Genomic DNA, 55,903 nt, shown 5'->3' with positions numbered 1-55,903 from the left:
TATGCAGCGTTATTTTATTGACGCTCCGTATTGGAGTGACACGTCGGTAACTATTACAGGGGATGATGTCCATCATATCAGCCGCGTGATGAGGATGGGAGAGGGAGACCAGCTTACTGCTGTTCATCCTGTCCATGGACCTGCTGTATGTAAAATTGACATCCTCTCCGAAGAGATTGTATGTTCGATTATCCATTGGATTGAGGAAGATCGTGAGCTGCCTGTCAAAGTGACCATTGCTGCCGGTCTGGGTAAAGGGGACAAGCTGGAGCAGATCGTCCAGAAGGGCACGGAGCTTGGTGCGTTTTCCTTTATTCCCTATCAGGCGGATCGGTCTGTTGCCAAATGGGATGGAAAAAAAGCCCCTAAAAAGATTCAGCGGCTGGAGAAGATTGCCAAGGAAGCAGGCGAACAGTCGGAGCGGACAGTCATCCCTTCTGTATCCGGTCTGCATTCACTGAAGGACATCACAGGATTGAAAGAAACCCATGACTGGTGCTTTTTTGCGCATGCAGAGGAAGCGAGGAGCGAGACCCGCCGGAAGTTTTCCGATGCTCTCCATGCTATTCGTCCAGGCGACTCCATCGCTGTCATCTTCGGTCCGGAAGGCGGATTTTCTGACAAAGAGGTGGAAGCCTTTAAGGAAGCCGGCTTTTTATCCATCCGGCTCGGGCCTCGTATTCTGCGGATGGAAACAGCTCCCCTTTACTTTTTATCCGCTTTATCCTATGTGTTGGAGGAAGCATAATCCATCCCATTTATTCTCGCAATCGAACCGCTTTCATGCTAAGATAACAAAGAGGTACGTACAACCTATGATAAAGGAGCGCTTGAAATGGAACAAAATCTTGCAAAAATGATTGATCATACACAATTGAAACCAGATACACCGAAAGAGAAAATTACACAAATCTGTGAGGAAGCCAAGGAAAACGGCTTTATTTCTGTCTGTGTCAATCCATACTGGGTTGAATACTGTGCTGAGCTGCTTGCGGATACAGATGTGAAAGTGTGCACGGTCATCGGATTCCCGCTTGGAGCGGTTACGAAAGAAACAAAAGCTTTCGAAACCAAGCAGGCCATTGAAAAAGGAGCCACAGAAGTGGACATGGTGATTAACATCGGAGAGCTCAAATCCGGGCATTTTGATAACGTCCAGCAGGATATCCAAGCTGTTGTCCGTGAAGCTGAAGGAAAAGCTCTTGTGAAAGTCATCATTGAAACATCCCTTCTGACAGAAGAAGAAAAAGTGAAAGCTTCTGAACTGGCGAAAGCCGCTGGCGCAGACTACGTGAAAACATCTACTGGATTCTCCGGCGGTGGAGCAACCGTGGAGGATATCAGCTTAATGCGTAAAACAGTAGGACCGGACATGGGAGTGAAGGCTTCCGGTGGTGTCCGTGATTATGAAGGAGCTAAAGCGATGATCGAAGCCGGCGCTACACGAATCGGTGCAAGCTCTGGTAAGGCGATTATTACAGGTGGACAAGGAACATCTGATTATTAATACGTCAAAAGCGGCCGATTGAGGCCGCTTTTTTTATCTTCCGTCATTGGTAAACTAAAGAAAAAAGGGAGAATGCAATGGAAAAACAACCGTTGAAAATGCACAGTTATCCAGGAATGGCGGTGGTGATCGGAAGTGGATATGAGGGGGAGGTAAATTTCATGTCAGCCGGGTGGCATTCCTTTTTATCTATGGATCCGCCCATGTATGGTGCAGCTGTAGGGAGAGAACGTTACACCTATCAGCTGATCAAGCAGTCGGGGGCATTCACCATCCATTTCCTGCCCTATGAGGAGGCGGCCTTTATTCAGTATGCAGGCAGTATCTCCGGGATGGATACAAATAAAGCCTCCAGCTTTGGTCAGCAATGGAAAAGGGGAGAAAATGGCAGTCCGGTTTTAGAGAGTGCCTATCTCACGTATGAGTGTGAGGTGGACCAGATGATTCCAACTGGTGATCATGACTGGGTGACTGGTACCATTACCGCCTGTTCCTATATTCCTGAAATTTTTAATGAAAAAGGTCTTCCTGATTTTCAAAACCTGCATATTCCTTTGTATTTAGGGCGTTCTGAGTACATAAAGCTCGATGAAAAAATAAAAAAACAGTCCTTTATTGACCCTTTATCTTATAAAAAAAGTTGACCATCCTGAAACCATATACTATAATTGTCAAAGGTATGGGAGGTCCCATACAAGAGAAACAGTTTTGTTTGCTTCGGAGGGAGGGAAATTAGCATGTCAAATACAACTCGCGTTCGTAAAAACGAGTCTCTTGAAGATGCTCTTCGTCGCTTTAAGCGTTCTGTATCAAAGAGTGGTACATTAGCGGAATATCGTAAGCGTGAATATTACGATAAGCCTAGCGTACGCCGTAAGAAAAAGTCTGAGGCGGCTAGAAAGCGTAAGTAATCAAAGAGGGTGTTGAATAGATGACGATCACTGACCGTCTGACCCAGGACATGAAAACAGCCATGAAGGCACGGGATAAAGAAAAATTATCCACGATCCGTATGGTTCGTGCTTCTATGCAAAATGAAGCAATTAAATTGGGTAAAGACTCATTATCTGAAGAAGAAGCATTGACTGTTTTATCTCGTGAGGTAAAACAGAGAAATGATTCCCTCCATGAATTCAAAGAAGCTGGACGTGACGATCTTGTAGAAGGACTCGAGCGTGAAATTGAGATTTTACAAGTGTATATGCCGAAACAGCTGACTGATGAAGAACTTGAACAGATTGTCAATGAAACAATTGAGGAAGTAGGAGCTGCTTCCAAAAGCGACATGGGCAAGGTGATGAGTGCCATCATGCCTAAAGTAAAAGGCAGAGCTGATGGTTCACAGGTCAATAAGTTCGTTCTTCAGCAATTATCGTAAATATAAAAGGCCTCTCTGTAGAAAGAGAGGCCTTTTTATTTTTAAACGAAACTTTTTGTTTTGTCGTTCGTATAGGAAGTATACGGAGGGTAAGATAAAAGAGGGGGGTGATTGTTTGATGATACGTACTTTGCGTCTGCGTTTGTGGCTGGCCGTGTTTATTCTTGGCGCAGCATCCCTGATGCTCAGTTTTGATTTTGCTCAAGCAGAAGGGGAAGGAGAAACCGTCTACGTGATTCCGGTGGAGGATACGGTGGAACGTGGGATGGCCGCTTTTCTCAAAAGGACGACAGAGGAAGCCAAGGAAAATGGTGTGGATCACATTATTTTTGAAGTGGATACCCCGGGAGGCCGTGTAGATGCGGCCGGAGAGATTGGAGAAATTTTTCAGGATCTTGATATACCTAACACAGCGTTTGTAACGAGCCGGGCCTATTCGGCTGGTTCCTACATCGCCTTAAATGCCGATAACATATACATGAAGCCGCAGGCGACGATGGGGGCTTCCGGAGTGATCAATTCAGATGGGACAGCGGCTGACAAAAAGGCGCAGTCTGCCTGGATCTCCTCCATGGCAGCCGCAGCAGAGACAAATGGAAGGGATCCTCTCTATGCGCGTGCGATGGCTGATGCGGACATCGACCTTCCGGATTACGGGGCTCCTGAGGGAGAATTTCTTACACTGGGTCCTGGTGAGGCGGAGGAAGTCGGCTACGCAGAAGGAATTGTCGAAGACCGAAACGAATTACTAAATGAGCTTCGTTTGTCCGGAGCGGAAGTGGTGGAGCAGAACCCGACTCTATCAGAAAATGTCGCCCGATTCCTAACAGATCCTGTTGTCATTCCGATATTATTATCAGTGGCCAGTCTCGGTCTTGTGGTGGAACTTTATTCACCAGGGTTCGGTTTACCGGGAACGATGGGGGTTACAGCTCTTGTGCTGTTCTTCTATGGTCATATTGTTGCCGGCCTGGCTGGATATGAGGCGATCATTTTACTCGTGCTGGGGATTGGCCTTATCGTGGCTGAATTCTTTCTCCCTGGTGGAATTGCCGGCATTGCAGGGGTCGCAGCCATTGTCTTTTCCCTGATGCTTTCTTCCGCGGATATGGGACATATGGCGATGAGTATCGGTATAGCCCTTCTGGTTACCGTGATTGTTTCCGTGATCCTGTTTAAGACCATGGGGCTTGAACGAGGCTTCTTCCGGCATATCATCTTGAATGATTCCACCTCATCAGAGCAGGGGTATGTTTCTTCCGTCAGCCGCCTGGACCTGATTGGTCTGGAAGGGACGGCTGTGACGCCGCTGCGACCGTCTGGAACGGCTGAATTTAATGGGGAACGGCTGGATGTCGTTACTGAAGGTGTCTTTATCGGAGTGAACCAGAAAGTGAAAATTATGAAGACAGAAGGATCCCGGATTGTGGTCCGGGAGCTGAAAAAAGAGGAGGAAACAACGTGACATTGCAGGAACTCATGCCGATTATTATTATCGGTATCATTATTATCGTACTGGCTGTGCTCTTCACATTTATCCCGGTTATGCTATGGATCAGTGCCCTGGCTGCCGGCGTTAAAATCAACATCTTCACACTTGTAGGAATGAGATTGAGAAGGGTTATTCCTTCCCGGGTTATTAATCCACTGATTAAAGCCCATAAAGCAGGTGTGAACGTCAACACCAACCAGTTGGAAAGCCACTACCTCGCGGGTGGTAACGTGGACCGCGTGGTCAATGCGCTGATTGCAGCTCAGCGTGCGAACATTGAACTGAGCTTTGAACGCTGTGCCGCGATCGATCTCGCCGGCCGTGACGTGCTGGAAGCCGTACAGATGAGCGTCAATCCCAAGGTTATTGAAACACCGTTTATCGCTGGTGTGGCCATGGACGGGATTGAAGTGAAGGCCAAAGCCCGTATCACCGTTCGTGCCAATATCGACCGTCTTGTCGGTGGTGCTGGTGAAGATACCGTCATCGCCCGTGTCGGTGAAGGAATTGTATCCACCATAGGGTCCAGTGAAAATCACAATAAAGTACTGGAAAACCCGGACCGCATCTCTCAAAACGTATTGAGCAAAGGGCTGGATGCAGGGACAGCTTTTGAAATCCTTTCGATTGATATTGCTGATATTGATATCGGTAAGAACATCGGAGCGATCCTGCAGACAGACCAGGCGGAAGCGGACAAAAACATCGCTCAGGCGAAAGCAGAAGAACGTCGTGCGATGGCCATTGCCCAGGAGCAGGAAATGCGTGCACGTGTCCAAGAGATGCAGGCGAAAGTTGTGGAAGCAGAAGCACAGGTGCCTCAAGCACTTGCTGAAGCTCTTCGTTCCGGGAAAATGGGTGTCATGGACTACATGAACTATCAGAACATCAATGCTGATACGGATATGAGAAATACGCTCGGCCGCACGTCAGATGAAGAAACCGAAGAAGATAAGTAAATCCTCGCTGACTTAAAGGAGCATGCATATGGCAGATCTTATTGAATTGATATTCAGTAATTTTGTCATCGTCGCTGCGATTATCGGTGGAATTATCAGCTGGTTCAGCGGGATGTCAAAAGAGAAGGATCAAAAGTCGGGAGCTCCGAAAAAACAAACGGCGCCCCGTCCGTATCCAAATAAGTCCCAGGGGGAACCGCAGCAGCAGGAACAAGAGGGTCAGGAGGACCGGGGAGGACGTCTCCGCGAGTATTATGAGGAAAAGCAGAAGCGTCTGGAAGAAATAGCGGAAAAATCAAGATCTGATGCTTCTGGATACAACAGAGACCGTACGATAACGGATTCTCCGGTTTATAACGCAGAGAAATCCAGCCCAATGGAGGAAAATCCTCCGGCAGGCCGGAAAGCCTCGACAAAGGCCCCTCCGTTAACGACGGACGGCCCTCTGGTAGAGCAGGCACGGAAGTGGGATAAGAAAAAACTGGCCGAAGGAATCGTGATGGCTGAGATTCTTGGACCGCCGCGTGCGCACAAGCCGCACCGCTCGCATCCCCGAAAAAGATAAACGAACGCCCGAATTGTAGTGATACAATTCGGGCGTTTTTCGTATAAATGAAAAGAAGGGGGGGCGCCGTATGCCAAAATGGCAGCAGCAGATTAGAACATGGATCGGCCGTTATTTTGACCTTCCGGCTGATGTGATGCTGGATTTACCACGAATCACTACGATCGGCTCCATACACGTCTACATAGAAAATCATACCGGCCTCCTGCATTTTTCAGAGGAAGAAGTACGCATTCAATACAAAAAGGGCCAGGTCCGGATTGTCGGCAGAGACCTTGGTGTGAAAATGATGCTCAAAGAAGAACTTCTCCTGGAAGGAGAGTTGAAATCCGTCGAGTTTTTCCCTGATTCGAAAGGAGGGTGAGTCGTATGGGAGACCAGCGAGGATATTTTGAAGGTGTGTTAACCATCGAGGCGTCCGGTCCGTTATTGGAACCTTTTTTACAAGCGTGTACGCGTCGGGGGTGTCGAATTACCGGCCTCAGGCGCCTGGACGAAACGACCGTCCGCTTCTCCATTCGTTTGAAGGATTGGAAAACCCTGCGTTCGCTGCGTAGGAAATACAAATGCCGTTTGACCATTAAAGAAGGGAAGGGTGTTCCTTTTTTATACAAGCTCATGATGAGGAGGCTCTCTGTGGCAGCTGCTTTTCTGGCTGCGCTTGTACTCATCTTTCTGGCGGCGAATACCTTGTGGTCCATTAAGGTGGAGGGGCTGACTCCGGAATTAGAAGCAGCTGTGGAAAAGAAGCTGACCAGCTACGGGGTTTCCCCGGGCCGTTTGACCATCGGCATGAAGGACCCGAATGATATTCAGCAGAAGCTTTTGGAGGATATACCGGACCTTTTATGGATCGGGGTGAAAAAGCAGGGGACAAGCTATCATTTGTACGGCGTTAAAAAAATAAGGCACGATACAAATCAGGACACCCGGCCTTCCGATCTCATTGCGTCGAAGAAAGGGATGATTGTGCAGACCTTCATAAAAAAAGGGCGGCCGCTGGTTTCCGTTTACGACGTGGTTAAGAAGGGCCAGGTTCTCGCCACAGGCGAACTCGTCGAAGAGGGGGAGGTTTTTGTACACACAGAAGGGCATGTAACAGCCGAGACGTGGTATCGTGTGGAGCAGGAGCTTCCTCTACAGCAGATTTTAACCCTGACCGACGGGACTGTGGAGGCCGAGTACCACTTGAAAATAGGAAGCTGGTCGATTCCGTTGTGGGGGTGGTGGCGCGGAAATGAGGGGAGCTACAGGGATGAAAATGTCACAACAGATTGGAAGGTCTTTTCATATCCGCTCCCTTTGAACATGAAGCGTGTGGACCATTTTGCGATTGATACCGGAGCGATGGAATCATCCCGGAAAGAAATAGAGAAGATAGGACGGAAGGCGGCGGGACAGAGCCTGCTGCAGGAGCTTGAACCAGGAGCAGAAATCAAGGACGAAAAAGTTTTGCACCTCAGTGAGGAGCATGGTAAAGTAAAATTAATCCTATTGTACAAAGTTTATGAAGACATTGCAGAGACCAAGTATATTAGTCAAGGAGATTGAGTATGCCGGAAGAGTTGAAAACAATCGACATCCAATTGGATAATACAACAGAAACTCTGGCCCTGTTCGGGACAGAGGACCGTAATTTAAAACAAATTGAAGAACAGCTGCAGGTGACCATCATTTCCCGCGGCGGTCAGGTCCGGGTTTCCGGACAGGCGGAGCATGTTCAATTAGTCGAGGATATCCTCATGAGTGTCCTGGCTCTTATCCGCAAAGGACTGTCCGTGACGGAGCGCGATATCGTCTACGCCGTAGAACTGGCTAAAAAAGGAAAAATCAATCAATTTGAAGCACTGTTTGAAGATGAAATCACGAAAAACTCTAAAGGTAAGTCGATCCGGGTGAAAACGCTCGGGCAGCGGAATTATATTGCTGCAATAAAAAACCATGATCTTGTATTCGGCATCGGCCCTGCCGGAACCGGAAAAACATACTTAGCTGTTATTATGGCCGTCAATGCCCTGAAAAATGGGGATGTAAAAAGGATCATTTTGACAAGGCCTGCTGTTGAAGCCGGGGAAAGCCTCGGGTTCCTGCCTGGAGATCTGAAAGAGAAAGTGGACCCTTACCTGCGGCCGCTGTACGATTCGCTCCACGACGTCTTCGGAGCCGAGCATACCGCAAGACTTATCGACCGTGGAACCATTGAAATTGCGCCGCTGGCTTATATGAGAGGCCGCACGCTGGATGACGCTTTTGCTATTCTGGATGAAGCGCAGAATACCACTCCTGAACAGATGAAGATGTTCCTGACCCGTCTTGGGTTTGGATCGAAGATGATCATTACCGGGGACATTACACAGGTCGATCTGCCCAAAGGGGTGAAGTCCGGCCTGCGTGTCGCTGAAGAGAAGCTCGGATCCATCAAAGGCGCATCATTCATTAAACTCGATCAGTCGGACGTTGTGCGCCACCCGCTTGTACAGAGAATCATTGACGCTTACGAAAATGATAAACAATAAGACCCGTACCCCGGGTCTTATTTCTTTTTGTCCCCGCTTCCCATGAACCATTTGCCTTGGAGCATTACTCCCTATATGATAGGGGAAGAGGGAAGCTTTCCGCTTGGACAAGCGGGTTTATGGCTGAGAAGGAAAAGGCCCATAATAACGATACCCCGATCAAATGCAGATACTATGGATGAGGCTGAACAAGCCCCTAAACGAGGAGGAAGACTAGTGATCACCATTGATTTTCACGATGAAACGAATTCTGTAGATGAAGCTTTTGTAGATATGATCCAGCGCATACTTGAATTTGCTGGTGGACAGGAAGGCATCACCGGCGATGCTGAAGTATCCGTAAGCTTTGTGGATAATAAAGAAATCCAGGAAATCAACCGTAACTACCGGCAGAAGGATGAGCCCACTGATGTGATTTCATTTGCGATGCAGGAAACAGGAGAAGGCGAAATGGACGTCCTGGATGAAAACCTTCCAATGATGCTTGGTGATATTGTCATTTCTGTTGACAAGGCTAAGGAACAGGCGGAGGATTACAACCACTCCCTGGAAAGGGAATTCGGTTTTCTGGCCCTCCACGGGTTCCTTCACCTGCTGGGATATGATCATATGAATGAAGAGGATGAGAAGAAGATGTTCACCCGCCAGGAGGACATTCTCCATGAATTCGGGCTCCAGCGATCCTAAAAAGAAGGGAATAGGGTTCGCCTGTGCATGGAAGGGGATCAGGCTGGTATGGAGTTCAGAGCGGAATTTCCGTATTCATACCGCTGCCGCTGTCCTTGCTTTAACAGCGGGGGGGATCCTTGGTTTATCCACTGTGGAGTGGGCCGTCCTGATTGTGACGATCGCTCTTGTTCTGACACTGGAAATGGTGAACTCCGCCGTGGAGAAACTGCTTGATCACCTGCACCCGTCCCATCACCCTGCCGTCGGAGCTGTGAAGGATGTGTCAGCAGGTGCGGTACTCACAGCTGCAGGTGGTTCTGTGGTCATAGGAATTTTCCTGTTCGGTCCGAAGCTTGCTGCTGTTTTGATGTAACCGCAGACCTTACGGGATGTTATAATAGAATAAAGAAGAACCTCAGGGTTGGATTTTATTGGAGGAACATGTATGACAGAGAACTTTAAATCAGGCTTTATAACAATTGTCGGACGTCCGAACGTTGGTAAATCCACGTTCATGAACCGTGTGATTGGTGAAAAGATTGCCATCATGAGTGATAAGCCGCAGACAACAAGAAATAAAATTCAGGGCGTTTACACAGATGAAGAATCCCAGATGGTCTTTATCGACACCCCTGGTATCCATAAACCGAAGCATAAGCTTGGTGACTTTATGGTGAATACAGCAGAAAACACATTAAACGAAGTCGATGCCGTTTTGTTTATGATTAATGCAGAAGAAGGGTACGGCCGGGGAGATCAGTTTATCATCGATCGTCTTCAGCGCGTCGACCAGCCTGTTTTCTTGATCATTAACAAAATCGACCGCGTCCATCCTGACGAACTCCTGCCTTTGATTGAGCAGTATAAGGGTATGTATGAGTTTGAGGAGATTATCCCGATTTCCGCTCTTGAAGGCAATAATGTCAATCATCTGCTCGGGGTATTAAAGGGTCATCTGCCGGAAGGCCCGCAGTTTTACCCGGAAGACCAGATCACCGATCACCCGGAACGGTTCGTTATCAGTGAATTTATCCGTGAAAAGGTGCTCCATTTGACCAGAGAGGAAATTCCACATTCGATTGCTGTCGTGATTGAAGGGATAAAGCCGAGGGAAGATGCTCCCGGTGTCTATATCCAGGCGGCCATCATCGTGGAACGCAAATCCCAAAAAGGGATCATCATTGGAAAACAGGGCAGCATGCTGAAGGAAGTCGGCAAGAGGGCCCGCAAAGATATTGAATCCCTGCTCGGCAGTAAAGTGTATCTTGAACTGTGGGTGAAAGTGCAGAAAGACTGGCGGAATAAGCAGATTCAACTTAGTGATTTCGGTTACAGGGACGACGAATATTAAAGGTTGGAAAATATTAAGCCTTATAGATCAGGCCCGGGGAAAGCAGTCTAATAATGTAAATGGTATCAGCGAATAAAAGAAAGGCGGTGTTTCTTGTGCTCGACAACCTTTCATGGAATGTTTTCAGACAGACTGGAAATGTGGAAACTTATTTGATGATGAAAGAATTTGAGTCGCAGGATCAACAACAGTCTCAGGAACCATTTGCTTCCTCTCCTGATCCCCTGACCACGAATGATCAAAATTCGTAAACGGAGCAGGTGATACACTTGATGGACAAAGTGGAAGGCCTTGTGATCCGTACTAATAATTATGGGGAAACACATAAGATAGTCACGATGATGACAAGGGAGAAAGGAAAAATAGGTGTGATGGCCCGTGGCGCTAAAAAGCCTAAGAGCCGTATGGCATCTGTATCCCAGCCGTTTATTCACGGAATGTATCTCATACAGTCAGGATCCGGACTTGGATCTATGAGCCAGGGTGAAATGGTATCCTCTCTCCGCTCCATCCGGGAGGATATCGTTAAAACCGCCTACGCCTCCTACATTGCGGAGCTGACCGATAAGCTCATAGAAGAAAAACAGCCGGATCCCTTTCTTTTTGAACAGCTCCTTCAGACGATGGTCTGGATCAATGAAGGGAAAGATCCCAATATCCTGACCATGATGTATGAATTGAAGCTTTTTAAAAAGGCGGGTTTTGCCCCGGTCGTCGATCACTGTCTGAACTGCGGCAGTATAGAGGGGCCGTTTTCGTTTTCCATGGCTGAAGGGGGTCTCCTCTGCTACCGCTGCAAGTCTATCGACCCTGGTGTCTATGGCCTGCCGGACCCGCTGCCAAAGCTTCTGCGTGTATTTTTACATATGGATGTAAAACGACTTGGACAGATTACCATGAAGGAAGAAAATAAAAAGCTTCTGCGTCAGCTGATGGATGAATACTACGATCGTTACGGCGGGTATTTTATCAAATCCAAAAAGTTCTTGAACCAGCTTGATTTATTTTCTGAGTGATGTTTGACAGCATCGTTGCAACTAGAGTATGATTCTAATATCAAATATACGTACTGCAGTGAAAGAGAGGAGTAGCTGGATTCCGTTCTCCATTAGCGAGCCTGTGGCGGTGAAAGTCAGGCGGGAACCATTCAGTGAAGGCACTCTGGAGCAGTTTTTCAAAGTGGCTTTTCTACATAGAAGAGCAATTAGGGTGGAACCGCGGAAATCCCGTCCCTATGTCTGTTTAAGGCATAGGGGCGGGATTTTCTTTATCCGCCCACCTATATGAGGAGGGAAAGACTTGAATATTCAAGATATGATTTTAACGCTGCAGAATCACTGGTCCAACCAGGGATGTCTGTTGATGCAGGCTTACGATACGGAAAAAGGGGCCGGGACGATGTCACCAATGACGCTGCTTCGAAGCCTTGGGCCGGAGCCATGGAACGTAGCTTACGTGGAGCCTTCCCGCCGACCGGCGGACGGCCGTTACGGCCAGAACCCGAACCGTTTGTATCAGCACCACCAGTTCCAGGTCATTATGAAGCCGTCACCTGATAACATCCAGGAGCTGTATTTAGACTCTCTTCGTGCTCTGGGTATCGATCCGCTGAAGCATGATATCCGTTTTGTTGAAGATAACTGGGAAAATCCAACCCTTGGAGCTGCAGGTCTTGGATGGGAAGTGTGGCTGGATGGAATGGAAATCACGCAGTTTACGTACTTCCAGCAGATCGGTGGACTGGAAGCGAAGCCGGTTTCAGCAGAAATCACCTACGGACTTGAGCGTCTTGCGTCGTATATCCAGGACAAGGAAAATGTGTTTGACCTGGAGTGGACCAATGGGGTGACAGTCGGGGATATCTTTACTCAACCGGAATATGAACATTCCGTATATACGTTCGAAGCGTCTGATGAAAAGATGCTGTTCGATTTGTTTACGACTTATGAAAAGGAAGCTGAACGCATCATGGAGCAGGGACTCGTGTTCCCGGCGTATGATTATGTGCTGAAGTGTTCGCATACGTTCAACCTGCTGGACGCAAAAGGGGTCATCAGTGTAACTGAACGAACGGGTTACATTTCCCGCGTCCGTAACCTGGCCCGTAAAATTGCGAAAACGTACGTCGAAGAAAGGGAACGCCTCGGCTTCCCAATGTTGAAGAAAGAAGGTGGAGCAGATGAGTAAGACAGTATTATTTGAGCTCGGCCTGGAAGAACTTCCTGCCCGTTTTATTAATGACGCTCTTGCCCAGTTACAAGATAAAACAGAAAAATGGCTGACAGATCATCGGATTCCTTTCGGTGACATCCATGGCTTCGCCACACCAAGAAGACTGGCTGTTCAAATTACAGAAGTCGCTGATAAGCAGCCGGATATAGAAGAAGAGGCGAAGGGGCCTGCTAAAAAGATCGCCCTTGATGACGAAGGGAACTGGTCGAAAGCTGCCATCGGTTTTACTAAAGGACAAGGCAGAGATGTGGATGATATATACTTCAAGGAAATCAAAGGTACAGAATACGTGCACGTCCGTAAATTCATTGAAGGAAAGGAAACCGCTGCCCTTCTTGAGAAATTTGGAGATGTTTTCCTTTCTCTGAACTTTCCGAAGAATATGCGCTGGGGGTCCCGCGATCTCCGTTTTGCCCGTCCGATCCGCTGGATGGTGGCTTTATTCGGTGAGCAGATCATTCCTTTCCAGATTGAGAACGTTCAGACAGACCGTCTGACATTCGGCCATCGTTTCCTTGGTTCGCAAACGTCCATACCAAATGCCGATCAATACGAACAGACACTTTCCGAACAATATGTCATGGCCTCGGTGAAAAAACGTGAGGATCGAATTATAAGCCAGCTAAAACAGCTCGAGGAGAAGCAGAACTGGAAGCTGATGATGGATGAGGACCTTCTCGAAGAAGTGACCCAGCTGGTGGAATATCCAACCGTGTTCAGCGGAGCCTTTTCTGAAGAATTTCTGGAGGTGCCTGAGGAAGCCTTGATCACATCAATGAAAGAGCATCAGCGCTACTTCCCGGTACGTTCCAATGAGAATGAACTGCTTCCGTATTTCGTTGGGGTGCGCAATGGAGATGACCAGAACATAGACAATGTCGCCCGTGGAAATGAGAAGGTACTGAAAGCGCGCCTGAAAGATGCACAGTTCTTTTATGAGGAAGACCAAAAAGGAAGCATTGATGAGAAAATGGAGAAGCTTTCCCGTATGGTTTATCAAGAGGAACTGGGGACACTTGCGGATAAGGTGCAGCGTATAACAGCGATTACAGGTAAGCTGGGCGAATGGCTTGGTCTGAGTGAAGAAGAAAGCCGGAAAGCTAAGCGCGCCGCTGAAATCTGTAAATTTGACCTTGTCACACAGATGGTCGATGAATTTACCGAGCTTCAGGGAGTGATGGGGGAGAAGTATGCCCGCCTGTTTGGTGAAGATGAGGAAGTGGCTGCAGCCATTAATGAGCACTATATGCCTCGTCAAGCCAATGGTGAAGTACCCGCCTCCACCATAGGTTCCATTGTAAGCATTGCGGATAAACTCGATACCATAGTCGGCAGCGTGTCGATCGGAAATGTCCCAACAGGTTCCCAGGACCCTTACGGTTTAAGAAGACAGGCGCTCGGCATTCTTCAGACGTTGAACAGCCGTGGCTGGTCTGTCTCTGTTGAGAAACTGATCGACCTTGTTCATCAGTTCTATGTAGAGCTTGAACTTCCGACGAGATCAGAAGAAGAGGTTCACAAAGATCTTCATGAATTTTTCCGTGTCCGTGCGGCCTATCTGCTCCGTGAAAAACAAGTGGATCCAGATGTGGTGGAAGCTGTTCTCGCCCAGGGAATCGGTTACTTCCCTGTTGCAGGAAGAAAGGCGGAACTGCTGGTTGAAAAACGGAATGAACCTTCTTTCAAACCTGTGCAGGAAGCGCTCGGCCGTGTATTGAATCTAGCGAAGAAAGCCGACGAAGAAACGGTGCGCCCAGAGCTGTTTGAGAACAAAGAAGAGCAGCAGCTTTACGATGTTTTCCAAACGGTCCATGAAACTTACAGCCGTCAGATGTCTGAAGGCCGAGTAGAAGAAGCCCTGGAAACCCTGTCGGAACTGGCGGATTCCATTCACGCCTTCTTTGACGCCGTTATGGTCATGGCGGAGGATGAAAAAGTCAGAAACAATCGTCTAGGTCTGCTGAAGCAGATTTCTGAAGACATTTATCAGTATGCGGACTTGACACAAATCGAGTGGAAACAGCAGTTCTAAGCACCCTTCTTTTACCGATTTATCAAAATGAGGTATAATGAAGAATAGTATGTCACATTTAGTGTTCAGGGTGGTGAGAACTTGGAATTATCAAACCGGCAGGAGCAGATTATTCAAATTGTGAAGGATAATGGACCGATTACCGGAGAGAACATCGCAGAAAGACTGGAATTGACACGGGCAACCCTGCGTCCCGATCTCGCTATATTAACGATGGCGGGATATCTGGATGCACGGCCCCGTGTAGGGTATTTTTTCACGGGGAAAACAGGTTCTGAACTTTTTACAGAAAAGCTGAAAAAGTTCAAAGTGTGGGAATACCAGTCCCTCCCTGTTGTTGTTGAGGAAGACGTATCGGCCTACGATGCGATTTGCGCGATGTTTCTTGAGGATGTCGGAACATTGTTTGTCACCAACAATAAATCCCACCTTGTCGGCGTCCTGTCCAGGAAGGACTTGCTCAGGACAAGCATCGGATCGAAGGATTTAACGTCTGTCCCGGTTCATATGATTATGACGCGTATGCCGAATATTACGATATGTGAGCCTGAAGATCTTCTCTTGGACGCCGCCCAGAAGTTAATAGAAAAACAGATCGATGGTCTGCCGGTCGTGAACCCAGTAGAAGACGGGCTTGAAGTCGTTGGGCGTTTAACGAAAACGAACATAACGAAAGCCCTTGTAGAACTTGCACGCGATCAGCATATTTGAGCCAGGATTAGGAGGGGCAGTATGGAGAAACCATTAATTTATGTACTATCCGATTCCGTAGGGGAGACCGCTGAGCTGGTTACGAAAGCCTGTTTAAGCCAGTTTGATGACGGACCTTTTGACCTTCAGCGCATCCCGTATGTAGAAGATAAAGGGACCATTAACGAAGCTGTCCTTCAAGCGAAAGAGCATGATGCGATGATCGGCTTTACACTTGTCGTTCCTGAATACAGGACGCACCTCAAACAGGAAGCTGAAAAACATGGGGTCCGGTGTGTAGACATTATGGGTCCGATGATGGAAGCAATGGAAAGCCACTTGAAGATTCAGCCGCGGCTTGAACCCGGTCTTGTTCATAAGCTTGATGAAGATTATTTCAAGCGGGTGGAGGCGATCGAATTTGCTGTCCGGTATGATGACGGCCGTGATCCAAGAGGCATTGCCAAAGCAGACATTGTGTTGATCGGTGTATCACGTACATCCAAAACACCATTGTCACAGTACCTTGCCCATAAGAGGCTGAAGGTGGCCAACGTCCCAATCGTACCGGAGGTCCAGCCCCCCTCTGAACTTTTCCGGGTGGATCCGGAGAAATGCATCGGGTTGAAAATCAGTGCAGAGAAGCTGAATGATATCCGCAAGGAACGATTGAAATCCCTGGGGCTTGGGGATCAGGCGACTTATGCGAATCTGGAGCGTATCAGCCAGGAGTTGGAGCATTTCAATCGAATTGTCGATAAAATCGACTGTCCGGTAATCGATGTTTCCAATAAGGCTGTTGAAGAAACGGCTAATATCATTTTGAATAAACTGAGGAAAGATGCTCAGGAATAATGCAGGGTCTCAAAAAGTCGCGCTTTGATTAAGCGCGGCTTTTGTTGGGAAGAATGAAATTAGGTAAAATTAGACATAGCATTCACAGGAGAAATGTATTATAATATTTTTTTGTGGAAAAATCCTGACAGGTCCGGTTTTATACCTGCAGGTTCTTTATTCCTTTCCTGCATTGTCTACTTTTCAGAAAAATAAAACATTAGCATTTTAGGAGGATTCTACCGCTTGCTGTAGAAATATTGATACTATGCCAAATTTACATCGAACGGTCTGGGTGGACGCAGACAGCTGTCCTGTTCAAAAGGAAATTGAGGAACTGAGCGCGGACTGCGGCGTCACAGCCAGATTCATTGCTACGGTTAATCATTTCAGTACAGAGAAGTCGAGGGGGTCCTGGACCTTCGTGGATGATGGGTCCCAGTCTGTAGACCTTTACATTTTGAATGCAGCTGCCAGGAGGGATGTAGTCATTACACAGGACTTGTCGCTGGCTGTTCTTCTGACCTCTAAAGGGGTTTATGTGATGACACCTCGAGGAAAACTGATAAAGGAATCCGATGCCGATCATATTATGAACCAGAAGTTTATCCGGCAGCAGACGATGAAGCAGAAGCGTAAATGGAAGGGTCCTTCCGCCTTTACGGACAAGCATAGAGAAGAGTTCCGGAAAACTTTCCAATATTTGTTGTCTGAATATGAAGGAATTTAGCCTTTGGAAGAGAATAATTGAGTAGTATGGTGATCATATGGCTGGACACATTCCAGAAGAAAAAGTAGATGAAATTCGGAAATCGACCGACATTGTGGAAGTGATCGGTGATTATGTTGACTTAAAAAAGCAGGGTAGAAACCATTTTGGTCTATGTCCATTCCACGGGGAAAACACTCCTTCTTTTTCCGTTTCGCAAGATAAACAGATTTTCCATTGTTTTGGTTGTGGAAAGGGAGGGAATGTCTACACCTTCCTTATGGAAATGGAAGGGTACAGTTTTGTACAGGCGCTCAGGCAGCTTTCTGAACGCACAGGTGTGGAAATTCCAGATCAATTTGCAGAGGAAAACCACACCGGGGCGGATAATCAGGAATCCCAGGCGATGCTTGAGGCTCACCAGTGGCTGACAAAATTATACCATCATTTGTTAAAGAATTCCAAGGATGGCCGCAAAGCCTATGAATATCTATTGGAACGAGGTTTCACAGAAGAAACCATCCAGAAATATCAGCTCGGATATTCACCGGATGATAAGGAATTTGTCGTTACCTTTCTTGAGAAAAAAGGTTTTCATCCGCAGGCGATGGTCAAAGCCGGTCTTTTAAGTGTGAATGATCAGGGGAATTATGCCGACCGCTTTCGCGGAAGAGTCATGTTTCCGCTTCGTAACCACCTTGGAAAGACGGTTGCTTTTGCTGGGAGATCGCTTGGAGATCAGGAGCCGAAATATTTGAACAGTCCGGAAACGGATCTGTTCCATAAAGGACGGCTGCTTTACAACTTTGATCTTGCCCGGTCTTCTATACGGAAGGAAAAAACCGTCGTTCTATTTGAAGGGTTCGGGGATGTTATATCCGCTGCCCAATCGGGAATCCCTTATGCAGTAGGGACGATGGGGACATCGCTTTCCAGCACACAGGCCAATTTATTAAAAAAGTATGCGGATCAGATCATCGTCTGCTATGACGGTGACCGGGCCGGCATCGAAGCGGCAGTCAAGGCTGCCAAGCTCACAAAGAGTATTGGTTGTCAGACGTTTGTCGCCCGCGTCCCTGACGGTCTCGATCCGGATGATTTCATCCGCCGGCACGGTGGCGGCCGCTTCAAAAAAGAAGTGCTTGATACGAGTGATACGTACATTTCCTTCATGATGAGTTATCTCCGCAGGGATTATAACCTGCAGGTGGAAGGAGATCGGATCGCTTATATCGAAAAAGTACTACAGGAGATTGCCACTCTTGACCGTGCCGTCGAGAGGGAGCATTACTTGAATGAACTGTCGTCTGAATTTCAATTATCCCTGGAAACCTTAAAAGAGGAAATCAGTCAGATAAGAAGTCGTCAGGGTGTGAAGGATAATGAGCCGAGGAACCGATATACTAACCCTAAGAGGGAAACATCGGTTCAGAACAAGCTTCTTCCTGCCTTTCATAATGCAGAAAGAAAGCTGATTGCATATATGTTGAAAGATCCCTATATTGCTGATAAAGTTCAGGAGGAAATAGGAGGGGCTTTTAACATAGAAGATCATCAGGTCATTGTCACCCATCTTTACGCATATTATGAAGACGGCAATGAATCAGATATCAGTCAGTTCGTTGAAATGATTGAAGATATGTCCATCAAAAACCTCGTGATCGAGCTCGCTATGGCCCCCGTCAGTGAGGAAGTATCCGATCAGGAAATCCATGATTATATTGAACGGATTCGATTGGAAAGCTGGGATCGAACGGATATCAAGAGCCTGGAATCCGAGTTGAAACGGGCCGAACAGCAGAATGAGCCGATCAAGGCAGCGGAAATTGCGATGGAGATTATAAAGCGGAAAAAAGAATTAAAAGCGTAATCAGGTAGAGTTTGGATAGATTGTTGGAAGGAGGGGGACTTATGGCAGAGAAGAAACAACAGCCATCACGTTCTAAAGAAACTGAAAATCAGACGGAATTGACCCTGGAGCAGGCCAAGGAGCAGGTCGTAGAGTTAGGGAAAAAACGAGGGATCCTTGCATATGAAGAGGTGGCCGAGAAATTATCCAGCTTTGAACTTGACTCTGATCAGATGGATGAATTTTATGAGCATCTGAACGAGCAGGGAGTGGAAGTCATCGGTGATTCGGATTCAGACCCGAGTATAAAGCAGCTTGATAAGGAAGAGGAATTCGACCTTAATGACTTAAGCGTGCCTCCTGGTGTTAAAATCAATGACCCGGTCCGTATGTATCTGAAAGAAATCGGACGCGTCAATCTGTTATCAGCCAAAGACGAAATCAGTCTTGCCCAGCGTATTGAAAATGGGGACGAAGAAGCAAAAAGGGATTTGGCAGAAGCCAACCTTCGTCTTGTTGTAAGTATTGCCAAGCGTTACGTCGGACGCGGCATGCTTTTCCTTGACCTTATTCAGGAAGGAAACATGGGTCTGATTAAAGCCGTGGAAAAATTCGATTACCGTAAGGGATATAAATTCAGTACCTATGCTACGTGGTGGATCAGACAGGCGATTACCCGTGCCATTGCCGACCAGGCACGTACCATTCGTATTCCCGTCCACATGGTGGAAACCATTAACAAACTGATCCGGGTACAGCGTCAGCTCCTTCAGGATCTCGGACGCGAACCGACTCCGGAGGAAATTGCTCAGGATATGGATCTTACACCTGATAAAGTCCGTGAAATCCTTAAGATTGCCCAGGAGCCTGTATCATTGGAAACGCCGATTGGTGAAGAGGACGATTCCCATCTTGGTGATTTCATTGAGGACCAGGAAGCAACCTCTCCATCTGACCATGCCGCTTATGAGTTATTGAAGGAGCAGCTTGAAGATGTTCTTGATACGCTGACAGATAGAGAAGAGAACGTTCTGCGTCTGCGTTTCGGTCTTGATGACGGACGCACGAGAACGCTGGAAGAGGTAGGAAAAGTGTTTGGAGTAACCCGGGAACGGATCCGTCAGATTGAAGCGAAAGCCCTTCGTAAGCTGAGACACCCAAGCCGGAGCAAGCGCCTTAAAGACTTTATGGAATAAAACAGTTATCAACTCAGGGTTCTTTTACAACGCCTATGTAGGAGGATCCTGAGTTCTTCTGTTTTTGGGAGGACAGTATGCAGGAAGAGCGTACGAAAACCATCATACATGAGATTCAATACTGGAAAGAAAACCGTCTTCTTCCCTCGGAATACTGTGACTTTCTGCTGGCATTGTATACTAAAGGCGAGGAAGAAAAACCCGGTCCTGCTCCAGTACGGTCTGTACAGCCGCTGGTCCCGGTCTTTGTTCTGCTCAGCCTGTTTATGATACCCCTTACATTACTTGTCATTTATTTTACTGAAATGGGATTCATAATGCAAACAGGGCTTTTGTCGTTTTTTGTAGGACTGGTATGGTTTATGAGTGGATGGTTACACTATAAACGAACGGACTGGTATTTGATCCCTTTTGTGAATGGTCTGTTGATCATTTTTTCCGCGTCCATCTTTTTGCTCGATCACTGGACAGCTTCCGTCCGGGCCATCCACCTGACCATGTTGTTTCATTTTTTTCTGTGGATCTTCCTTGGATGGTTGATGAACATCCGTTTTTTATTGTGGAGCGGCGTAACCGCTGTCATTTTATGGATCTTTTTCATTGTTTTATAAGTTTTCGATGGTTTAGCCTTTAATAAGTAACGGTTTTCATATAAAATAAAAATAGTCGAATAGACGCGAAAAATTCATATAGGGAATACATAAGGAGGTTGCCATTCATGAGAAAGAACCCTGTGATCCCATTTGCAATTATCGCTGTACTGGGGATCGTAGCCATGATCATTGTTTCTTCTGCCGGTATCAACCAACGTGAAGCGATTGAGAGCGAGGAAGAAGGCGGTGGAGAACAGACGGAAGAAACTGCATCCGCTGATCCGGAAGAAATGTACCAGAACAAGTGTTCCAGCTGCCATGGGGGCGACTTGAGTGGAGGCGCTGGTCCGAACCTCCAGGAAGTCGGATCCCGTTATTCAGCAGAAGAGATTCAGGACATTATCATCAATGGTAAAGGATCGCAAATGCCACCAGGCCTTTATACAGGTGAGCAGGCGGCTCAGCTGGCAGAATGGCTCGCTGAGAAAAAATAAGAAGTACGTGAGAAGCTTTCTGTGCTGTCAGAAAGCTTTTCTTTATGAGAGGAACGATGATTTATGAATGTACACCAACTATCCGGGCGTCTGGCAAAGGTAGCGGAATACCTGCCTGCTGGAGCACGGTTTGCGGATATAGGATCTGACCATGCCTATCTGCCTTGTTATGTCTGCTTAAAAGACCCGCAGGCAGAAGCCGTCGCCGGTGAGGTCAATCAAGGTCCTTATGACAGTGCAATGGATGAAGTGAAATCCCATAACCTGGAGTCCAGAATCCATGTCAGACTGGGAGATGGTCTCGACGTCGTCCAGCCTGGAGAAGTAGAGCAGGTGACCATTGCTGGCATGGGAGGTCCGTTAATCCGGGATATCCTTGCCAGGGGGGAGGATAAGCTGACCGCGGTCAACCGCATCATCGCACAGCCGAACATTGACGCGCGGTCCATCCGTCAGTGGTTTTACAGCCATGGATACAACCTCGTTGATGAACAGATCATGGAGGAGGGCGGTCACATATACGAAATACTCGTTGCGGAAAAAGGGGATCCGGCCGGTGCTTATGATCCTGTCAACAGGGAAAAGGAGCTTTGGCTCGGACCTTATCTTATGAAGGAAAAGTCTCAGGCCTTCCTCAGGAAGTGGCAGGAGGAAATGGCGAAGAAAACCTATATTCTTGATCAAATGCAAAAAGCATCTACAGTAGATACAGAAAAAGTGGAACTGCTTCAAAAGGAAATCAAATGGCTGGAGGAGGTTTTATCAGAATGACGAAAGTGACAGCCGGACAGATCATCAAAACGTTTGAAAAGTGGGCGCCGAAAAGCTTTGCTTATGACTGGGACAACGTAGGTCTTCAGGTCGGCAGTCTGAACAAGCCCGTGGAAAATGTAATGGTGACGCTGGACGTTGTGGAAAGTGTCGTAGATGAGGCCGTTGAAAAAAAGGTGGACCTTATTATAGCTCACCATCCTTTGTTATTTGTGAATCTCCATCAAATCAATGTGGATACGCCAAAAGGCCGGGTCGTGCAGAAGCTGATCAAACATGATATCACGGTTTATGCAGCGCATACGAATCTGGATGTTGCCGAAGGCGGAGTGAATGACGTGATGGCAGATCTACTTGAAGTTAAAGACCGTCGTCCGCTTATTCCGACTGAAACAAAGAAGCTGGTTAAACTGGCCGTGTTCGTCCCGGATTCCCATCTGGAAATGGTAAGGGACGCCGTGAGTGGAGCAGGTGCAGGCTTTATCGGTGATTACAGCCACTGTACCTATCAGGTTTCGGGTGAGGGAACGTTTAAACCTCAAGAGGGTACGAATCCCTTTATCGGGGAACAGGGCCGGTTGGAGCAGGTGCGGGAAAAGCGTCTGGAAACCATTGTCCCGCAGGAGAAACTGTCTGAGGTTCTTCAGGCAATGGCAAACGCCCATCCTTATGAAGAGGCGGCTTACGATCTTTATCCTCTTCTTAATGAAGGCCGGACGTTTGGCATTGGCAGGGTAGGACAACTGGAAGAGCCGGTCTCCCTTAAGGACTTTGCCGACAAGGTGAAGGAACGTTTTCATGTCTCTCATGTACGCGTGGCAGGAAACATGGAAAAGACGATTAAAACCGTTGCCCTTCTCGGAGGTAGTGGGGAAAAATATATTCATAAGGCAAAGAGAAGCGGCGCTGATGTATATGTAACAGGAGATATGACCTTCCATATGACTCAGGATGCCGTGGAGATGGGCCTGAATGTCATTGATCCCGGGCACCATGTAGAGAAGGTTGTCTGTGCAAAAGTGCAGCAGTATCTGGAGGAACACTGCAATGAGAATGGAGCATTGAAGGTCCTTCTTTCTGAAGTAGATACAGAACCTTTTGCAATCCAGTAAAAAAAGGATGAAAGCGGAACGCTTTCATCCTTTTTATTATCGTTTCACTTTTTTACGGGCTCTTACTGGAGGGAGAATTTTCTTCTGTTCGACTTTGGATTCACGAATCCATGTAGATTCGTCCTCGTGATCAAACTGCTCGATGAATTTAATCACTTCTTTTGTAATCGGTGTTGGAGTTGAAGCTCCTGCTGTTACCGCTACTGTATGGACATCTTCAAGCCAATCCAGGTCAATTTCTGTGACATCGGCAATCCGGTAGGCGGTGGTTCCAGCCTTTTCCTTGGATACCTGGGCAAGTCTGTTGGAATTATTACTCATAGGATCACCGACTACGAGTGTCAAGTCGGCCTGCCCTGCCTGTTCTGCAACAGCCTCCTGACGCACTTGTGTGGCCATACAGATCTCCTGCTGTTTCTCAAGCTGTGGGAACTTCTCCCTGGCTTTTTCCATGACATCATACACATCCCATTGACTCATCGTCGTCTGGTTGGTGATCATCAGTTTATCATGGTCCAGCTCAAGGTTTTCCACGTCTTCCTCCGTCTGTACGAGGTGGACTTTGCCGGGAGCAACCCCCATGGCACCTTCCGGCTCAGGGTGTCCTTTTTTACCCACGTAAATGACTTCGAATCCTTCCGCGACTTTGCTGCGGATCAAGTTGTGGGTGTTGGTAACATCCGGGCATGTGGCGTCAAGAACAGTCAGGCCTTTGTCACGGGCCCGGTCCTTCACCTGTGGGGAAACGCCGTGCGCAGTGAAGATCACCGTTCCTTCGTGAATACCTTCCAGCATATCGCTGCGGTTTTTACCATCAACAGTGATAATACCTTCCTCTTTAAAGGCCTCGGTTACGTGGGAATTATGGACAATCATACCTAATATATAAATCGGGCGCGGCAGATTCTGGTCTTTTGAAGCATTTCGTGCGATGACCATGGCATCTACCACTCCGTAACAATAACCGCGAGGGGCGATTTTAATAACTTCCATTGATTAACGTCCTCCTCTTTATCCAATCGAACATCTTATAAGATACCATCTTCATTATAAAGGGTAAAGCGTAAGTTGACAAAGAAAGCGGTGGTCAGACAACGTTATCGTGCAATTTAAGGCACACTCTATTATAATAGGGAAGGAACATTTTACATTAAAGGAGAACGGACATGAGTAAGCATACTTTTGAACAATACGCAATTTCCTCTACAGTGAGCAGAATTGTAGAAGGACTGGGCTTCAAGCAGCCCACACCAATCCAGCAGCAGGTTCTGCCACCGGCATTAAGAGGGGAAAGCTTGATCGGACAATCCCATACTGGATCCGGCAAGACACATGCCTACCTGCTGGCTTTATTCAGCCGGATGGATGAGAACGCCGATGCCGTACAGTTTGTCATTACAGCACCCACACGGGAACTGGCTATTCAGATTCACGAAGAAGTGAAAAAGGCGGTTAAACACGCAGGAAAACAGGAGGTATGGCGGTCCAAACTGTTGATTGGTGGAACGGATAAACAGAAGATGGTGGAGAAGTTGTCTTCCAATCCTCCTCAAATCATCGTAGGAACACCAGGGCGTATCCTTGATATGGTGAAAGAGGAGGCGGTGGATCTTTACCAAGCGAAGTCCTTTGTTTTAGACGAAGCCGACTTGATGCTCGACCTTGGCTTTATCGAAGAAGTCGATCAGATTCTTGTGCGGATGGCTGAAGATGTCCAGATGCTTGTTTTCTCTGCAACCATCCCTGAAAGGCTGCAGCCATTCCTGAAAAAATATTTAACCAATCCGACTCATATTGAAATTGAAGACGATAAGCCTTCACCGGAAACGATGGAGCATCGACTGATTCCTCTCCGCCATAAACAGCCGGGGGAAGTCATCATGGACATTACGAAGGCGATTCAGCCTTATCTGGCCATCATTTTCACAAATGGGAAAGGGCTTGCGGACGAGCTTGCGGATGATTTGATAAGCCGCGGGCTGGAAGTTGGAGTCCTTCACGGAGGTTTGTCCCCCCGGGAAAGAAAAAGAGTACTGAAGGAAATCCAAAACCTCCGTTATCAATACATTGTAGCTACTGACTTGGCTGCACGCGGTATTGATATCCAGGGTGTGAGCCATGTGATCAATGCTCAGATGCCGAAGGAAGAGGAGTTTTATATTCACCGCGTCGGCCGTACAGCAAGGGCCGGTCTTGAAGGTACAGCAATCAACCTTTATCAGGAAAAGGATCTCCCTTTGATTCAAAAACTGGAAAAGAAAGGTTTATCTTTCCAATTTTACGAAGTGAAACAAGGGGAATGGAGAGAAGTAAATGCCTATAATGAGCGTCAGATTCGTGAAAAGAAGGAAACGAATCTGGATAAGCAGGCTAAACAACTCGTCCGTCGTCCGAAGAAAGTAAAACCGGGCTATAAGAAAAAGATGAAAAAACAGGCGGAACAAAATAAACGCAGATTGAAGCAGAATCGGTTTAAAAAGAAATAAGAAAGGGTCGAGATGGTCATGGTAAAAATTGGTTCACACGTATCAATGAAAGGGAAGAAAATGCTTTTAGGCGCGAGTGAAGAAGCAGCTTCCTACGGCTCCGGAACATTTATGATCTATACAGGCGCTCCTCAAAACACGCGCCGCCGTCCAATAGAAGAACTGAATATTGAAGCGGGCCGTGAACATATGAAAGCCAGCGGGATTGAAGATATCGTAGTCCATGCGCCTTATATCATCAATGTAGGCAATACAACCAAGCCGGAAACCTTCCAGCTCGGTGTCGATTTCCTGCGCAGTGAAATCGAGCGCACAGAGGCGCTGGGAGCAAAGCAGATCGTCCTGCATCCGGGCTCCCACGTAGGTCAGGGAGTGGATAAAGGTCTTCCGAAAATTATTGAAGGACTGAATGAAGTGCTTCATAAGGATCAGGATGTGCAGATTGCCCTGGAAACAATGGCGGGCAAAGGCTCTGAAATTGGAAGAAGCTTTGAAGAGCTCGCACAGATCATTGATGGCGTAACCATGAACGAAAAGTTGTCGGTATGTATGGATACATGTCATATTCATGACGCTGGTTATAATGTTGTGGAGGATTTTGATGGTGTCCTGAACGAATTTGATAAGATTGTCGGGTTGGACCGTTTGAAAGTCATCCACGTCAATGATAGTAAAAATATTCAGGGAGCGGCGAAGGACCGTCATGAAAACATCGGGTTTGGCCACATCGGTTTCGATGCGCTCCATAAAGTCATTCATCACCCACAGCTGAAGGATCTTCCGAAGATATTGGAAACTCCATACGTCGGGGAAGATAAAAAGAACAAAAAACCTCCATACCGTTTTGAAATCGATATGGTTAAACAAGGAACGTTTGATCCGGACCTTAAAGAAAAAATTCTTAATCAGGCATAAGGAAAAAGGCGGAGGTGCTGAACCTTCCGCCTTTTTTATTTCAGCCATTCCTCGACTCCGTATTCTTTGGCCAGCTTATGAAGCAGTTTATTTACTGACCGCGCTGTGTCTACAGAGGTCAGCCCTGCAAGCTTCTTCAACATTCTCTTCCGCCCGTCTTTCTCAAAAGGGTTTTCCTTATTCTTTCTTAACGCTTTAATAATGGCCTGTGCTTCTTCTTCTGTGATTGGAATCTGATACTTCCTGCTGTATTGAAGCAGTTCTTTAACGGTTAACTGCTTCAATTTCTGGGTAATGAATTGTTGGGCCATCTTCTTCATCACGTGATCACCCTTTCCCACTGTTTCATACACCATATGAATCGTGGGAATGATGTGTGTATTGAAAATAATTTCACGTATGAGTAGATGAATTGCAATCAAACACCCATTCGCGTAATATGGCGCATTGGCTCTTGTACAGCAAAGAGTCAGGAGAGGAGTGAACAGAATGAATGAGCAGCAATCTATTCTGCGAACGGTCCTTGCCATGCTGTTAATCAGTCTTGTCTTCATTACTTATCATCAATGGCATCAAAATGAACAGCAGGCAATGGCGGATGTAAATAAATCACTGAAAGAGAGCCAGGAGGAAATGGAGGGGGAAAAGGAAAAGCTCGCTTCGGTCAACGCCTATTTAAAAGACCAGTCTTCAGAGAATAAACGAAAAAATGGTTTTTTGACATGGCCGGGGATTGAAGATCAGGCCGATATCCTTGTACAGGAAAGTGATGGAGCCTTTAAAAAGGCGTGGGCGATGTATTTAGTGAAAGAGGCCAAGCGCTACGATCTGGACCCCTATCTCGTTTATGAGCTGTTAAAGGTGGAAACAGGAGGGACATTTGATCCTGAACTTGTAGGACCTGAAACAGAATATGGACGTGCCTACGGCATGTCCCAGTTCATGAAAAATACGGCTCCGTGGATTGCGGATATGGCCGGACTTCCCTATGAAGAGGAGCTGTTGTTTGATCCTTATTACTCCATGCAGTTATCATTCGTTTATCTGGATTATTTAAACAACCGTTATCAAAATTGGGATGAAGCATTAACCGCTTATCACCGGGGAATGTCAGGTCTTGAACAGTATAAAGAGGAACATGGTCATGCAGAGAGCTGGTATGCGGTGGAAATTCAGGAAAGCGCCGAAGCTCATACGACTCTGGCTTCAGCTGAATAATCGAGGAACCGGATGATCCGTCATCCGGTTTTTTTTCTGCCATCAAATCCCTTCATTAAAATATATAAAACGTCACATAATAAAGGTGATTCTCCATACAGAAAGTGAGGGAATTCGCATGTACGATCCAAAAGAAACTGTTGAGAATCAAACAGAAAATGCGCCCCATTACGGGGATGCCCGGGAAGAGGTTCATGAAGAAGAACCAACGAGGGAGCAGGTGCTGGAAGAGGCATTTGACGAAATTCAGGACAGTGATTTAAGAAAAGAAGCCGGGTACGACAAGGTGGAATCCGTGGATGATCACGGCCGCGGTCCTTATCAGCCTGTTTATGGGGACAGTTATGAAGAGGAATTTGCCCAGGAGGCAGCTATCGGTCCCATTGACGAACCGATGAATAATGGGGAGCAGGAAACGACAATGGAGGAAGATGTACAAGTAGGAATGGCCTGGCTGGGATTATCAGCCGCTATCCTTTCCTTTTTCTTTGCTCCACTCATTCTAGGTGCCGCAGGGATTATCCTTGGAATTGTCGGAAAGAGAAGAGGAGCCGACACACTTGGAAACATGGCGATCATCATCAGTGTTGTTTCCATTGCTTTTTCTCTCTTCTTCGCTCCGTTCATAAACTTCCTGTAAATAAGAAAAGGTGGACCATCATGGTCCACCTTTTTGGTTATCTTAGGATTGCTGCTGTTCAAGCTTTTTTTGACGCTCTTTCTCGTAGTGCTCTTCAGCAAGCTTATCTACTTCTTTTTTAAGTTCTTCGACCATGACATCCTCAGGCACTTTGCGGATGATTTCCCCGTGGCGGAAAAGAAGACCTTCACCGCGGGCACCGGCGATGCCGATATCTGCTTCACGGGCTTCACCCGGCCCATTTACCGCACAGCCAAGGACAGCTACTTTAATCGGAGCTTTAATGCTCTGAATGTACTCCTCGACTTCATTGGCAATGGAAATCAGATCGATTTCAATCCGTCCGCATGTCGGGCATGAAATCAGGGTGGCTGCGTTGGAAGCGAGTCCGAAAGTCTTCAGTAGTTCTTTGGCTACTTTCACTTCTTCTACAGGATCAGCACTTAAACTGATGCGGACGGTACTTCCAATTCCCTTACTAAGAATGGCACCAAGACCGGCGGCACTTTTGACCGTACCGGCGAAAAGTGTTCCGGATTCTGTAATACCAAGGTGGATCGGATAATTGAAAGCGGCCGCCGCCTTTTCGTAGGCCTCAATGGCAAGCTTGACGTCTGAAGCCTTCAAGGAAACAATGATGTCATGGAAGTCGAGGTCTTCAAGAATCTTAATGTGGTGAAGCGCACTCTCAACCATTCCATCAGCCGTAGGGTAACCGTATTTTTCAAGGATATGACGCTCAAGGGAACCTGCGTTTACTCCGATACGAATCGGAATCCCTTTTGCTTTCGCTGCTTTGACAACAGCTTCAACTTTTTCACGTTTACCAATGTTTCCGGGGTTGATACGGATTTTATCCGCGCCGCCCTCAATGGCTTTCAAGGCTTTCTTATAATCGAAGTGAATATCGACAACGAGTGGAATGTTGATACGTTTTTTGATTTCAGGAATGGCATCAGCGGCACGGTCATCAGGGCAGGCAACACGGACGACCTGGCATCCGGCCTCTTCCAGACGTTTAATCTCAGCTACAGTAGCCTCGACGTCGTGCGTTTTCGTTGTGGTCATGGACTGAATGACAACTTCATCTGAACCACCTATGGTAAGGTCCCCGACTTTGACGGGACGTGTATCTTTTCTGTGCGTAATTGGCATGAATATCGCTCCTTTAAATTAAAAAAAGGGTTGCAGGATGTTTTTCCAATCTTCATTATAAGGGCAATGGCTGGAAATGAGAAGTAAGGACTCTCAAAAGCTCCGCATTTCACGTTAAGTTTGTGTAAACAGATTGGATTCCTCGACGTGAAAAGTATATCACGAGAGGAAACGGAAGAAAATTGTTATCATTTGAAACACAGCCCCTTTGTCGTTCGTACGTATAGTAATAGGAGAGAGGGTGAACCGTTATGCTGGAAACAGATTGGATAGCACTGCTGATTACATTCTTTGGAACTATGTTCCTGATCGGTGAGCTGCTTGTTAACATGCGCGGCATTTTCGCTGTGCTGGGACTCGGGTTTATTACTGTGTTTTTCTCCAGTTATCTTGCTGTGGATATGTTTATCATTATGATGTTCGTTTATTTCCTAGGTCTTACACTTATGATCATTGATGGGAAGCTGATCAATGATGGAACACTGGCCACCATAGGAGCGGCAGCGATGATTACAGCTGTGGGCTTTAGTGCGCCTACCTGGACTGCGGGATTATACAGTGTCATTGGAGTCATTGCCGGGGGCTTCGCAGCGCTTGTTTTCCTTAAGGTTTTCAAACGGAGAAACATGTGGAACAAAATGGCATTGAATGATCAGATGACATCGGAAATGGGCTACAATTCCATGAATGAAACGTATCAGAAGCTTCTGGGGAAAACAGGGACTGCCCGGACGGATATGCGTCCTTCCGGAACCATTGAGATAGAGGGAGAGGACTACAGTGCTGTCTCGAATGGTCAGTGGATCTATAAGGATCAGCCTGTAACGGTCGCTTCTGTAGACGGGACTAAAATTATGGTTAAGAAGGTTCATGATTAACGTTTGTTCGCATATCCATCATTAAGCTCTTGTAAAGGATGGATCAGAGCAGCCGGCCGATGGAGGTTCGGAGGCTGAGAATAGGTGCCTCTGGCAGAAATCTTGCCGATGTACCAGGACACTTCGCAACGGAAGGGCTCCTGGAAATTGGTCGATTACGGACCTTCATACCCATGTAAAAGGTTTCCTCTGGAGGGAACCTTCAGCTTGTAGAGAAACCCTTGTTTCTTTACAAGCTTTTTTCTTTCTTACCGCCGGGATCGAAAGCCCCTTCCCTTTCCGCGGACAAGTGCCCGAGCTTCCTCGCAAAACCCACGCTCGGCGATCCCGGCCCACTCGTTCTTCCGCAGGAGTGGAAGGGGCACCGCTCCCTGGGAGTTCTCTAAATCGAAAAAGACTGTCCTTCACCCAGCTCAGCTGAATGGAGGACAGTCTTTTTCATATTCCGGCAGGCAGCCATCATCAGCGCCTGTTCTTTCCCCTTTTCTTTTTCACGCAACCGGCAACAGCGCAGCCCATGCCGGTCTTTCGAATCTGCGATCCTGCTTCGTGCACAATCTCTCATCTATCTATCCTAACGTCGGCACGAGGGGCGTTCGGTGGTAATGCCTGCGGGAACAGCACGGGACGAAGATCCACTTGGGCAGGCGACCTTCCTAACCAAGTCAGCGGAGGGCGTGCCCGCGGCAGCATTCATCCACCTAAGCGGAATGTAACCCCTGACATGACAAATGGACAACTCTAACTGGTTAACTCAGGCTTTTTCTACTCCTCCAGAGGGAAGCCTTTTTTGTTATGGAACAGAGGAATGGAAGGCAGTTTTCCATGGATACCTCACAGAAACGTTCCTTATATGAAAAGCCCCAATGTAAATTTAATGTTAAGTTTTCTATTACATCTTTACAAAAGATTCGTGGTTCGTTAATAATGGATGAGGTGTTTTATAGAGAGACATACAGAAATTCGGATGAGGAAAGGGTGGAAAACATGGAAATCGATGTGCAGCAGATGATATTCGAATTCATCGGCGGGCTAGGTATTTTCCTGTTTGGAATTAAATTTATGGGAGACGGCCTTCAAAAAGTAGCGGGAGACCGTTTGAGGGAACTTTTAGACCGTTTTACCAGCAATCCGTTAATGGGAGTTATTGCGGGTGCCGTAGTAACTATTCTTGTTCAAAGTAGTTCGACAACAACTGTATTGACGGTTGGATTGGTTAACGCTGGATTTATGACCTTTAGACAAGCCATTGGTGTTATTATGGGTGCCAATATTGGGACGACTTTTACTGCATTCATAATTGGTATTGATGTGAAAGAATATGGACTGCCTATACTGGCTCTTGGTGCCTTGTTGATTTTCTTCTTTAAGAACAAAAAAGTATCCAATATCGGACAGACGGTTTTTGGACTTGGTGCATTATTCTTCGGTCTTGAATTAATGAGTGGAGGTATGAAACCGCTCCGCTCCCTTGAAGCCTTCAGGGAACTGACATTAAGTATGAGTGAGAACCCTGTTCTGGGTGTTGTCATCGGGACACTGTTTACAGTGATCGTGCAGAGTTCCAGTGCTACGATTGGTATTCTTCAAGGGCTGTTCGGGGAAGGCCTGGTTGATATTCAAGCCTCTCTTCCGGTTCTTTTCGGTGATAACATTGGGACAACCATTACTGCTGTCATTGCAGCTATCGGAGCCAGTGTAGGAGCGAAGCGCGCTGCCTTTGTGCACGTTATTTTCAACGTGCTGGGTGCTACCGTTTTCCTCATTTTATTAAAGCCTTTCACCTTATACGTGGAGTGGCTCCAGGACTATCTGAACCTTGGACCTGAAATGACCATCGCCTTTGCGCACGGATCCTTCAACATTGCCAACACAGTGGTCCAGTTCCCATTCATTGCTGTTCTGGCGTGGATTGTAATCAAGCTTGTACCTGGGAATGATTCACTGATCGAGTTCAAACCGCAGCATCTTGATCCGATCTTTATCGAACAGTCTCCTTCTCTTGCGCTTGATCAAGCGAAGGAAGAAGTGGTCCGCATGGGTGAATATGCCTATAAAGGGTTGGAAGAAACAAGTCTGTATTTGAATAACAAACAGCAGAAACACTCAGAGATTGCGATGCAGATTGAAGACGCTCTGAATAACCTTGATCGGAAAATCACGGATTACCTGGTTGATCTTTCTCAAGCATCCCTGACGGATGAAGAAAGTAGAAAACACTCTGCATTGATGGATTCGGTCCGTGACCTGGAACGCATCGGAGACCACTTTGAAAATATCATCGAGCTCATCGATTATAAAAATTCCAACAAAGTAAATCTGACTGCTCAAGCCGTCGACGATTTGAACACGATGTTTGATTTAACGTTGATGACCGTGAAGCAGGCAACTAAATCCCTTGAAAGCATGAGCCGCGAGGAAGCACTCGCCGTTGTCCAGAAGGAAAATGAACTGGACCGGATGGAACGAAGCTATCGTAAGAAGCACATCATCCGCTTGAATGAAGGGGTATGTACAGGACAGGCTGGTATCGTATTTGTAGATATGATCAGTAATCTCGAACGAATTGGAGACCACGCTGTGAATATCGCAGAAGAAGTACTGGGAGAAAAAGAGAGTCTGTAATGGACAAGGTGAAAGCTCTTGGAGCTTTCACCTTTTTTTATAAAAAAACCTTGATGCGTCCGTAAAAGCATGGTATATTATTTTTGTCGCTGAAAACGGAGCGAAAAAAGATGTTGACATCACATCTCATAAATGTTACATTTATTAAGTCGCTTACAAAGCGAATACGGCGGTGTAGCTCAGCTGGCTAGAGCGTACGGTTCATACCCGTGAGGTCGTGGGTTCGATTCCCTCCACCGCCACCATACATATGACATCTATAAACATGGCGGTTGTGGCGAAGTGGTTAACGCACCGGATTGTGGTTCCGGCATTCGTGGGTTCGATTCCCATCAACCGCCCCATGTGGACCCTTAGCTCAGCTGGTTAGAGCTATCGGCTCATAACCGATCGGTCGCAGGTTCGAGTCCTGCAGGGTCCACCATATATAGATTCCGGAGGAGTACCCAAGTCCGGCTGAAGGGAGCGGTCTTGAAAACCGCCAGGGGGTTTACGCCCCGCGGGGGTTCGAATCCCTCCTCCTCCGCCATCTTTTTCCAATGGAAAACCATTCGGAAAACATCATATTACCTGGCTCGGTAGCTCAGTCGGTAGAGCAACGGACTGAAAATCCGTGTGTCGGCGGTTCGATTCCGTCCCGAGCCACTTTTGAATGAACAAGCGATGTGCTTGTTTTTTTTATGTTTAAGACCTGTACATAAGGGAATTTATAATACCGGAAGAGATTCCATCTCTTTGTCATGCAAATCAGTTGCAACCGACAAACCTGTTTGATAATGTGAAATGAGAGGCGGAAGCTTCTTGTTTTACATACTATTTTAAAGGAGGAGTTACATTATGGCTAAATTTGAACTACCAGAACTACCTTACGCATACGATGCATTGGAACCAACGATCGATAAGGAAACAATGAACATCCACCATACGAAGCACCACAACGGATATGTAACAAAGCTGAACAATGCACTTGAAGGACATGCAGATCTTCAGGACAAGTCATTGGAAGAGCTTCTATCCAACAATCTTTCAGCAGTACCGGAAGATATCCGCACAGCTGTGCGCCGTAACGGTGGCGGCCATGCCAACCACAGCCTTTTCTGGACAATCATGTCTCCAAACGGCGGCGGTGAGCCGACAGGGGATCTGGCTACTCAGATCAACGATACTTTCGGAGGCTTTGATCAATTCAAAGAAAAATTCGAAACGACAGCAACCGGCCGCTTCGGTTCAGGCTGGGCATGGCTTGTAGTCAATAATGGCAGCCTGGAAGTGATTGATACACTAAACCAGGATTCTCCGATCATGGAAGGTAAAACACCGATCCTTGGCTTGGATGTATGGGAGCACGCATACTACCTGAACTACCAGAACCGTCGTCCGGATTACGTTTCTGCATTCTGGAACGTCGTTAACTGGGATGAAGTAGCGAAGCGCTTCGACGCAGCTAAATAAATGGAATGAATAACACCAGTGAGAGGGGCGGATATATCCGCCCCTCTCTTTTTGTATATCTCCATATGTTCTGAAAACACTAAAGGAGAACATAAAGGAGACATGCATATGATGAGTAAGCTGCGCACATGGCTGAGCCGCGAAAACGTTTCTAGAGATTTATTATTGTTACTTCTCATTGGAGGCTTGTACTCCCTCGGAATATTTTTATCCAGCACTTTTGTGAACATTTACTTATGGAAGCAGTCCAACAGCTACACGGATATCGCCCTTTATAATCTCAGTATATACATCTTTCAGCCGCTCACTTTTATCATCGCGGGCCGGTGGGCGAAAAAAATGGACCGGGTGATTGTGCTGAGAACAGGAGTAACGGTCCTTTCGTTATTTTTCCTGACTGTGCTGATGGTAGGGGAGCGGGCGGCTTCGTTTAATTTAATGCTTGGAGCCCTGTTAGGGATTGGTTATGGTTTTTACTGGCTCGCTTATAATGTCCTGACTTTTGAAATAACAGAGCCCGACACAAGAGATTTTTTTAACGGATTTCTTGGTGTCCTCCAGTCGCTTGGCGGCATGACAGGACCGCTTCTGGCCGGGATTATTATTTCACGCATGAATAACTTTACAGGGTACACCGTCATATTCAGTGTATCCTTTGCGCTGTTTATTGTAGCTGTTTTGGTCAGCTTCGGCTTATCAAGGAGGAAAGCGAGAGGGAATTTTTCCTTCCAGCGGATCGTCAAAGAGCGCAGGCATAATGTGGATTGGAAACGTATCTTGAATGCCCATGTAGCCCAGGGGTTCAGAGAAGGGACTTTTTTATTCGCTGTCTCGATATGGATCTTCCTCCTTACAAAGAATGAGCTGTCTCTCGGTGTTTTTAATTTGGTCTATTCCGGCTTTTCGTTCATGTTTTATTTTCTTGTCAGCAGGTGGGTGAAGCCGAAGCGGAGAAAAACATCGATTTTTATTTCCGGACTTTGTTTATATGCGAGCGTCGTCATCCTTCTATTCAGCAGTACGATGCCGCTGCTTTTACTGTACGCTGCTGTGGCCGGGATTTTTTTCCCGCTGTTATATGTGCCTTATGTGTCTCTCACATATGATGTCATCGGGAGATCGTGGAATGCTGCTGAGATGAGAATTGAATATATCGTTGTCCGGGAGATTTTCTTGAATATGGGAAGAGTCCTCTCCATCCTCGTCTTTTTAGGGGCAATTACGTTCATTCCACCGGAAACGGGTATCCCTTACATCCTGCTTCTTGTTGGTGGTGGACACTTCCTGATCTATTTCTTCATTAAAGGAATCGACTCGAAACCTCGACGCGTGACCCATAATTGAAACCAAACACCCATGAGCTTCGTCTATTCCTACTACCTGAAAAAATGGTATAATAGCGGGAGGACTTTGAAAGAAGGAGAGGAGTTCATGGGGAAAAACAAAAACAAACGGTATAAACATAATACACACCTTCCCTTTCGGCTGAACGTGGTGTTTTTTATTGTGTTCGTTTTATTTGCCGGGATCATCCTCCAGCTCGGCGTTGTTCAGATTTTGAACGGCGAAGAAGCTCAGGATGAAATAGACCGGACGGAAAATACAACAACGACCATTTCTGTCCCGCGGGGAGAAATGTATGATAGTCAGGGAAAGGTGATTGTTGATAACGAGCCTCTGTATTCCATTACGTATACACCACCCAAAGGTGTGCAGGCGGGGGACAAGCTGGAACTTGCTCAAACGCTGTCCTCTTACCTGGATATGGACTATGAAAATCTGACGGACCGCGATTTAAAGGAATATTTCTACCTGCAGAATGAACAGGAAATCCGTGACCGTGTAGAAGATCAAGTAACAGAAGATATGGACAACGGGGAAGTGTACCAGCTGCAGCTGGACAGCATTACAGATGAGGAGATTTCCGGCTACGACAATCAGACGAAGGAAATCATCGCTGTTAAGAAAGAATTGGATCAAGCATACTCCCTGGCACCACATGTGATAAAGAATTCGGATATTACGGAAGCGGAGTATTCCGCTGTGGCAGAAAACCTGGCGAAGCTTCCAGGTGTCAATGTCACTTCGGACTGGGAACGTACATATCCGTATGAATCCGCGTTCCGCAGTTACCTCGGAAGTATCACTTCAAGTGAGCAGGGCCTCCCCCGGGACGACCTTGATTATTACATGTCTCTGGACTACAGCCGCAACGACCGTGTAGGCACAAGTGGGCTTGAGCAGCAGTATGAAGAAGTCCTCAGGGGAACCAAGGAAAAAGTGCAGTATGAAACCGACAGCAACAACAACGTCATTGATTCCAAAGTTATCAGGGAAGGGCAGGCAGGAAAAGACCTTCAATTAACGATTGATATGGAACTTCAGGAAGAAGTAAACAAAATTGTCCAGGAAGAGCTCCAGTCAGCGATTGTCAATGCACCTTCTCTTAACAGGCACTTGGAGAATGCCGTTGCTGTGGTTTCAAATCCACAGACAGGCGAAATTCTGGCTATCAGTGGACAGACCTATAACCGTAATCCGGAAGAAGGAGAGAGCCGTTTTACAGACACTTCACACCAGGCGCTGTATAATGCCTATATGCCGGGGTCAACGGTTAAGGGAGCGACGGTTTTGACTGGTCTTCATGAAGGTGTTGTGACACCAAATACATGGATTAATGACAAGCCTGTTACTATTGCAGATGGCAAAAAAGCTTCGTACACATCAGGCATTGGAACAGTAAATGATATTGCAGCCCTGCAGCAGTCCTCCAACGTCTACATGTATTTCCTTGCGATGTATTTAGGTGGGGAAACAAGCAACCGTTATGATATGGATGCTCTGAAGCTTAAAGACGGAACGTTGGATAAATTCGTTTATAACTTCAATCAATTTGGACTAGGGGTGCCGACAGGGATTGATTTTCCATATGAGGCCTCAGGTGTTAAAGGAACTTTGAGACAGCCCGGGCAGATTCTTGACTTTTCCATCGGACAGTTCAATACGTATACAGCTATGCAGCTGAATCAATACGTTTCAACAATTGCCAACGGTGGTGACCGCATCCGTCCTCGTCTTGTGAACAGTGTCCATGAACCGTCCAACAGCGACGGTCTCGGACCGGTGTATAAAGATTATACCCCGGAGGTGCTGAATCAACTCGATATGGATTCATCGTATATCGAGCGGGTTCAGGAAGGGTTCAGACAAGTGGCTCAGACGAGTGAAGGTACGGCCAGTTCTGTATTCTCAAAGCAGCCTTATGCCCAATATGATATGGCTGTGAAGACCGGTACGGCCCAGGCATCGAAAACCGTATTCAGTGAAGACGGAGAGCGGACAACCTATGATGATCTTCTAAACAAGACATTAGTCGGCTATGCTCCATCCGATAATCCGGAAATTGCCTTCTCGATTATCTCTCCATATTTAGGAGAGGGTGCATCGAGCACATTCGGCATCAGTAATAACATTGGTGCAAGAATAGGGGAGGCGTACTTTGAGCTGAAAGAAGCACGGGAAAATGGTACGGCTGACGAAGGTCCTGGAGAACAAGAGAATAACAATGGAGAAGATGCAGAAACTGAGGAGTGATACGTAACGTATCACTCCTTTTTTTATACGAAGACGGATGGAAATAACGTGAAAATCACTCAATTACCAATCTTTTTCGCTAAAAAACCCCAATTTACAAAACCTTTACGTTTGATTCATATGTTATTAAAACTCCGTCGTTAGTATATAAAATGTGAGTTGGCCAAGCAGCCGACAGCATTAAATATCCATAAATAATAGGGGGAGAAAGAAATGAAGAACTTCAAGAGTTTAGCTTTAATGCTTGCATTCATCCTTGTAGTAGGAGTGCTTGCAGCATGCGGTGGTTCCGAAGAAGGAAATACAGAGGAACAGGACAGTGCAAATGGTGAAGGTTCTGGAGAAGAAAGTTCCGAGGAAGTTTCCGGACCGATTGACATTGATGGTTCTTCTACGGTGTTCCCAATCATGGAAAACTTAACGTATTCCTATCAGCAGGAGCAGACGGAAGTCGACGCGACATTGAACTCTTCCGGTTCCGGCGGTGGATTCAAAAAATCTACAGTTGGTGAAATTGATCTAAGTAACGCTTCCCGTGAAATCAAGGAAGAAGAAATGGCAATCGCTGAAGAAAATGACATTACTCTTGAGCCGCTGGAGCTGGCTTACGATGGTCTTTCTGTAGTAGTAAGTGCTGAAAATGATTTCGCTGAGGAACTTACGATCGAGCAGCTCAAGCAGATTTTCCTTGATTCTTCTGACGCTCAAATGTGGTCTGACATCAACCCTGACTGGCCTGAAGAAGAAATCAAAATCTTCAGCCCTGGTCACGATTCCGGTACATTCGATTACTTCAATGAAGTAGTTCTTGAAGAAGAGCCGATGAAAGAAGGCGAAAACACGACTCTTTCTGAGGATGACAACGTTCTTGTGCGTGGAATCAAAGACAATCCAAATGCTATCGGATTCTTCGGTTATGCGTATTACGCGGAAAACGAGGACAGCCTGAAAGCTCTTGCTATTTCTGAAGGCGAAGGAGAAGCGGTCGAGCCGACTCCGGAAACGATTCAGGATGGTTCTTACACTCCACTTTCCCGCCCGTTGTTCACATATGTTAACGTGAATGCTTATAAAGAAAAAGCACAGGTTCGTGACTTTGTTGAGTACACATTGAACAATGCTGGTAAAGCAGCTGAAGAAGTTGGCTATGTAGCTCTTCCAGACGAAAAGTATCAAGAACAGCTTGATATGGTCAGCGGCTGGGCAGAGTAAGTTACTTTAAAACCTAAAAAGGAGGGGTGAGGCTGATGGCAGTCTCACCCTGCCTTATGGATGAGAGGAGTTTAATGATGGACAAAGGTTTGCAATCAGAGGGGAATATGATTGACGTCCAGCAAATGATTGAGAACAATAAGAAAAAGAAAACGTTCGGTGAGAGAATAGAGAAAATCATCCCGTTTTTCCTTCTTTTGTGTGCAGCAGTAAGTGTTCTCACTACACTGGGAATTTTATTTACTTTATTGAGAGAATCCATTGGGTTTTTCTCTGATGTTTCAATTGTTAATTTCTATACAGGTACAAACTGGTCTCCGTGGTCCGGCGAATATGGTGTTGCTCCGTTAATTGGCGGTACACTCCTTGTTACGCTTATTTCAACACTTGTTGCAGTTCCACTTGGACTAATGGCAGCCATTTTCTTGAGTGAGTATGCGAATGATAAAGTTAGAAGGGTCATCAAACCTATCCTGGAAGTACTGGCTGGTATTCCTACAGTCGTCTACGGATACTTTGCTTTGACGTTCATTACTCCAATGTTTCAATCAATTATTCCTGACCTTGGAATTTTCAACGCCTTAAGTGCAGGGGTTGTAGTAGGGATTATGATTATTCCTATGGTTGCATCTCTGTCTGAAGATGCAATGAACTCTGTACCAAATGCTTTACGTGAAGGTGCTTATGGACTGGGTGCAACGAAATTGGAAGTTGTGTTTAAGGTTGTACTTCCGGCAGCATTATCCGGAATTGTGGCTTCCATCGTGCTGGCCATTTCTCGTGCAATCGGGGAAACGATGATTGTAACGATTGCAGCGGGAGCTACACCAAACCTTACTTTCAACCCGACGGAGTCCATCCAGACGATGACTGCCTTTATTGTACAGGCTGCCACAGGGGATACGACATTCGGATCCACCATCTATTACAGCCTTTATGCAGTAGGAATGACCTTGTTTGTTTTCACTTTGGTCATGAATCTTATTGCCCAGTACATTTCGCGTAAGTTCAGGGAGGAATATTAATGCTTGGACAGAATGAACAGAATATTAAGCAGCGTATGGAAGGCAGGGTAGCCGCAAATAAAATCTCTATGGTTTTATTTGGACTTGCTACAGCTGTCGGCCTGATCGTTCTAGTTCTACTCTTTTACCGTGTATTGACTCAAGGGGTTGGATACCTCAGTTTAGATTATATTTTAAACTTTCCTGCTCCGTACCCGGAGGAAGCAGGAATTTATGCCGGATTGATCGGATCGATTTTCTTAATGATCATTGTAGCTGTATTCTCGATCATCATTGGAGTTTCTACAGCCTTATATCTTGAAGAATACGCACCTAAAAACCGCTTTACAGACTTTATTCGTGTGAACATCCAAAACCTTGCCGGCGTACCATCGATTGTATTTGGACTGTTAGGATTGACTTTCTTTGTCTACATGTTCAACTTTGGTTATACGCTTCTTGCTGGTGGTTTGACAATGGCGCTTCTTATTCTTCCTGTTATCGTTGTCGCATCACAGGAAGCGGTAAGATCTGTCCCCTCTGAAATCAAGGAAGCTTCCTACGGAATGGGTGCCTCCAAGTGGCAGACCATTGCAAGGGTGGTTCTTCCAGCAGCGATTCCTGGAATTTTAACCGGTGCCATTATCGCTTTATCACGGGCTATTGGGGAAACAGCCCCGTTGATTATTGTAGGGGCAGCTACAGCTATTTATACACTGCCGGATTCGCTGCTTGCGAAGTATACCGTGATGCCGATTCAAATTTATAACTGGACGGGCAGACCGCAGGAGGAGTGGCAGTACGTGGCCGGTGCAGGAATCATTATTCTGCTGGCCGTCCTGCTTTTGATGAACTCAATCGCTGTTTTGATCCGGAACAAATATCAGAGACGCTTTTAATTAGGATGAGGAGGGTTTCATTATGAGTAAAGTAATGGAAAAGAAAACAAACGTGAGAAACGAACAGACAAAAAAACCAGAAGTGAAATCAGAGGTTAATAAAGAGAAAGCCAGCAGCATCATTGAAGTCAATGATTTGAATTTATGGTATGGATCGGACCAGGCTCTTTATGAAGTCAGCATGGATATCCCGCAGGAGCGTGTAACAGCCATTATCGGTCCCTCGGGTTGTGGGAAATCCACGTTTCTGAAGACATTGAACCGTATGGTTGAAATGGTGCCGATTGTAAAAACATCCGGCTCCATCAAATATCGTGAACAGGATATCTTCAGCAGCAAATTCAAGCAGGAATACCTTCGCACGAAAGTGGGGATGGTTTTCCAAAAGCCGAACCCATTCCCTAAATCCATCTATGACAACGTTGCGTACGGACCGAGGATTCACGGCGTGAAGAAAAAGGAAATCCTTGATCAGATTGTGGAAAAGAGTCTGAAGGGGGCAGCGATCTGGGATGAGCTGAAAGACCGTCTTCACGAGAATGCGTATGGATTATCCGGTGGTCAGCAGCAGCGTGTGTGTATTGCGCGTGCCCTTGCTGTTGAACCCGATGTCATCCTGATGGATGAGCCGACCTCAGCGCTGGACCCTATTTCCACCGCAAAAGTAGAGGAATTGGTTCAGGAACTTAAAGAAAAATACAGCATTGTGATTGTTACACACAACATGCAGCAGGCAGCCCGTATTTCTGACAAAACGGCTTTCTTCCTTAACGGGGAGCTGATTGAATACGCTGATACCGACAATCTGTTCCAGAACCCTCAGGATAAGCGTACAGAGGATTATATTACAGGACGGTTCGGCTGATCCAGGGAGGGGTATTCGATGTCCATTCGTGCTCATTTTGAGGGAGAACTTGAAAATATAAAAGTACAGATTAAAGATTTAGCTATTGATGCGAAGTATTCCCTCGATACAGCTATCCACCTGCTGTATCAGGGAGATGTCGAAGCGGCGCGGACATTAATTGAAAAGGATGCCGTGATCGATGCTAAAGAGGAAAAGATCAACGATGATGCCATCCTGATGCTGGCGAAGCAGCAGCCCGTCGCCCGGGATTTAAGAAGAATTGTAACGGCTATTAAGATTTCTTCTGACTTGGAGCGGATGGCCGACCACTCTACAAACATTGCCAAAGCCACTATTCATCTCGGCATTAATCACGGGATTCAAATTGACCCTGAGCTGCGTGAAATGGCCATCCTGGCAATGGATATGGTCGATTTGGCTGTTAAAGCCTTTGAATATGAGGATATTTCGCTGGCGAATAAGCTTGCAGAAATGGACGATGTAGTGGACCGGAAGTGCGGAGATGTAGTGAAACAAATGCTTGAATTTACCGCTGTCAATCCCGAACAGGTACAGCACGTCATGCAGATGGCTTATGTAGCAAGGTATATAGAACGCTACGCCGATCATATTACAAACATCGGTGAAAATATCTTTTATCAGGTCAAAGGCAGAACGTATGATTTAAATTAACAGAAAGGGCCTGGATGTGTGCATCCAGGCCCTTTTTTTGAGGCACCTTTTAAAGATGGAAAAAGCGGGCGTGTACGTCCATGCCCGCTTTTAGACTGCTATTTTGATGTAACAGCCTCAGCAATTTCCTGTAAGGTCATCGAGGATGTGACCGTTGCCTGTCCAATTTGAATATACCGGCTGTAGTCCCTCTCTTCCATAAAGGAAGTAAATGCATCGGCATCTTCGATAATCCCTGCATCTACGAGTTTTCCCGCAATTTCAGGTGTAGCAGTTCCTTCAGTGATATCAATGGAATACGTGGTACCCTGGGAACTGGGCGGATCTGACTTTTGAGGTGAAGGGCTTTCTGCGTTTACTGCTGCCCATTCCTCGTTAGAGAGTACACGGTAACCGGACTGCTCCAGCTGGTCCATCATGTCCTGTTCGCTCATAGATTCCTTAATGACTTCCGCCTCAGGGGATTCTGTATTCAAGTAGGTTATTCCTAAAACAGCGGTTGATGTCAGTAATCCTATGGAAAAGGCCTGGATCCATTGCTTCATGACTGCTCTCCCTGTTTTGATCGATCGACCAAGGCGAGAACCTCATCTTCGCTTAAATGCGTCTGCTTTGCTATGTAATGGGCTTTGTACCCCTTTTGATACATTGTAAGCACGGTATCTTCCGTATTCTGCGGTTTGAAAAGCCCGCTTGTTTGTTTTCGGCTCTGCTGATGGACGATTTCCTGTGTTAAATCACCAGCCAGCAATTCTTCTTCGAGAACTTTCATTTTTTTCTTCATTTGATAATCGTTCTGCATCATGGTCAGGTTCAGCTGTTCCATTTGCTGCTCTAACTGTTTGATGCGGTCTTTAGCAAAGAAGGAAAAAATGAAAAAAACAATAGCTGCGCCCGCCAGCGCTGCAACGGCATAAATCATGTGATCACTCCTAATCGAATCCCTGTTTATTTATATCATAGAACTCCGGGCGTGGCTATGGGATTTTCAGCCGCTTTTACTGGAATATTCACTTGAAAGTAGAGAAGGTTTTTGTTATTATGAGTAAGTCTGATAATGTGAATGAGTCAGTGATTCGATTAATTAGGAGGAATGAACATGCGTGTAAATATTACACTTGCCTGCACTGAAACAGGTGACCGCAACTATATTAGCACTAAAAACAAACGTAAAAACCCTGAGCGCATCGAGCTTATGAAATACAGCCCGCGCGTTGGTAAGCATACGCTTCACCGTGAAACGAAGTAAGCAGTAGGATTTATTCCTACTGTTTTTTTTATACCTATCGGAGGTGACTTTTATGGAGAAAACAGCGTACCGTTTTAAAGGAAAGAACATCCTTCATCATATTCCCTTAAGGGAACGCCAGACCATTGAAGCAGCCATGTATCAGAGCTTATTTTCCAGTGATGAATGGAAAAAAGCGAAGATCATAGGAGTGACACTTTCCCAGGAGCACGAGTGGTCCACAGAACCGATTATCCAGGAAGGCTGGAAAGCTGGGAAAACCATCGCGGCTCCCCGGTGCCTGCCAAAGGAAAAACAGCTGGAATTCTATCATCTGGACAACTACGATCAGCTGGAGCGGGTATATTTTGGACTGAGAGAGCCAAAGCGGGATACAAAACGGTTTGTGGAGAAGAATGCGATTGACCTCCTGCTTGTCCCCGGGCTGATGTTTGATGCTAAAGGGTACAGAATTGGTTATGGTGGTGGGTATTACGACCGCTTCATTGAAGGCTTCCAGGGTAAAACAATGATGATTGCTTCAGAAAAGCAGCGGGAGGAGATCCTCCCGGTTGAGGAATACGACCAGCGTGTAGAGTATGTACTCACAGAAAAGGGGATTCACTCCACCTACTCCCTCTAATCCAAACTAAGGGAAAACTGCGGAGAAGCTTGTATAAGGGAAGGGATCAGAACAGAAACTAGGCGTATCCAATCATAAAAGAGGTGGCATAGATGCGTCTGTTTTTTCGATACATCATCATTATCGGGTCTCTGATTACAGCTTTATACAAATATCGTTATCAAGCGTTGGATGTGGTAACCAAGTTCCCTGCGCTGCGCCGGCTGCTTGTGCGGTTTTCCATGAATATCCCTTGGGTGCGGCAGAAATTCCTATCACAGATGTTTCGAGGACACTCTTGAAGCGGTCAGGTTTTCCTGACCGTTTTTTTATATTTACAGTCAGGTAGTGTGAATGGCTGTGCGGGTGGGAAGCGTGGTAATATGAAAGGTGCAGGGAGGGACCGCCATTGTTTATTGAACAGGAATATTACCTCTGGAAGATGGTTGACTATATGGTCCACGTTCATCAATTCCAGGTTCTCCATGTGAATACGAGTCATGGGGAGATATGGCTTGAGAAAAAGGTGAACAGAAAAAATCATGTGCTCCGACTTTCTCACAAACAGCTCAACTGGAGAAATGAGCTCTCCAGGGAATTGGAAACAGGGTACCGGCAGTTGAATCAGAACCGTTCCCTTTTTCGGGGAGGGAAACTGGAATTTCATATGGTATTCGTTTCCGAGCATCCCCCTGTGGATGAGTGGGAAGACACCGTAAAGGAGTATAACGATCGGAAAATTCCTTTACATCTGTATTATATGAGTGATGAAACAAAGGAACAGGCGTTGGAAGATCTTTTTAAACCCTTAGACATCGAGAAGCCTGAGATCCACCGGAGTTTAAGGGAAGAGGATATGGAGGCCTCTCTTCCATCTATGAAACACCAGCTGGTGAAGAAGCAGCGGGAACAAAGAGAAGCGGCTGCTTCCATTTTTGATTATGGCCGTCCGCGATTAACGTATGTTCTGCTCGCTGTAAACATCCTTGTCTTCCTTTACCTTGAAATGGTTGGAAGTACGACATCCATCGAAACGTTGATCTCTTATGGAGCCAAATATAATCCAGCGATTATGGACGGAGAATGGTGGCGGATACTCACTTCCACCTTCCTTCATATCGGCTTTATCCACCTCTTTATGAATATGCTGGCCTTGTATTATTTAGGGTCTGCAGTAGAAAGAATTTACGGCACCTTACGTTTTGCCGTGATCTATTTTGCGGCCGGTTTATTTGGCGGCATGGCAAGCTTTATGATTAATCCTTCGGTCGCTGCCGGTGCCTCGGGTGCTATCTTTGGATTGTTTGGGGCATTGTTGTTTTTCGGCGTGCAGTACAAGCAGCTTTTCCTCCGGACGATGGGGTATAATCTCATAGTCATCATAGGTATTAACATTGCCTTTGGTGTGATGGTTCCGCAGGTGGATAACGGCGCCCATATTGGAGGTCTGATCGGAGGATTTACGGCTTCTGCCATGGTTCATCTGCCTAAACATGCCATGAAAAAGTGGCAGCCTGCAGCCGTCCTGCTTTATGCAGGGGCTATGGCCGCTATGGTGTACTTAGGCATGACAGGCGCATTTAACGGTGAACAATCAAGGATGGTGGTGCAGGAAGTCAGCGAGTTGAACGAACAGGAGTCCTATAGTGACGTCATTCAAATAACCACCCAGGCCCTTGAGGAACCTCAGGGGTATGAGGCGGAGCTGCTTTTCCACCGGTCCTATGCCTACCTGCAGTCCGGGGAGTCAGCAGAAGCAGAAGAGGACCTTGAACAGGTGATCTCCATCGCGCCTGATCTGGCGGAAGCGCACTATAATCTCGCTCTTCTGCTTCAGCAGGATGGAGAATTAGAAAAAGCGGCTGAACGAGCGTCCAAAGCCGCTGAATTGAACCCTGACAATGCGGACTTCCAACAGCTGAATGAAGAACTGGCTCAATAATATTGGATGAGCTGGTGCTTTTTGCCTGTATCATCTTCGTATAGAACAAGTAAATGCTTCCCATCCTTATCAAACAGGATCAGGGGAATATAACTTTGAATCGGGTGCGATGATTTTGTATCGCTGATGCCCAGCACATAATTTTTATAAAGTCCTTCCCACAGCTGTCCTTTGATCCGTTCAGAGTCAGCCTCAGACGTTCCGGGGAAGGGCTTGTCTTTATAATCCGCAAGTTCTGTAAGGGCGACCGCTGTATATTTGTCTCTTGGTACCTGGTAATGGGTCATCAGTTCCTGCCACTGTGCTTCGATCTGCTGTTCAATGGAGTGATCAAGCCTTTGTTTCCATTCTTTTTCTTCCTCTGTTTCCGGTTCCTTAAAGGCGCTCCGGACGGAATGGGGGGAATCAATGACGTACAACTCATCCTTTGAGGTGGCCTGCATACTTTTTATTCCATTTTCACCCTCATGAACCTCCCCGTGGTGAAAGGAAACCGCCTGATACTTTTGACTGTCCTCTCCGTGGAGCGACGTTTCTTTTTTTATAACGTCCGTATTCTCCTTCCACTTCGATACAACCCCCTTCAATCTTCCGTTCACATAAAGGAGGGAGACATCCTGTCTTAAATATACCGGGCTGCTGCTTTTCGACGCTACCTTCCACGACACCTTATATTCGTCTTCATCTTCCTCAGCGTCATACTCCAGAACGGTTTCAAATGACTCGAAAGCTTTCGATTGATCGATAGGGAAATATTTGATGACGGGCTTCTCTCCAGTCTGGGTATATAAAGCCAGGGCTACAGCCAGGGTAAGCGGACCCAGCACCCAGTATATCCATACTTTTTTCATTCGACCCTCTCCTTGGCCTGTCACAATCTTGAATTACTACAGGATATGCCCTTAAAAAGCAGGACATGCCTCTGACCTGGACTTCTCTATGAACCTGCACGCATGAAATCGAAGGGTTTGTAGGAAAATAAACGGTAGCACAGGACATCGTGAGGAGGCAGACGCGTGGATGAAAAGCAGGACCAGCGATTATTTGACAGTTATGAAGAAAATGTAGCCTATATGAGAAAACGTCTCGGAGTAGATGAGAGCTTTGATATGGTCCATCTGGATCTGGTTTATGCGGGCCGGGGCATGTCCCTGTTTTTTATTGATGGTTTTGTAAAGGATGATATTCTTCACTATTTAATGAAGCTCTTGTCCCGGCTTGAACCCGGGCAGCTTGAACCCGACCCTCTGGATCGATTATTGAAAACACACCTTCCTTATGTAGAACTCGGTCAGGAAAAAGACATGAACCAGGCTGCCAATCTCGTACTGGGAGGACCGACAGCCCTTCTCGTAGAAGGGGTCGACGAAATTATTATTATCGATGCCCGGACCTATCCGGTACGTGGGCCGCAGGAACCGGATCTGGAAAGGGTGGTCCGAGGTTCGAGGGACGGTTTTGTAGAAACGATCATTTTCAATACCGCCCTGACGAGAAGGCGTGTGCGTGACCGTTCCTTACGAATGGAGTACCTGCAGGTCGGACGGAGGTCGTTGACGGACGTCTGTATCTGCTACATCAAGGATATCGCCGATACAGATCGAGTGGATCATTTAAAAAGGGTGCTGCAGGAAATCGATACAGATGCGCTTCCTATGGCTGAGAAGACAATTGAAGAATACATCAGCGGTCAGCACTGGAATCCCTACCCGGTCATCCGTTATACGGAAAGGCCGGATACAGCAGCTGCACATCTTTATGAGGGGCACATTCTCGTCATCATTGATGGGTCTCCAAGTGTGATGATCACCCCGGCGACTTTCTGGCATCATATGCAGCATGCGGAGGAATACAGGCAGAAACCATTGGTAGGGGCCTATTTAAGGTGGGTCCGGTATTTTGCGTTTTTTGCATCTATTTTTATCCTGCCTCTGTATTTCTTATTTTCCAAAAACCCCGATCTGCTGCCGGCGTCTCTTTCGTATATTGGTCCGACAGAAGCGGGAGCGATCCCCTTACTCGTGCAGTTCCTGTTTGCTGAGGTTGGCATTGATATGCTGCGGATGGCTGCCATTCACACCCCGTCTTCCCTCGGCACGGCACTGGGGCTTGTGGCTGCCATATTGATCGGACAGGTAGCCGTTGAAGTGGGGCTTTTCTCTAGTGAAGTCGTTCTGTATCTTGCTCTTGCCGCTGTCGGAACGTTTGCGACACCCAGCTATGAGGTCGGGCTGGCTGACCGCCTTTCCAGACTTGCGCTTCTATTGGCTGTAGGGATTTTCGGATTGAAAGGATACGTCATTGGTATTACGTTCTGGCTGATTTATCTGACGCGGATGCAGACATTTAAAACACCGTACCTCTGGCCGTTTATGCCGTTTTCCTGGAAGCCTTTCAGGGACGTTCTGCTTCGTTCTCCGATCCCGTTGAAAAACAGAAGACCGGCTTTTCTTCACCCGAAAGACCCTGACCGATGACGGTCGGGGTTTTTCTGCATTTTCAATCCGCTCAACACTTGCTATAATAGAAACTGGTGATAAAATATGAAAACGATTTATGATGTACAGCAGTTCTTAAAAAAATTTGGAACGATCATATATATTGGTGATCGCACAGCAGATTTAGAAATGATGGAAGACGAAATCCGGGAGCTCTATCAATCACAGTGTATGACAACAGAGGATTATCAGATGGCTGTTTTGCTGCTCCGCAGTGAGATTGCCCGGGAGAGAGACCGGCAGGAGGGGGACCATAAACGATGAGCAGACACGTGTACATAGGTGCTGATATTGGCGGAACAACCATTAAACTTGCTTTCATTAATGAAGATGGTCAAATTATGAAGAAATGGGAAGTCCCGACGAACACAGAAGAAAAGGGGGCGTCGATTCCTTCAGACATTGCTGATGCGGTGGAGCAGGTGCGCGGGGAACTTGGCATCGGGAAGTCTCAAATTATGGGAATTGGAGCAGGAGCCCCTGGTTTTGTGGAGACTTCAACCGGCTATATCCACGAAGCTGTAAATATAGGCTGGAAAGATTTTGATTTTGGAAACATTTTGAGCGGACTCACCGGTTTCGATGTATGGGTCGACAATGATGCCAACCTTGCTGCGCTGGGAGAAAACTGGCTCGGCGCAGGCCGCGGATGCTCGGAACTGATTGCGGTTACGCTTGGAACAGGAGTCGGCGGCGGTGTTATCGCCAATGGCAGTGTGTTGAACGGAGCGAATGGCACGGCGGCAGAGCTTGGCCATGTGACCGTCATTCCTGAAGGTGGGGCCCCCTGCAATTGTGGGAAGACCGGATGTCTGGAGACAGAGGCATCAGCGACTGGAATTGTTAGAAAAGCGAAAGTGGCCGTGGAGGATTACGATGACTCTCTTCTTCATTCCCTTGTTCAATCCGGTGATTTGACAGCCAAAGATGTCTTCCAAGCTGCGGCAGAAGGAGACGAAGCTGCGACCGATGTTCTCCATCAAGTCACTGATGTGCTGGGAATGGCGATTGCCAACATGGCGATTGTCATCAATCCTGAAAAGATTGTTATCGGCGGTGGTGTTGCCAAGGCAGGGGATCAGCTGCTGGACCCTTTAAAAACGGCTTACCGTAAATATGCTCTCTCAAGAACGGCGGAAGCTTCCAGCTTTGAATTTGCTGAGCTTGGTAATGACGCTGGTGTCATCGGTGGAGCCTATTTAGTGAAAAAGAACAAATGAAAATAGCTGGGGCCCTTGTCGGCTCCAGTTTTTTTGTGGACGCTCCCCTTCCATTAGAAAAAATTCTTCCTATCAAACGATAGGTCTATTATCATGGAATAGGCAGATGGACCTTGATGAATTTGGTAAAATCAGGGTAATAAAAAATGAAACTTTTATGATACAATAGACGTCATATATAAAGTGACGGTTTAATATTGATAATAAGTGGAAAATGTAAAGTTAACCAATGGCTGTAGTTAAAGAGTGTAAAGATACGGCCATAGATGTACTAGAGGAGGAACCACCATGCAATTGAGAAATATTCGCATGCCTTTATTTATGATTGCTACGGTTTTGTTTGGTATAAAAACATACATCGTTTATCGATTTATGTTTGATTTATCGATTGAAAACCCGCTGCAGGAATTGATCCTGCTGTTTAATCCGATTGCGAGTGCCTATTTGATATTCGCCATCAGTGTATGGATGAAACCGAAGAATCAGCGGAAATACTTAAGGTGGACCGTGCTGCTCGGTTCTTTTATTTTGTTCGTTAATTTGATTTTTTATCGGAATTTTACAGACTTCATTACGATTCCTGTATTGTTCCAGGGGAATAATGCTGCAGATTTAACGGGGAGCTTTCTTACGCTTCTTCATATTGAAGATGTTTTCATTTTTGCTGATGCCGCCGTGGTCTGGTATTTAAGCAGACAGAAATTTGATTTGACTGTAAAACTTCCTAAACGGGGGAAGATTGCGGCTACAGCTGTTACTTTCCTGCTGCTGGCCGGGAATGTTGTACTAGCTGAGATTGAGCGTCCGATGCTTTTCGTACGTGCTTTTGACCGCGAGTACCTCGTCAAAAACATCGGTATCTTCAATTATCATGTGTACGATGCCACCATGCAGACGAAAACGAGAGCTCAGCGGGTATTTGCCGACGGCAGTGAAATTAGTGAAATCGAAACATACCTTCAGGAAAAATCACCGGATGAAGCCGATAAGGGTTCCGAGTTATACGGGATAGCTGAAAATAAAAATGTGATCTTCGTCAGTGTGGAATCTTTCCAGCACTTTCTATATGATTCAGAAATCAATGGTGTGGAAACCACCCCTTTCCTCAACGATTTAAAGGATAGCAGCGACACGATCACATTCGAAAATTTCTATCACCAGACCGCGCAGGGAAAAACATCTGACTCAGAGTTTATCGTGGAAAATTCCTTGTATCCTCTTGGCAGGGGGGCGGTGTACTTTACCCATGCCGGAAATGAGTACCATGCCCTTCCTGAAATTCTTAATAATGAGGGATACGAAACATCTGTCTTCCACGCGAATAATGGGAGCTTCTGGAACAGGGATGTGATGTACGATAATATTGGCTATGATGAGTTCCATGATGAGCAGTCATTTGAAGTGACACCGGAGAATTCCTTTGGATGGGGTCTTGAAGATAAGGCATTCTTTGAGCAGTCGATAGATTATTTGAAAGAGCAGGAGCAGCCGTTTTACAGCAAGTTCATTACGCTGACCCATCATTTCCCTTTCGAGCTGCCGGAAGAAAAAGCGCATATTGACAAGTATGATTCCAATTCCAACACGTTGAATGCTTACTTCCAGACAGCCAGATATACAGATGAAGCCCTGGAGCAGTTCTTCCAGCAGCTGAAAGATGCTGATCTGTACAAGGATTCTATTATTGTTATGATGGGGGACCACTACGGCATTAGTGACTTTCATAATAAAGCGATGAGTCAGTTCCTTGGGAAGGAAGTGGACCCCTTCGTTCAGACCCAGCTGCAGCGTGTTCCATTCATGGTCCATATCCCGGGTTATGAAAATGGCGGCATTGAGGATAAGGTAGTGGGGCAGATTGATGTGAAACCGACGCTGCTGCACCTGCTGGGAATCGACTCCGATGGTGATATGACCTTTGGGGATAACATGTTCTCTGACAAGGAAAAAGATTTCATCGCCCTCCGGGACGGAAGTTTTGTGACGGAAGATTATGTTTATACCAGCGACACATGCTATGACAGAGCATCGGGAGAACCGCTGGAAGAAGAACAGTCGGAAGCCTGTGAGCCTGTGAAGCAGGAAGTGGACCAGGAGTTGAACTACTCCGATAACATTATTTACGGGGATTTGTTCAGGTTCTACGATTTCAAATGACAGGAAAGCCTGTACAGCGGAGAGCTGTGCAGGCTTTTTTTGTCCTTTGAATAAATATCTGTGCCAAAGGGTAAAGATAGGCAGATACATAAAAAAGGGGGAAGGGCTGTGTTTCGATTTGAACACGTCTATCAGCATCCGCTGGAGGATTTAAATTTCGAGATCGAGAAAAAGGATCAAGTCATTTTATTCGGTCCATCGGGTGCTGGAAAGAGCACTCTGTTATTTTTGTTAAATCGACTGAATGATCCGGAAAGGGGAGAGATCTATTATAAAGATGCGCCCATATCTGATCATCCCGTAACCGAATTAAGAAAAAAAGTGGGCCTGGTTCTGCAGGCCCCCAATCTATTTCCGGGGACCGTTCTGGATAATCTGAAATATGGGCCCAGCCTTTTTGGAGAATGGAAGGAAGAGGACGGCAGGCGGCTTCTCGATTACGTGCAGCTTCCATCCAGTTATTTGGAGAGAGAGGTGGACCAGTTGTCGGGGGGAGAAAAGCAGCGGGTGTCTCTGGCCAGGACACTGGCCAATTCACCGGAAGTTCTCCTTCTGGATGAACCCACAAGTGCGCTTGATTACCGTACCGCTGAAGAAATTGAGGAAGTGCTGGAAGGTCTTATACAGGAACATGATCTGACGATGATCATGGTTACACATAATTTGAATCAGGCCCGCCGGCTTGGAACGCGAGGCCTTTTTGTTGCTGACGGAAAGCTGCAGGAGGATGGAACCATCCCGGAAATGCTGGATCATCCAGAGACGGAACGACTACGCAAATTTTTGGAACAGTAAGGATGTGGTGAAGGTTGGCTCCTGAAATATCAAATCAGTCATTATTATTTTTAGTTATCTTTGTCATTGTACCGCTGGCTTTGTCTTACTTTTATCAGCTTGGTGTCAGTAAAAACGTTTTATGGTCGACATTCAGAGGTACAGTGCAGCTGTTTGCCATCGGCTATATCTTAACCTTTCTCTTCGAACTCCCGGCTTCTTACGGGATTCCCTTCATGTTGTCGGTCATGATCATAATCGCTACGTTCCATGCCAGGCAGCGGGGGAAAGAACTTCCTTATGTCGGGTACGTTTTATTCGCCGGTCTCGTAGCGATCGAAGCGGGGGTGCTTGGGCTGTGGCTTGTCTTTGACATGATTCAGTTCAAGCCTTCGGAAGTCATTCCAATGAGTGGGATGGTCATTGGAAACAGTATGACCGCCATGGGACTGGCTCTTGAGAGAATGAAAAGTGAATTCAAGGAGAATAATGGGCGCCTGCTTGCTGCGTTATCCCTCGGAGCGGAACCGAAGCAGGCGTCGCATTTAATTGTGCAGAAAACTCTCCATGCTTCTTTGATCCCGAACGTCGACCGGCTGAAAACCATCGGTCTCGTCCAGCTTCCGGGTATGATGACAGGACTGATACTCGGGGGTGTATCACCGGTGATGGCGATTAAATATCAGCTGGTCATCTCCCTGAGTATTTTTTCATCTGTGTCGTTGAGCTCGATGTTTATTACACTTGCTATGTACAGATACTTCTTCAACAGGGAAAAACAGCTGCTGCAGTCTGAAGAGGAAATACGCAGTTCCAGATCCCAATAAAAAAACAGGCTCTTCCATGGAAGAGCCTGTTTTCCTATTTAACCGAAGAGATTGTACCAGATCGTCATCACAGAGAACCAGCCAAAAACTAAAGCTGATGCCCCTGCAAATAGGACAGCGAAGAAGTTTTTTGTTTTCAGTTCACGGAAAATTGCAAAGACACAAAGAATTGTAACAAGTAATAGAAGTACAGCTGTTACCAAATTCAGCACCTCCCGGTTCACTTTTCTTTATTATCATCCTAAAACCATGGATGTTATACTATATGTAACGAACGTTGATACTCATATATTTTATAGCATTATAAGGAAAATGTCGAGTTATCTCTCCGTATTTTCTGAAAATCAAAAAGAGGTGGATCCTATGATGAAAATTTCCCGACTTCCCTTAGGACCGGTATCCACAAACGCTTACATTATTCATGAGAATAAAAAAGCGCTGGTTATCGACCCGGGCGGAGATTATAAGAAATTGGAAAGTTATCTGCAGGAAAGGGAATTGGATGTACAAGCAGTTCTTCTCACTCACGCGCATTTTGACCATATCGGTGCTGTTGATGAAGTGAGAGAAGCTTACAGCGCTCCTGTTTACATACACGAGAACGAAGCCGACTGGCTCGGAAATCCCCAGAAAAATGGTTCTCAGCTGTTTGGACTCGGTCAAATAACAGCAGCCCCTGCTGATTATTTCCTTAAGGAAGGGCCGATGGAACTGGAGGGCTTTCCGTTTGAAGTCCGTTTTACTCCAGGGCATTCGCCCGGCAGTGTTTCTTTCGTATTTAGAAATCAAAGGTTTACGATTGCCGGAGACACGCTCTTTCAGCGGGGCATTGGGAGAACAGATCTGCCCGGTGGAAGCCGCGAGGTGCTGGAAAACAGCATCAGAGAGCAGTTGTTTTCGCTTCGTGCGGACATGCGGATTTTCCCCGGGCACGGCCAGCCTACAACAGTCGGGGAAGAGATGGAAGAAAATCCTTTCCTAAGTTAGAAAAAAGCTGTTATCCAATTTATGGATAACAGCTTTTTTTTCTAGTGTCCACCAAACCCCGGTACCAGAATAAACGAACAGTAGTAAGTAAAACCAATCATAAAGACTGTCAGGTATGAGAAAAATATGTACACATACATACGTTCTGACAGCTTAAGATACCCAATAGTAAGGAAAAAAGCCGTTTGAACTAGTGATAATAGAGATGCTTCCACCATATCACCGGTATAAAACATGACAGCAAAAATACCTGTCCAAAAGGCCAGAACTCGAAACATACGATCCATGCTTTTTTCCCCCTCCTTTTCTGTCGTTAAACCATCAACCATATTATATACGACCCTGAAATAATTGTAAATAAAACGGATACATGTTCCTCGGTATTAGTATATGTATAACCGCGGGTTCCTACTCTTAACCGTCAGGATTAGAAAAAAGGGAGTACGAAACGTGCCGGAGGCTGATCTATATGACCACTCGTCCTTTTTGCAGTCGATCTCTTTTTTATCTTTTAGGCTCTGTTATGGCTGGGTGTTGTTATTTAACATGCGAGCTAATATCACCCCTTTCTGTCATGGGATTTGTATGAGGCGGCCTTGGGAATGACTCCCTTTTCGTGGGGGTACCGTGAGCCTCCTCAGGCTGCGCCTTCCGTGGTCTCATCGTTCCCCGCGGAAAGCGGACGGTTTTCCCTGCCATCCCATCCCATCCCTTGAGTAAACAACGGACCGGACCCCTGATTCCAGATGGAAACGATTTAGTAATCGTTTAAAAGATCAACAACAGACTTTAACAGAGCTATCTTTAAAAAATGCTGCCTATTTATGCAGAATAACCATGTATAATTGTGAACTTTTTATGTCATATGGAAAAATGCGTTTAAAATATTGTACAAAGGTTATACAATCAATGTACAATAAAAACAACAACACAGCGAGGAGAGCTGAGCATGGAAGAGTTAAAATTTTATACCTATCCGAGTTGCACGTCCTGCCGCCGAACGAAGTCATGGTTAAACAGTCAGGGAGTTGTATTTAACGAACAGCATCTGTTCCGGGAAACCCCTACAGCCGATGAACTG

Annotated in this window: 62 protein-coding genes, 5 tRNA genes and 1 other annotated feature (1 of these 68 only partly in view); of the genes, 58 read left to right on the top strand and 9 right to left on the bottom strand. The window is 46.4% G+C overall.

What is annotated here, in order from left to right:
- The first annotated feature begins 1 nt into the window (after position 1).
- The 27 genes from GLV97_RS05275 to GLV97_RS05145 all read left to right on the top strand — a co-directional run bounded on the left by GLV97_RS05275 (position 2) and on the right by GLV97_RS05145 (position 22,949).
- Positions 2 to 748, top strand: coding sequence for a 16S rRNA (uracil(1498)-N(3))-methyltransferase (locus GLV97_RS05275; RefSeq protein WP_160889180.1), 747 nt, complete (start codon positions 2 to 4; stop codon positions 746 to 748).
- Between the two features lie 87 nt (positions 749 to 835).
- Positions 836 to 1,507, top strand: coding sequence for a deoxyribose-phosphate aldolase (gene deoC, locus GLV97_RS05270; RefSeq protein WP_160836164.1), 672 nt, complete (start codon positions 836 to 838; stop codon positions 1,505 to 1,507).
- A gap of 77 nt (positions 1,508 to 1,584) precedes the next feature.
- Positions 1,585 to 2,151: a flavin reductase family protein gene (locus tag GLV97_RS05265; protein WP_160889179.1), complete on the top strand. Its 567-nt coding sequence runs from the start codon at positions 1,585 to 1,587 to the stop codon at positions 2,149 to 2,151.
- Positions 2,152 to 2,244: 93 nt separating this feature from the next.
- Entirely contained in the window at positions 2,245 to 2,418 is a 174-nt protein-coding gene (gene rpsU / locus GLV97_RS05260; RefSeq protein ID WP_027955353.1) for a 30S ribosomal protein S21, read from the top strand.
- A 20-nt stretch (positions 2,419 to 2,438) separates the two neighbouring features.
- A complete protein-coding gene (locus GLV97_RS05255) occupies positions 2,439 to 2,885 on the top strand; it encodes a GatB/YqeY domain-containing protein (RefSeq protein ID WP_027955354.1) in 447 nt (148 codons plus the stop codon).
- 118 nt (positions 2,886 to 3,003) lie between these two features.
- A complete protein-coding gene (locus GLV97_RS05250; protein WP_160836162.1) occupies positions 3,004 to 4,350 on the top strand; it encodes an NfeD family protein in 1,347 nt (448 codons plus the stop codon).
- Between the two features lie 14 nt (positions 4,351 to 4,364).
- Positions 4,365 to 5,336, top strand: a complete 972-nt coding sequence (gene floA, locus GLV97_RS05245; RefSeq protein ID WP_202409672.1) for a flotillin-like protein FloA — start codon at positions 4,365 to 4,367, stop codon at positions 5,334 to 5,336.
- Between the two features lie 28 nt (positions 5,337 to 5,364).
- Positions 5,365 to 5,901 carry a hypothetical protein gene (locus tag GLV97_RS05240; protein ID WP_160836160.1) on the top strand — a complete coding sequence of 179 codons (537 nt, stop codon included), beginning with the start codon at positions 5,365 to 5,367 and terminating at the stop codon, positions 5,899 to 5,901.
- A gap of 70 nt (positions 5,902 to 5,971) precedes the next feature.
- Positions 5,972 to 6,265 (top strand): sporulation protein YqfC, encoded by a 294-nt coding sequence (gene yqfC / locus GLV97_RS05235; RefSeq protein ID WP_027955358.1) that lies wholly within the window; start codon positions 5,972 to 5,974, stop codon positions 6,263 to 6,265.
- 5 nt (positions 6,266 to 6,270) lie between these two features.
- Positions 6,271 to 7,452: a sporulation protein YqfD gene (gene yqfD, locus GLV97_RS05230; RefSeq protein ID WP_160889178.1), complete on the top strand. Its 1,182-nt coding sequence runs from the start codon at positions 6,271 to 6,273 to the stop codon at positions 7,450 to 7,452.
- Between the two features lie 2 nt (positions 7,453 to 7,454).
- A complete protein-coding gene (locus GLV97_RS05225) occupies positions 7,455 to 8,417 on the top strand; it encodes a PhoH family protein (RefSeq protein WP_160836158.1) in 963 nt (320 codons plus the stop codon).
- Positions 8,418 to 8,636: 219 nt separating this feature from the next.
- Positions 8,637 to 9,104, top strand: a complete 468-nt coding sequence (ybeY, locus tag GLV97_RS05220) for an rRNA maturation RNase YbeY (RefSeq protein WP_160836506.1) — start codon at positions 8,637 to 8,639, stop codon at positions 9,102 to 9,104.
- Positions 9,079 to 9,459 carry a diacylglycerol kinase gene (locus GLV97_RS05215; protein ID WP_160840654.1) on the top strand — a complete coding sequence of 127 codons (381 nt, stop codon included), beginning with the start codon at positions 9,079 to 9,081 and terminating at the stop codon, positions 9,457 to 9,459. Before ybeY ends, GLV97_RS05215 begins: the two co-directional genes overlap by 26 nt.
- A 72-nt stretch (positions 9,460 to 9,531) precedes the next feature.
- A complete protein-coding gene (gene era / locus GLV97_RS05210) occupies positions 9,532 to 10,437 on the top strand; it encodes a GTPase Era (RefSeq protein ID WP_160836156.1) in 906 nt (301 codons plus the stop codon).
- A 59-nt stretch (positions 10,438 to 10,496) separates the two neighbouring features.
- Positions 10,497 to 10,688: a YqzL family protein gene (locus GLV97_RS05205; RefSeq protein WP_202409598.1), complete on the top strand. Its 192-nt coding sequence runs from the start codon at positions 10,497 to 10,499 to the stop codon at positions 10,686 to 10,688.
- A gap of 18 nt (positions 10,689 to 10,706) precedes the next feature.
- Positions 10,707 to 11,453: a DNA repair protein RecO gene (gene recO / locus GLV97_RS05200; protein WP_160840652.1), complete on the top strand. Its 747-nt coding sequence runs from the start codon at positions 10,707 to 10,709 to the stop codon at positions 11,451 to 11,453.
- A gap of 49 nt (positions 11,454 to 11,502) precedes the next feature.
- Positions 11,503 to 11,674: a binding site (T-box leader), on the top strand.
- A 62-nt stretch (positions 11,675 to 11,736) separates the two neighbouring features.
- Positions 11,737 to 12,624, top strand: a complete 888-nt coding sequence (gene glyQ, locus GLV97_RS05195) for a glycine--tRNA ligase subunit alpha (protein WP_160836154.1) — start codon at positions 11,737 to 11,739, stop codon at positions 12,622 to 12,624.
- A complete protein-coding gene (gene glyS, locus GLV97_RS05190) occupies positions 12,617 to 14,701 on the top strand; it encodes a glycine--tRNA ligase subunit beta (protein ID WP_160889177.1) in 2,085 nt (694 codons plus the stop codon). The genes glyQ and glyS overlap by 8 nt, the downstream gene beginning before the upstream one ends.
- Before the next feature lie 81 nt (positions 14,702 to 14,782).
- Positions 14,783 to 15,412: a helix-turn-helix transcriptional regulator gene (locus GLV97_RS05185; RefSeq protein ID WP_160889176.1), complete on the top strand. Its 630-nt coding sequence runs from the start codon at positions 14,783 to 14,785 to the stop codon at positions 15,410 to 15,412.
- A gap of 21 nt (positions 15,413 to 15,433) precedes the next feature.
- Positions 15,434 to 16,246 carry a pyruvate, water dikinase regulatory protein gene (locus GLV97_RS05180; protein WP_160836151.1) on the top strand — a complete coding sequence of 271 codons (813 nt, stop codon included), beginning with the start codon at positions 15,434 to 15,436 and terminating at the stop codon, positions 16,244 to 16,246.
- A 247-nt stretch (positions 16,247 to 16,493) separates the two neighbouring features.
- Positions 16,494 to 16,955 carry a DUF188 domain-containing protein gene (locus GLV97_RS05175; protein WP_160836150.1) on the top strand — a complete coding sequence of 154 codons (462 nt, stop codon included), beginning with the start codon at positions 16,494 to 16,496 and terminating at the stop codon, positions 16,953 to 16,955.
- Between the two features lie 37 nt (positions 16,956 to 16,992).
- Positions 16,993 to 18,804, top strand: coding sequence for a DNA primase (gene dnaG, locus GLV97_RS05170; protein ID WP_160889175.1), 1,812 nt, complete (start codon positions 16,993 to 16,995; stop codon positions 18,802 to 18,804).
- 41 nt (positions 18,805 to 18,845) lie between these two features.
- Positions 18,846 to 19,979 (top strand): RNA polymerase sigma factor RpoD, encoded by a 1,134-nt coding sequence (gene rpoD / locus GLV97_RS05165; RefSeq protein WP_160836148.1) that lies wholly within the window; start codon positions 18,846 to 18,848, stop codon positions 19,977 to 19,979.
- A 77-nt stretch (positions 19,980 to 20,056) separates the two neighbouring features.
- A complete protein-coding gene (locus tag GLV97_RS05160; RefSeq protein ID WP_160836147.1) occupies positions 20,057 to 20,590 on the top strand; it encodes a hypothetical protein in 534 nt (177 codons plus the stop codon).
- A gap of 107 nt (positions 20,591 to 20,697) precedes the next feature.
- Complete coding sequence (gene cccA / locus GLV97_RS05155; protein WP_160836146.1) at positions 20,698 to 21,066, top strand: cytochrome c550; 369 nt, start codon at positions 20,698 to 20,700, stop codon at positions 21,064 to 21,066.
- Between the two features lie 63 nt (positions 21,067 to 21,129).
- Complete coding sequence (locus GLV97_RS05150; RefSeq protein ID WP_160836145.1) at positions 21,130 to 21,837, top strand: tRNA (adenine(22)-N(1))-methyltransferase; 708 nt, start codon at positions 21,130 to 21,132, stop codon at positions 21,835 to 21,837.
- Complete coding sequence (locus tag GLV97_RS05145) at positions 21,834 to 22,949, top strand: Nif3-like dinuclear metal center hexameric protein (RefSeq protein ID WP_160889174.1); 1,116 nt, start codon at positions 21,834 to 21,836, stop codon at positions 22,947 to 22,949. The genes GLV97_RS05150 and GLV97_RS05145 overlap by 4 nt, the downstream gene beginning before the upstream one ends.
- A 36-nt stretch (positions 22,950 to 22,985) precedes the next feature.
- On the opposite strand, the gene GLV97_RS05140 is transcribed toward GLV97_RS05145, so the two are convergent.
- Complete coding sequence (locus GLV97_RS05140; RefSeq protein WP_160836143.1) at positions 22,986 to 23,942, bottom strand: 4-hydroxy-3-methylbut-2-enyl diphosphate reductase; 957 nt, start codon at positions 23,940 to 23,942, stop codon at positions 22,986 to 22,988.
- Positions 23,943 to 24,115: 173 nt separating this feature from the next.
- Here GLV97_RS05140 and GLV97_RS05135 point away from each other — a divergent pair, with 173 nt between their 5' ends.
- Positions 24,116 to 25,435: a DEAD/DEAH box helicase gene (locus GLV97_RS05135; RefSeq protein ID WP_160836142.1), complete on the top strand. Its 1,320-nt coding sequence runs from the start codon at positions 24,116 to 24,118 to the stop codon at positions 25,433 to 25,435.
- Between the two features lie 18 nt (positions 25,436 to 25,453).
- On the top strand, positions 25,454 to 26,350 hold the full coding sequence (locus GLV97_RS05130; RefSeq protein ID WP_160836141.1) for a deoxyribonuclease IV: 897 nt from the start codon (positions 25,454 to 25,456) through the stop codon (positions 26,348 to 26,350).
- A gap of 35 nt (positions 26,351 to 26,385) precedes the next feature.
- Here GLV97_RS05130 and GLV97_RS05125 read toward each other — a convergent pair whose 3' ends face one another.
- Positions 26,386 to 26,670 carry a DUF2624 domain-containing protein gene (locus GLV97_RS05125; protein WP_160836140.1) on the bottom strand — a complete coding sequence of 95 codons (285 nt, stop codon included), beginning with the start codon at positions 26,668 to 26,670 and terminating at the stop codon, positions 26,386 to 26,388.
- Between the two features lie 169 nt (positions 26,671 to 26,839).
- Here GLV97_RS05125 and GLV97_RS05120 point away from each other — a divergent pair, with 169 nt between their 5' ends.
- Both GLV97_RS05120 and GLV97_RS05115 read left to right on the top strand, forming a co-directional pair.
- Entirely contained in the window at positions 26,840 to 27,568 is a 729-nt protein-coding gene (locus GLV97_RS05120; protein ID WP_237416814.1) for a lytic transglycosylase domain-containing protein, read from the top strand.
- Positions 27,569 to 27,686: 118 nt separating this feature from the next.
- Positions 27,687 to 28,208, top strand: coding sequence for a DUF4190 domain-containing protein (locus GLV97_RS05115; RefSeq protein ID WP_160836139.1), 522 nt, complete (start codon positions 27,687 to 27,689; stop codon positions 28,206 to 28,208).
- A gap of 42 nt (positions 28,209 to 28,250) precedes the next feature.
- On the opposite strand, the gene ispG is transcribed toward GLV97_RS05115, so the two are convergent.
- Positions 28,251 to 29,363, bottom strand: coding sequence for a flavodoxin-dependent (E)-4-hydroxy-3-methylbut-2-enyl-diphosphate synthase (ispG, locus tag GLV97_RS05110; RefSeq protein WP_160836138.1), 1,113 nt, complete (start codon positions 29,361 to 29,363; stop codon positions 28,251 to 28,253).
- 251 nt (positions 29,364 to 29,614) lie between these two features.
- Between ispG and GLV97_RS05105 the strand changes: the two genes are divergently transcribed.
- On the top strand, positions 29,615 to 30,241 hold the full coding sequence (locus GLV97_RS05105) for an NfeD family protein (protein WP_160840648.1): 627 nt from the start codon (positions 29,615 to 29,617) through the stop codon (positions 30,239 to 30,241).
- Between the two features lie 382 nt (positions 30,242 to 30,623).
- Here GLV97_RS05105 and GLV97_RS05100 read toward each other — a convergent pair whose 3' ends face one another.
- Positions 30,624 to 30,806 carry a hypothetical protein gene (locus tag GLV97_RS05100; RefSeq protein WP_160840646.1) on the bottom strand — a complete coding sequence of 61 codons (183 nt, stop codon included), beginning with the start codon at positions 30,804 to 30,806 and terminating at the stop codon, positions 30,624 to 30,626.
- Between the two features lie 422 nt (positions 30,807 to 31,228).
- On the opposite strand from GLV97_RS05100, the gene GLV97_RS05095 reads away from it, so the two are divergent.
- The 14 genes from GLV97_RS05095 (at position 31,229) to phoU (ending at position 42,567) form a co-directional block, all read left to right on the top strand.
- Positions 31,229 to 32,866, top strand: coding sequence for a Na/Pi cotransporter family protein (locus GLV97_RS05095; protein WP_160836503.1), 1,638 nt, complete (start codon positions 31,229 to 31,231; stop codon positions 32,864 to 32,866).
- A 168-nt stretch (positions 32,867 to 33,034) separates the two neighbouring features.
- A tRNA-Met gene (locus GLV97_RS05090) sits at positions 33,035 to 33,111 on the top strand.
- Between the two features lie 23 nt (positions 33,112 to 33,134).
- A tRNA-His gene (locus GLV97_RS05085) sits at positions 33,135 to 33,210 on the top strand.
- Between the two features lie 3 nt (positions 33,211 to 33,213).
- Positions 33,214 to 33,290, top strand: a tRNA-Ile gene (locus GLV97_RS05080).
- A 12-nt stretch (positions 33,291 to 33,302) separates the two neighbouring features.
- A tRNA-Ser gene (locus GLV97_RS05075) sits at positions 33,303 to 33,395 on the top strand.
- Between the two features lie 43 nt (positions 33,396 to 33,438).
- Positions 33,439 to 33,511 (top strand) — tRNA-Phe (locus GLV97_RS05070).
- A 192-nt stretch (positions 33,512 to 33,703) separates the two neighbouring features.
- The gene (locus tag GLV97_RS05065) at positions 33,704 to 34,318 is read left to right on the top strand and encodes a superoxide dismutase (protein WP_160836136.1); all 615 of its coding nucleotides are present in this window, start codon (positions 33,704 to 33,706) and stop codon (positions 34,316 to 34,318) included.
- Between the two features lie 108 nt (positions 34,319 to 34,426).
- The gene (locus GLV97_RS05060) at positions 34,427 to 35,662 is read left to right on the top strand and encodes an MFS transporter (protein WP_202409597.1); all 1,236 of its coding nucleotides are present in this window, start codon (positions 34,427 to 34,429) and stop codon (positions 35,660 to 35,662) included.
- An 87-nt stretch (positions 35,663 to 35,749) separates the two neighbouring features.
- On the top strand, positions 35,750 to 37,912 hold the full coding sequence (locus GLV97_RS05055) for a peptidoglycan D,D-transpeptidase FtsI family protein (RefSeq protein WP_160836135.1): 2,163 nt from the start codon (positions 35,750 to 35,752) through the stop codon (positions 37,910 to 37,912).
- A gap of 213 nt (positions 37,913 to 38,125) precedes the next feature.
- Positions 38,126 to 39,124: a PstS family phosphate ABC transporter substrate-binding protein gene (locus GLV97_RS05050; RefSeq protein WP_160889173.1), complete on the top strand. Its 999-nt coding sequence runs from the start codon at positions 38,126 to 38,128 to the stop codon at positions 39,122 to 39,124.
- 77 nt (positions 39,125 to 39,201) lie between these two features.
- Positions 39,202 to 40,149 (top strand): phosphate ABC transporter permease subunit PstC, encoded by a 948-nt coding sequence (gene pstC / locus GLV97_RS05045; RefSeq protein WP_160836133.1) that lies wholly within the window; start codon positions 39,202 to 39,204, stop codon positions 40,147 to 40,149.
- Complete coding sequence (pstA, locus tag GLV97_RS05040; RefSeq protein WP_160836132.1) at positions 40,149 to 41,027, top strand: phosphate ABC transporter permease PstA; 879 nt, start codon at positions 40,149 to 40,151, stop codon at positions 41,025 to 41,027. The genes pstC and pstA overlap by 1 nt, the downstream gene beginning before the upstream one ends.
- A gap of 22 nt (positions 41,028 to 41,049) precedes the next feature.
- The gene (gene pstB, locus GLV97_RS05035) at positions 41,050 to 41,892 is read left to right on the top strand and encodes a phosphate ABC transporter ATP-binding protein PstB (RefSeq protein WP_224870017.1); all 843 of its coding nucleotides are present in this window, start codon (positions 41,050 to 41,052) and stop codon (positions 41,890 to 41,892) included.
- 18 nt (positions 41,893 to 41,910) lie between these two features.
- Complete coding sequence (gene phoU / locus GLV97_RS05030; protein ID WP_160889172.1) at positions 41,911 to 42,567, top strand: phosphate signaling complex protein PhoU; 657 nt, start codon at positions 41,911 to 41,913, stop codon at positions 42,565 to 42,567.
- 98 nt (positions 42,568 to 42,665) lie between these two features.
- On the opposite strand, the gene GLV97_RS05025 is transcribed toward phoU, so the two are convergent.
- Entirely contained in the window at positions 42,666 to 43,112 is a 447-nt protein-coding gene (locus tag GLV97_RS05025) for an endolytic transglycosylase MltG (protein ID WP_160840642.1), read from the bottom strand.
- Positions 43,109 to 43,489: a DUF6115 domain-containing protein gene (locus GLV97_RS19765; RefSeq protein ID WP_202409596.1), complete on the bottom strand. Its 381-nt coding sequence runs from the start codon at positions 43,487 to 43,489 to the stop codon at positions 43,109 to 43,111. The genes GLV97_RS05025 and GLV97_RS19765 overlap by 4 nt, the downstream gene beginning before the upstream one ends.
- 177 nt (positions 43,490 to 43,666) lie before the next feature.
- Here GLV97_RS19765 and rpmG point away from each other — a divergent pair, with 177 nt between their 5' ends.
- The 4 genes from rpmG to GLV97_RS05000 all read left to right on the top strand — a co-directional run bounded on the left by rpmG (position 43,667) and on the right by GLV97_RS05000 (position 46,359).
- Entirely contained in the window at positions 43,667 to 43,816 is a 150-nt protein-coding gene (gene rpmG, locus GLV97_RS05015) for a 50S ribosomal protein L33 (RefSeq protein WP_027955394.1), read from the top strand.
- 52 nt (positions 43,817 to 43,868) lie between these two features.
- Positions 43,869 to 44,438 (top strand): 5-formyltetrahydrofolate cyclo-ligase, encoded by a 570-nt coding sequence (locus GLV97_RS05010; RefSeq protein ID WP_160889171.1) that lies wholly within the window; start codon positions 43,869 to 43,871, stop codon positions 44,436 to 44,438.
- Between the two features lie 92 nt (positions 44,439 to 44,530).
- A complete protein-coding gene (locus GLV97_RS05005; RefSeq protein WP_160836128.1) occupies positions 44,531 to 44,719 on the top strand; it encodes a hypothetical protein in 189 nt (62 codons plus the stop codon).
- A gap of 107 nt (positions 44,720 to 44,826) precedes the next feature.
- A complete protein-coding gene (locus GLV97_RS05000; RefSeq protein ID WP_160889170.1) occupies positions 44,827 to 46,359 on the top strand; it encodes a rhomboid family intramembrane serine protease in 1,533 nt (510 codons plus the stop codon).
- On the opposite strand, the gene GLV97_RS04995 is transcribed toward GLV97_RS05000, so the two are convergent.
- Complete coding sequence (locus GLV97_RS04995) at positions 46,353 to 47,210, bottom strand: hypothetical protein (protein ID WP_160889169.1); 858 nt, start codon at positions 47,208 to 47,210, stop codon at positions 46,353 to 46,355. The two genes, GLV97_RS05000 and GLV97_RS04995, sit on opposite strands and share 7 nt — an antisense overlap.
- A gap of 222 nt (positions 47,211 to 47,432) precedes the next feature.
- Between GLV97_RS04995 and GLV97_RS04990 the strand changes: the two genes are divergently transcribed.
- From GLV97_RS04990 to GLV97_RS04965, 6 genes are all read left to right on the top strand, one after another.
- Positions 47,433 to 48,836: a spore germination protein gene (locus GLV97_RS04990; RefSeq protein ID WP_202409671.1), complete on the top strand. Its 1,404-nt coding sequence runs from the start codon at positions 47,433 to 47,435 to the stop codon at positions 48,834 to 48,836.
- Between the two features lie 66 nt (positions 48,837 to 48,902).
- Entirely contained in the window at positions 48,903 to 49,121 is a 219-nt protein-coding gene (locus GLV97_RS04985; protein WP_160840634.1) for a YqgQ family protein, read from the top strand.
- On the top strand, positions 49,118 to 50,077 hold the full coding sequence (locus GLV97_RS04980; protein ID WP_160889168.1) for an ROK family glucokinase: 960 nt from the start codon (positions 49,118 to 49,120) through the stop codon (positions 50,075 to 50,077). The genes GLV97_RS04985 and GLV97_RS04980 overlap by 4 nt, the downstream gene beginning before the upstream one ends.
- A gap of 288 nt (positions 50,078 to 50,365) precedes the next feature.
- Complete coding sequence (locus GLV97_RS04975; RefSeq protein ID WP_160840630.1) at positions 50,366 to 52,234, top strand: LTA synthase family protein; 1,869 nt, start codon at positions 50,366 to 50,368, stop codon at positions 52,232 to 52,234.
- A 108-nt stretch (positions 52,235 to 52,342) separates the two neighbouring features.
- Complete coding sequence (locus GLV97_RS04970) at positions 52,343 to 53,029, top strand: ATP-binding cassette domain-containing protein (protein WP_160840628.1); 687 nt, start codon at positions 52,343 to 52,345, stop codon at positions 53,027 to 53,029.
- A 14-nt stretch (positions 53,030 to 53,043) separates the two neighbouring features.
- The gene (locus GLV97_RS04965; RefSeq protein WP_160836120.1) at positions 53,044 to 53,835 is read left to right on the top strand and encodes an ABC transporter permease; all 792 of its coding nucleotides are present in this window, start codon (positions 53,044 to 53,046) and stop codon (positions 53,833 to 53,835) included.
- A gap of 38 nt (positions 53,836 to 53,873) precedes the next feature.
- Here the strand turns inward: GLV97_RS04965 and GLV97_RS04960 are convergent, their stop codons facing one another.
- Positions 53,874 to 54,038 carry a DUF2759 domain-containing protein gene (locus GLV97_RS04960; protein WP_160836119.1) on the bottom strand — a complete coding sequence of 55 codons (165 nt, stop codon included), beginning with the start codon at positions 54,036 to 54,038 and terminating at the stop codon, positions 53,874 to 53,876.
- 163 nt (positions 54,039 to 54,201) lie between these two features.
- Between GLV97_RS04960 and GLV97_RS04955 the strand changes: the two genes are divergently transcribed.
- Complete coding sequence (locus tag GLV97_RS04955; protein WP_337192717.1) at positions 54,202 to 54,822, top strand: MBL fold metallo-hydrolase; 621 nt, start codon at positions 54,202 to 54,204, stop codon at positions 54,820 to 54,822.
- A gap of 41 nt (positions 54,823 to 54,863) precedes the next feature.
- Here GLV97_RS04955 and GLV97_RS04950 read toward each other — a convergent pair whose 3' ends face one another.
- Positions 54,864 to 55,109, bottom strand: coding sequence for a DUF2626 domain-containing protein (locus GLV97_RS04950; RefSeq protein ID WP_027955405.1), 246 nt, complete (start codon positions 55,107 to 55,109; stop codon positions 54,864 to 54,866).
- A 662-nt stretch (positions 55,110 to 55,771) separates the two neighbouring features.
- On the opposite strand from GLV97_RS04950, the gene GLV97_RS04945 reads away from it, so the two are divergent.
- A protein-coding gene (locus GLV97_RS04945) for a Spx/MgsR family RNA polymerase-binding regulatory protein (protein WP_160836117.1) crosses the window boundary here: on the top strand, positions 55,772 to 55,903 show its 5' portion. 252 nt of this gene lie beyond the right edge of the window; 132 of the gene's 384 nt are visible here — the first part of the coding sequence; the start codon lies at positions 55,772 to 55,774; the stop codon falls past the right edge of the window.

Origin of the sequence: Halobacillus litoralis, from assembly GCF_009856355.1 — a bacterium.
Taxonomy (GTDB): Bacteria; Bacillota; Bacilli; order Bacillales; family Halobacillaceae; genus Halobacillus; species Halobacillus litoralis_B.
This window is presented reverse-complemented; position numbering and strand designations above follow the sequence as displayed.

Bases quoted from the DNA above. Each gene is read 5' to 3' on its own strand.
- GLV97_RS05275 (WP_160889180.1), top strand. From the start codon at position 2: ATGCAGCGTTATTTTATTGACGCTCCGTATTGGAGTGACACGTCGGTA.
- deoC (WP_160836164.1), top strand. From the start codon at position 836: ATGGAACAAAATCTTGCAAAAATGATTGATCATACACAATTGAAACCA.
- GLV97_RS05265 (WP_160889179.1), top strand. From the start codon at position 1,585: ATGGAAAAACAACCGTTGAAAATGCACAGTTATCCAGGAATGGCGGTG.
- rpsU (WP_027955353.1), top strand. From the start codon at position 2,245: ATGTCAAATACAACTCGCGTTCGTAAAAACGAGTCTCTTGAAGATGCT.
- GLV97_RS05255 (WP_027955354.1), top strand. From the start codon at position 2,439: ATGACGATCACTGACCGTCTGACCCAGGACATGAAAACAGCCATGAAG.
- GLV97_RS05250 (WP_160836162.1), top strand. From the start codon at position 3,004: ATGATACGTACTTTGCGTCTGCGTTTGTGGCTGGCCGTGTTTATTCTT.
- floA (WP_202409672.1), top strand. From the start codon at position 4,365: ATGCCGATTATTATTATCGGTATCATTATTATCGTACTGGCTGTGCTC.
- GLV97_RS05240 (WP_160836160.1), top strand. From the start codon at position 5,365: ATGGCAGATCTTATTGAATTGATATTCAGTAATTTTGTCATCGTCGCT.
- yqfC (WP_027955358.1), top strand. From the start codon at position 5,972: ATGCCAAAATGGCAGCAGCAGATTAGAACATGGATCGGCCGTTATTTT.
- yqfD (WP_160889178.1), top strand. From the start codon at position 6,271: ATGGGAGACCAGCGAGGATATTTTGAAGGTGTGTTAACCATCGAGGCG.
- GLV97_RS05225 (WP_160836158.1), top strand. From the start codon at position 7,455: ATGCCGGAAGAGTTGAAAACAATCGACATCCAATTGGATAATACAACA.
- GLV97_RS05215 (WP_160840654.1), top strand. From the start codon at position 9,079: ATGAATTCGGGCTCCAGCGATCCTAAAAAGAAGGGAATAGGGTTCGCC.
- era (WP_160836156.1), top strand. From the start codon at position 9,532: ATGACAGAGAACTTTAAATCAGGCTTTATAACAATTGTCGGACGTCCG.
- GLV97_RS05205 (WP_202409598.1), top strand. From the start codon at position 10,497: ATGGTATCAGCGAATAAAAGAAAGGCGGTGTTTCTTGTGCTCGACAAC.
- glyS (WP_160889177.1), top strand. From the start codon at position 12,617: ATGAGTAAGACAGTATTATTTGAGCTCGGCCTGGAAGAACTTCCTGCC.
- GLV97_RS05180 (WP_160836151.1), top strand. From the start codon at position 15,434: ATGGAGAAACCATTAATTTATGTACTATCCGATTCCGTAGGGGAGACC.
- GLV97_RS05175 (WP_160836150.1), top strand. From the start codon at position 16,494: ATGCCAAATTTACATCGAACGGTCTGGGTGGACGCAGACAGCTGTCCT.
- dnaG (WP_160889175.1), top strand. From the start codon at position 16,993: ATGGCTGGACACATTCCAGAAGAAAAAGTAGATGAAATTCGGAAATCG.
- rpoD (WP_160836148.1), top strand. From the start codon at position 18,846: ATGGCAGAGAAGAAACAACAGCCATCACGTTCTAAAGAAACTGAAAAT.
- GLV97_RS05160 (WP_160836147.1), top strand. From the start codon at position 20,057: ATGCAGGAAGAGCGTACGAAAACCATCATACATGAGATTCAATACTGG.
- cccA (WP_160836146.1), top strand. From the start codon at position 20,698: ATGAGAAAGAACCCTGTGATCCCATTTGCAATTATCGCTGTACTGGGG.
- GLV97_RS05150 (WP_160836145.1), top strand. From the start codon at position 21,130: ATGAATGTACACCAACTATCCGGGCGTCTGGCAAAGGTAGCGGAATAC.
- GLV97_RS05145 (WP_160889174.1), top strand. From the start codon at position 21,834: ATGACGAAAGTGACAGCCGGACAGATCATCAAAACGTTTGAAAAGTGG.
- GLV97_RS05140 (WP_160836143.1), bottom strand. From the start codon at position 23,942: ATGGAAGTTATTAAAATCGCCCCTCGCGGTTATTGTTACGGAGTGGTA.
- GLV97_RS05135 (WP_160836142.1), top strand. From the start codon at position 24,116: ATGAGTAAGCATACTTTTGAACAATACGCAATTTCCTCTACAGTGAGC.
- GLV97_RS05130 (WP_160836141.1), top strand. From the start codon at position 25,454: ATGGTAAAAATTGGTTCACACGTATCAATGAAAGGGAAGAAAATGCTT.
- GLV97_RS05125 (WP_160836140.1), bottom strand. From the start codon at position 26,670: ATGAAGAAGATGGCCCAACAATTCATTACCCAGAAATTGAAGCAGTTA.
- GLV97_RS05120 (WP_237416814.1), top strand. From the start codon at position 26,840: ATGAATGAGCAGCAATCTATTCTGCGAACGGTCCTTGCCATGCTGTTA.
- GLV97_RS05115 (WP_160836139.1), top strand. From the start codon at position 27,687: ATGTACGATCCAAAAGAAACTGTTGAGAATCAAACAGAAAATGCGCCC.
- ispG (WP_160836138.1), bottom strand. From the start codon at position 29,363: ATGCCAATTACGCACAGAAAAGATACACGTCCCGTCAAAGTCGGGGAC.
- GLV97_RS05105 (WP_160840648.1), top strand. From the start codon at position 29,615: ATGCTGGAAACAGATTGGATAGCACTGCTGATTACATTCTTTGGAACT.
- GLV97_RS05100 (WP_160840646.1), bottom strand. From the start codon at position 30,806: ATGAGAGATTGTGCACGAAGCAGGATCGCAGATTCGAAAGACCGGCAT.
- GLV97_RS05095 (WP_160836503.1), top strand. From the start codon at position 31,229: ATGGAAATCGATGTGCAGCAGATGATATTCGAATTCATCGGCGGGCTA.
- GLV97_RS05065 (WP_160836136.1), top strand. From the start codon at position 33,704: ATGGCTAAATTTGAACTACCAGAACTACCTTACGCATACGATGCATTG.
- GLV97_RS05060 (WP_202409597.1), top strand. From the start codon at position 34,427: ATGATGAGTAAGCTGCGCACATGGCTGAGCCGCGAAAACGTTTCTAGA.
- GLV97_RS05055 (WP_160836135.1), top strand. From the start codon at position 35,750: ATGGGGAAAAACAAAAACAAACGGTATAAACATAATACACACCTTCCC.
- GLV97_RS05050 (WP_160889173.1), top strand. From the start codon at position 38,126: ATGAAGAACTTCAAGAGTTTAGCTTTAATGCTTGCATTCATCCTTGTA.
- pstC (WP_160836133.1), top strand. From the start codon at position 39,202: ATGGACAAAGGTTTGCAATCAGAGGGGAATATGATTGACGTCCAGCAA.
- pstA (WP_160836132.1), top strand. From the start codon at position 40,149: ATGCTTGGACAGAATGAACAGAATATTAAGCAGCGTATGGAAGGCAGG.
- pstB (WP_224870017.1), top strand. From the start codon at position 41,050: ATGAGTAAAGTAATGGAAAAGAAAACAAACGTGAGAAACGAACAGACA.
- phoU (WP_160889172.1), top strand. From the start codon at position 41,911: ATGTCCATTCGTGCTCATTTTGAGGGAGAACTTGAAAATATAAAAGTA.
- GLV97_RS05025 (WP_160840642.1), bottom strand. From the start codon at position 43,112: ATGAAGCAATGGATCCAGGCCTTTTCCATAGGATTACTGACATCAACC.
- GLV97_RS19765 (WP_202409596.1), bottom strand. From the start codon at position 43,489: ATGATTTATGCCGTTGCAGCGCTGGCGGGCGCAGCTATTGTTTTTTTC.
- rpmG (WP_027955394.1), top strand. From the start codon at position 43,667: ATGCGTGTAAATATTACACTTGCCTGCACTGAAACAGGTGACCGCAAC.
- GLV97_RS05010 (WP_160889171.1), top strand. From the start codon at position 43,869: ATGGAGAAAACAGCGTACCGTTTTAAAGGAAAGAACATCCTTCATCAT.
- GLV97_RS05005 (WP_160836128.1), top strand. From the start codon at position 44,531: ATGCGTCTGTTTTTTCGATACATCATCATTATCGGGTCTCTGATTACA.
- GLV97_RS04995 (WP_160889169.1), bottom strand. From the start codon at position 47,210: ATGAAAAAAGTATGGATATACTGGGTGCTGGGTCCGCTTACCCTGGCT.
- GLV97_RS04990 (WP_202409671.1), top strand. From the start codon at position 47,433: ATGAGAAAACGTCTCGGAGTAGATGAGAGCTTTGATATGGTCCATCTG.
- GLV97_RS04985 (WP_160840634.1), top strand. From the start codon at position 48,903: ATGAAAACGATTTATGATGTACAGCAGTTCTTAAAAAAATTTGGAACG.
- GLV97_RS04980 (WP_160889168.1), top strand. From the start codon at position 49,118: ATGAGCAGACACGTGTACATAGGTGCTGATATTGGCGGAACAACCATT.
- GLV97_RS04975 (WP_160840630.1), top strand. From the start codon at position 50,366: ATGCAATTGAGAAATATTCGCATGCCTTTATTTATGATTGCTACGGTT.
- GLV97_RS04955 (WP_337192717.1), top strand. From the start codon at position 54,202: ATGAAAATTTCCCGACTTCCCTTAGGACCGGTATCCACAAACGCTTAC.
- GLV97_RS04950 (WP_027955405.1), bottom strand. From the start codon at position 55,109: ATGGATCGTATGTTTCGAGTTCTGGCCTTTTGGACAGGTATTTTTGCT.